Origin of the sequence: Streptomyces sp. AF1A (assembly GCF_047340315.1) — a bacterium.
Taxonomy (GTDB): Bacteria; Actinomycetota; Actinomycetes; order Streptomycetales; family Streptomycetaceae; genus Streptomyces.
The window spans coordinates 1-57671 of the sequence record NZ_JBLEBI010000017.1 but is presented as its reverse complement, the minus strand read 5'-3'; the positions used below and the strand labels follow the sequence as shown (position 1 = coordinate 57671).

Here is a 57671-nt window from a genome sequence, read left to right as displayed (position 1 = left end):
GGCTTCGCCGGAGTTGTCGCGCCGCTCCGGGACACGGCCGGCCGCCGGCGCGAGGACAACCGAACCCCCAGGGGCCGACGCCGGCCCACCCGCCGCGACCACCGTGCAAAGCGTGTGCAAGACCGGCGCGGATGCTGGGCGACGGGTCTTCCGACCGGGCCGGCATGAGTGGCCCGGCCCGGTCGGTCGGCCCCCTTCCACGCTGCCGACCCGGAGGACCCAGTGAGCACCAGCGGTGGGCACCGCCGTCCCTGGCCCGAGTGGCTCAGCGAGTTCGCCGCCACGGCGATCCTGCTGTTCGCGATGGTCTCGCTGTTCCGGGTGCTGTACGGCCCGGACAGTCCGGCGGCACACGCCCTCCCCTCGGCCGAGGGGAGGCTCGCGATCGACGCCCTGGTGAGCGGCGTCGTCGTCGGCCTGCTGATCGCCTCTCCCCTCGGACGGCGTTCCGGAGGCCACCTCAATCCCGCCGTGTCGCTGGCCTTCTGGCTGCTGCGTGCCCTCCCCGGACGTGACGCGATGGCCTATGCCGGCGCCCAGCTCGCGGGGTCCGTGGCCGGAGTCGTGGCAGGACGGCTGCTGTGGGGCCGGCACGCCGCGGTCCCGGCCGTCGCCTACGCCACCGTCCGGGCGGGCGACGGTGTGGCTCACAGCGCGGTCTTCGCCGCCGAGGCCGCGGCGACGGCCGTGATGCTTGCCGTGGTGGTCTTCGCCGCGACCCGGCCCCGGCCGGTCCTGCCGGTGCCGGTGGTCGCGGGTGGCGTCGTCGCCGGGCTCATCCTGGTGGCCGGCCAGGGCGGCGGCGGCAGCTTCAACCCCGCCCGGCAGTTCGGCCCGGAACTCTTCTCCGGGGACTTCGGATGGCTGTGGGTCTATCTCACGGCGCCGCTGGTGGGCGCGGGGGTCTTCGCCCTCGTGCGCCGCCGGATGAGGAGGGCACCGGCGCTGTCCTGTCCGCTGTGCGAGCGGCACGCCTGCCATGTCCGGACCCCGCTGACGGCGGTGCGGTAGGGCGGCATCCCGCGCTTCACGCGTGCCCCGGCCCGGTGGCCGGTTCCGTGGAGTTCGCGGCCCGCCGACCGGCCATGACCGCCAAGGCAGAGCGGCTGGGGCCCGACGCGCGCCCAGGGTCTCTTCTCGGCCGCGGGGTTGCGACCGTTCGACGCATCCCCGACCGCGCCCGCCGCCTTCCGGCCGGTGGCAGGGACGTGGTGTTGGTGACCCACGGCAACCTCATCCGCATCATGACCGCCCGTTGGCTCGGCCTGCCCGCCGGCGCCGCCGCCCACCTGGCCCTGCGCGACGCCTCGATCGGGCGTCCGGCGGTGTACGAGGGACCGCCCAGTCTGCTGGGATGGAGCTTCACCCCGGCATTCGACGTCCCTGCCGTTCCCTCACAGCAGCCCGCCGCCCGGTCCTCCCTGTCCGGGCGCGGGCACCCACGACCGCGCCCCCGCCCCCACGAGCCACAGGAGAATGCCGTGAGCAGCTCACAGATCCGTCTCGATCCCCTCGCCGAACGCTTTCTGGCCGACCTGGAGGCCCGGAACGCACCGCCCCTGGAGAGCCGTACCCCGCAGGAAGCCCGGGCCGACGACCTGGCCGGCCAGCTGGCCGCGGACGTGGCGATGGCGCCCGTGGACACCGACGAGCGCACGCTTCCCGTCGGGCCCGGCGGCGAGGTGCTGGTGCGCATCGTCCGGCCGCGCCAGTCCACCGGCCCGCTGCCCGCGGTGATGTACTTCCACGGCGGCGGCTGGGTGCTGGGCGATCGCCACACCTACGACCGCGCGACCCGCGATCTTGCCCACGCGTCCGGCGCGGCCGTGGTCTTCGTGGAGTACACGCGCTCTCCGGAGGCCCGCTATCCGGTGGCCGTCGAGCAGGCCTACGCCGCCACGGCCTGGATCGGCGAGCACGGGGCGAAGGCCGGTCTGGACGGCGCGCGGCTGGCAGTCGCGGGCGACAGCGCCGGCGGCAATCTGGCCGCGGTCACAGCGCTGCTCGCCAAGCGGCGCGGCGGACCCCGGCTGGCCCACCAGGTCCTGCTCTATCCGGCGCTGGACGCCGGATTCGACACACCCTCCTACCAGGAGTTCGCCGAGGGGCCCTTCCTCACCCGCTCGCAGATGGTGTGGTTCTGGGACCACTATGCCCCCGACCCGGCTGTCCGCAGTGAGCCCACCGCCTCCCCCCTGCGCGCCACGAAGGACGAACTCGCCGGACTGCCGCCCGCGTTGGTGGTCACGGCCGAGGCGGACGTGCTGCGCGACGAGGGGGAGGCCTACGCGCGCCTGCTTCTCGACGCGGGCGTGCCGGTCGTGGCGGTGCGCTACCTGGGCGCGATCCACTCGTTCACCGCGCAGAACCCGCTCGCCGCCGGCCCCGTCACCCGGGCGGCGATCGACCAGGTCGGCCGGACGCTCCGGCAGGCCTTCGACGCCGGCCGCTGACCGCCGCAAGACAGCCTGCGCGTGACCGAGCCGCACGATGCGTCCCGGCGTCGATCAGCGTGCCATGGGGGAGGCGTGGGGTCGTTGCCGAACTGTTCCCGGGACAGCCCCGTCTCCTCGGCGTGCGGCACCTTCGGCCTCTGCGGCTTCCTGCCCCGGTGTGCCGACGCACCGGGTCGGCACGGCCGTCGTGGCCAGGGCCTCGGCGATGTCGGGTGCGCCCACGAGCCGGACGGGCACAGCCTCCGTCGCCCTGTCCGGTCGGCTGCGTCTGGTCAGCACGGAGTGCCGAGCGGCAGCTCGGCGCGGACGGCGAAGCCGCCTGCGGGCCGCGGACCGGTGTGCAGCAAGCCGCCCACCGCGGCGACGCGTTCGCGCATCCCGACCAGCCCGTGTCCGCCACCGGCCGGCAGGGCGGGCCTGCCGGCGCCGTCCCGGGGCCCGTCGTCGCACACCGTCACGGTCAGCCGGTCGTCCTGCCAGTCCAGGACGACGGCCGCATGGGTGAGCCCGGCGTGCTTGAGGCTGTTGGTCAGGGCCTCCTGCACGATCCGGTAGGTGACGAGAGCGGTTCCGGCCGGCACCGGCCGGGGGGTACCGGCCGACGAGTACGACACGCGAAGGCCCGCCTCGCACACGGCGTCCAGCAGGCAAGGGATGTCCGCGATCCCGGGCTCCTGCGCCCCCCTGGCCTCGCTCTCCTCCTCCGCGCGGAGGACTTCGAGGAGCCGGCGCAGTTCGACGACGGTGGCCCGGCCGGTCTCCTCGATGGTGGCGTGCAGTTCGCGGATCCTGCCGGGGTCGCGCTCGCGGACCCGGGCCGCGGCGGTGGCCTGGATGACGATCAGGCTGACGTTGTGGGCCACGACGTCGTGCAGTTCGCGGGCGATCCGGGCGCGCTCGGCCAGCAGGACGGCCCGTGTCCGCACCTCCTGCTCCCGAAGTGCCGCCGCCGTCTCGAGCGTCCGGGCGGCCCGGGCCCGGCGTGCCCGTCCCCGGCATCCCAGGGCCCACCCCGCCGCCGTAGGGGCAGCGGTGGCGACCACCGCGAGGCCGAGGGAGGCCGCGGCACCTCCGGCCGGCCGGAACAGCGCGAACAGGGCGCCTGCAGCCGCTACGTAGGACAGCGCGAGCACGGCTTCGGCGGCGGTACGGGAGTCGCGCAGCCGTCCCGGAGAGCCGAACGGAGCCTCGGCCGGCCCGTTGGGAGGGACGGCAACGCTCACCGCGCTGGCCGGACGTGCCGCACGGGTGGCCCGTTCGGGCTCTCGCGTTTCCCCGACGGAGGCCGCCCGCCACCTGGTCTCGTCCGCCATGGGGTTCCTGTCCTTCCCGCGTCGCTCCGGCGCTTCACCGGCCACATGCGGGCTGCGTCTTCGGCCCGCTCGGCACTGCTTCGGCAAATGCCTGCGGGTGGCCGGGAGATTCCAGGCGCAGGCCCCCCTTGCCCGATGGGTGGGGAGCACGGCCGGATCGGTGCGGTCCCGCCCGTCAGCCGCCGGCGCCGCCGTGGCGCTCCACGGTGTGAGCGGTGCGTGTGGTGCGGAACCGCGCCCGGTAGGCGCCGGGGGTGACACCGAGGCGGCGCTGGAAGGCACGGCGCAGTGTCTCCTCCGAGCCGAACCCGGAGCGCCGTGCGACGACGTCCAGCGGGTCGGTGCCGGACTCGAGCAGCGCCTGCGCCGCCTCGATCCTGATCTCCTCCACGAAGTGCGTGGCGGTCGTGCCGAGTTCGGTGCGGAAGAGACGGGTGAGCTGGCGCACGCTCACCCCCGTCCGGCGGGCCATGGCCTCCAGGCTGTGATCGCCGGCCGGGTCGGCGGTGACCGCGTCCAGAGCCGCCCGGAGCACCGGCTGCCGGGGCTGCCGCGCGCCCAGCCGGACGCTGAACTGCGACTGGCCCCCGGGACGCGCCATGAAGACGACCAGGTACTTCGCCGCCGCACGTGCCACCGTGGGCCCGAAGTCCTCTTCGACCAGCGACAGGGTGAGATCGATGCCGGAGGAGACCCCTGCCGAGGTGATGGTCTTGCCGTCCCGGACGAAGATCGCGTCCCGGTCGACGTCGATCGAGGGGAAGTTCTTCGCGAGTTCCGCGGCAAGACACCAGTGGGTGGCTGCCCGGCGCCCGTCGAGCGCGCCCGTGGCGGCGAGCGGGAACGCGCCGGCGCACACCGAGGCGACCCTGTGCGAGGGCCGCAGCAGCCGACTGATCCCCTCGATGAGTTCGCGATCGGTCACCGCCGCCCGCCAGTCGAACCGCCCGGGCACGATCAGGGTGCCGATCGGGCCGGAGACGTCTTCGAGCGCTACGTCGGCGGCGAGCCGGGCCCCGGCCGTGGTCTGGACCTCACGGCCCTGGCATGAGGCGGTGAGCAGCCGGTAGTCGGCACCCTGGTCGTTGGCCGCGGCGTAGACCTCGAGGGGGCCCGTGACGTCCAGCAGCTGGACGCGGTCGAAGAGCACCATCACGACCTGGTGCGGGCCGCCCCGTTGCGTTCCGCCTTCCATGACCACAGCGTCCGTCCGCTGCTTCCCGGGGGCAAGGCGGGCAGGACGGACGTGACGCCCCGCCCGGGTGCCTGCGCCTCAGCCGTTCGCGGCGGCTTCGCCGGATCCGGGCACGAAGGCGGGTCGGCCGATGCGGAATCGGTCACGGTAGGCGCCGGGAGTGGTGCCCAGTTCCCGCACGAAGGCGCGGCGCATCGTCTCGGGAGAACCGAAGCCGCTTCGCCGGGCGACGAGGTCCAGCGGGTCCGTGCCCGATTCCAGCAGCCCCCGCGCGGCTTCCATGCGGATCTGCTCGACGAAGCGGGTCACCGTCGTGTCGGCCTCCTTGCGGATCAGCCGGGTCAGATGCCGCACGCTGATCCCGGCCCGCGCCGCGAGCGCGGACAGGCTGTGGTCCGCGCCGGGCTCGGCGGTGACGGCGTCCAGAACGGTGCGCACGGCGGCACTGCGGCGGTAGCGGGCCTGCATCCGCACACTGAACTGGGACTGGCCGCCCGGCCGGGCCATGAAGACCACCAGGAAGCGCGCCACCGCCCGGGCGGCCTCCGGCCCCAGGTCCTCCTCCACCAGGGACAGGGTCATGTCGATGCCGGAGGTGACCCCCGCGGACGTGATGTACCGGCCGTCCCGTACGAAGATCGGCTCCCGGTCCACCCGCACCGCGGGATAGCGGGTGGCGAGGTCGTCGAGCAGCTGCCAGTGGGTGACGGCCCGGCGCCCGTCGAGCAGCCCCGTCGCCGCGAGCGGAAAGGCACCGGCGCAGACCGCACTGACCCGCCGGGCGGACCGTGCCAGCCGCGCGAGGTGGCCCACCAGGCCGCGGTCCGAGACCGCCGCCCACCAGTCGGGGCGGCCGGGCACGACCAGGGTCCCGACGCGGCCGGTGAACTCCTCCAGAGGCAGGTCCGCCGTCAGGCCCAGGCCCGAGGTCGTCCGGACCTCCTTGCCGCCGGGGGAGACGGTGACGATGCGGTACCGGCCTCCGTACTGGTTGGCGGCCGCCCACGCATCCAGCGGCCCGGTGACGTCCAGGGCCGCGACGCCGTCGAACAGGACCATCACCACGGTATGGGTGCGACGCGGGTCTGCCGGGGCGGCGCGGTCCTTCGACGTGCTCATGTTCTTCATGATCCCTTCGGGGGCCACAGGTCACCACGGGTCACAAGGACGCGTGATCCTCGGATCGGGCCGCGCCGCGCCCGTCGACCCCGCGGGCAGCCACCGCTTCGCAGGACGGAGAGGACCGAGCCCCTCATCCGTGTGGCTGAGGTGGCAAACCGCTCTGAGGACAGAGGCACCGCCCGGCGGGCCGTACCACGATCGAAGACCGGAGCGGGGCGGCCGAGGGGGTCGCCCCGCACGTCGAAAGGGTGCAACATGCTCAGCAGCTCACGGGCCACAGGCCGGGGCCGCCGTACGGTGGTCGCGGCGCTCGGTACGGCTCTCGTCGCCGGCACACTCCTGGCGACCGGCCCCGGGGCGCAGGCCGCCCCATGGCACCACCGGCCCGCACCGGAACACTCCCGCCACCACCAGCCGGTGATGCGGGAACTGACGCCGCAGGTACGCGCCCAGCTCGACACGGCCATCCGGTCCGTCCTCAGGACGACGAAGACCCCCGGCGTCACGGTGGGGCTGTGGGCGAAGGGAAACCACGACTACGTACGGGCCTTCGGAACCGCCGACAAGGCGACGCACGCGCCGATGTCCCCCGGGTACAACATGCGCATCGGCAGCGTCACCAAGACCTTCACCGTCACCGCGCTGCTGCGCCTGGTCGACCACAAGCAGGTGAGACTGGACGACCCGATCTCCCGGTACGTCCCCGGCGTCCCGAACGGCGACCACATCACGTTGCGTCACCTCGCCGAGATGCGCAGCGGCCTGTTCAACTACCTGCTCGATCCCGACTTCGGCAAGGACTATCTGACCGACCCGCGCCGCACGTTCTCCATGAGCGAGATGCTGGCCTACTCCTTCAAGCACCCCGTCGCCTTCCCCGCAGGCAGCAAGTTCGACTACAGCAACACCAACACCGTCCTTCTGGCCATGGTGGTCCAGAAGGTGACAGGCCAGCCGTTCGATCGCTACCTGGCGCGCCATGTCCTCCAACCGGCTCAGCTGCATCACACGTTCATGCCGCACGGCACCGAGTTCCCGGCGCCGCACGCCCGCGGGTACACCGACCAGACGGCGGACGGCTCGATCGGGGACGCGACGGACCGCAACCCGCTCGGCGGACCGTCCGGAGCGATGATCTCCAACCTGCACGACCTGCGGTCCTGGGCGTCGGTCCTGGCCGACGGAGACCTGCTGTCAAGGGCGACGCAGGCCGAGCGGATGAAGCTGAAGCCGACGGGCATGCCGGGGCTGAGCTACGGCCTGGGCGTCTTCGGCAACCACGGGTGGATAGGGCACAACGGCTCGCTGCCCGGCTACCAGACCGTGGTGGTCCGGCTGCCCCGGGCCGGGGCCACCCTCGTGGTGCACACCACCAGCGACATCGCCTTCCGCGGGAAGGCGCCGGCCACGATGTTCGCCAAGGCGGTCACGAGCATCGTCACCCCGAAGAACGTGTACGACATCCCCGTCGCACCGCCCGCGCGTGACTGAGAGCGGCCCGCGTCGATGACGCGGCACGCCACGTGCCCGTGACCCGGGCCGCGGGGGCTCACATCCGCCGGACAGCCGTCCCCACCAGACGGCTGTCCGGCGCAGGTGTGTGCAGGACGGACGGTCACCAGGCCGGAAGCCGCCGCGCGACAGCCGGCCCGTGCGCCCGGGGGCGGGGGTGTCAGATGTCCGCGGCGGGCCGGACCAGGCCGGTGTCGTAGGCCAGGATGACCGCCTGCACTCGGTCTCTGAGGTCGTACTTGTCGAGGATGTGCGCGACGTGCGTCTTCACGGTGGCCTCGCTCACGTGCAGTTCCCGCGCGATCTCGGCATTGGAAAGTCCCCGGCTGAGGGCGCGCAGCACGTCCAGTTCGCGCGCCGTGAGCGCGTTCAGGGTGGGGGGAACAGCGGGCGGTGTCGGGTCGGCGAAGCGTGAGAAGCGGTCCAGGAGCCTGCGGGTGATCCGGGGGGAGACCACGGCATCGCCCTGCGCGACCGTGCGGATCGCCGCCACCAGTGAGTCGGCGGGGCCGTCCTTGACGAGGAAACCGCTCGCGCCCGCACGCAGGGCGTCGTGCACATGCTCGTCGAGGTCGAACGTGGTGAGGACGATGACGCGACTGGCCGCACCGGACCCGACGATGAGCCGCGTGGCTTCGACACCGTCCAGGTGGGGCATGCGGATGTCCATCAGCACGACATCGGGCTGCAACGCCCGTGCGTCCTCCACCCCCGCCCGCCCGTCCCCGGCCTCCCCGACGACGACGATGTCGGGCTCGGCTTCGAGGATGAGCCGGAAACCGGTCCGGATCATGGGCTGGTCGTCGACCAGCAGCACGCGGATGGCCGTCATCGGACTCCTTCGAGGAAACCCCGCTCCTCGGAGCGGGTGGAAAGTGAACCCCTGCGAAGCAGGGCGAGGAACGGCGATGCGCCGTCGAGGCGGATCGCCGTCCCACCCGTCCGCAGTCGTGCGGTACGAGGCCGTGCGCCCGACCGGCGTGAACCAGGCCTGCCGGGCCTACGGCCGGGCAGGCGGGATGCCGGGTCCGTGGAGCTGGTGCGGGACCGAGGGCTGGTACGCCGGCCCTCGCCGTCGGCCGGGGTCGGCGGCTGTCGATGAAGCGGAGGGCTCGGCCCGCAAGGGTTGAATCCCCCTGCTCCGGCCGGGGGAGTAGTCACGAGCCCCGATCTCCTTCGGTCATGTTCCACCGGTCTCGGCGGGAACGGGAACGACGGCGTGGACACAGAACCCGCCACCAGGTCGCTGTCCCGTGTACAGGGAGCCACCGACCGCGGCGATGCGTTCCCGCATCCCCACCAGGCCGTGACCAGCTCCGTTGAGCACCGCTGCGCCTTTCGGCACCAGGCCGCCCGGCTGCCGTCCCTCGTCGCACACCCGCACGGTGAGGCACTGCTCCCGCTCCCACACGAGGCTGAGGCGTGCCCGGGTGCGACCGGCGTGTTTGAGGGCGTTGGTCAGGGCTTCCTGGACAACACGGTAGACGACGAGCTCCGAGCCGGCGGGCAACCGCGCAGGGGCGCCCTCACAGGTGAAGTCGATGTCGAGCCCAGCGGCACGCACCGACTCCACCAGCTGGGGGATCTCCCCCAGCGTGGGCTGCGGCGGCTGTCGGCTCGAGGCACCGTCCTCCTCCTCGTCGTCCGTGCGCAGCACCCGGAGCAGCCGGCGAAGCTCGCCGACGGCCGCGCGCCCGGTCGCCTCGACGAGATGGTGCAGTTCGTGCGCCTTGGCCGCGTCGCGATCCTGCACCCGGTCCGCGGCAATCGTCTGCACCACCATGAGGCTGACATGGTGCGCGACGACGTCGTGCAGCTCACGGGCGATCCGGGCGCGTTCCTGGGCCACGGCCGCCCGCGCGTTCGCGTGCTGTTCCCGTTCCAGGGCGGCGGCCTTCTCCACCGCGTCCCGCGCCAGCGCCTTCCGCGCCCCGGACAGCCGGCCCAGCGCCCAGGCCGCCACCAGCAGGATCATCACGGTCACGGCGTTGGCCAGGCGGAACCCGGGCTCCAGCAGCGCCTCGGCTACGGCGAGGGCCGGGACCACGGCCGTGATGACGACCGTGGCGACGTGCCGTGAGGAGCGGACGGCGGTGACCCAGACAGCGACGGCCACGCCCAGCCAGGGGACACCGATCGAGGTGCCGGCGTGCCCCACCGGCGCAGGGATGTAGTCGCAGGCCTGCAGGACGGCGACGGCGCCGGCGATGGTGAGCAGCGCCGGCAGCGGCCACTTGCGGTGGACGGCCAGCGCGAGCCCCGAGCCCAGTGCCAGCAGCAGCCGCCACGTGTCGGGGTCCCGCAACGCCGGTCCCGCCGGCGGCTGCTGGGGGACGGCCAGCATCCCGGCGGTCACCAGCAGGGCGAGGACCATGTCGACGACGCCGCGCGGCACCCGGCGCCGCGCGATCGAGTCGAGGTAGGTCATGTGTGTCACCGTAGGCGCGCGACGTCTCGGCGCCCTCTGCCGTGAGAGGGATGCCGTCAGCCGCCCCCTCCACCTTGCGGCGGTCATCCGCAGGAGCGAGCGGCCGGCGGGCGTCGGCCCACTGGGCTCACCGGTCATGGGCGTACACCGCGGCGATGCTCGTGCGGCCCGTGGCGTTCCCGGCCCGGCCGGGAAAGCCCTGAGGCGGGCACTCTTGAGGGCGACGCCCCCGCCCCGGTGGGCCGCCCTCCCGGCGCCGCCCGCCACCGCCCCGAGCGGACAGGACCCACCTGCCGTCGCAGTCCGGCTGCCGCCTCCCTGGGGCGGGAGCCGGACTGCGACGGCGGTCGAAGGAACCAGGTCACCTGGGTACGCTCTCGTCGTGACGGTCCGGTGCCGGAAGGCGGCCCGGGCCCGGGACGGTGTGGTCGGGCGCGCCGTGCAGGGAGCGCCCCTCGACGTCGACGTCGGGCACCACCCTGCGCAGCCACCTGGGCAGCCACCAGGCCCTGTCGCCGAGCAGCGCCAGAACCGCGGGCACGATCGTCATGCGGACGACGAAGGCGTCGAGGAGCACGGCGACGGCGAGTCCGAGGCCGATCATCTTGACCGAGTCCTCGTTGGACGCGACGAAACTGCCGAACACCGCCGTCATGATCACAGCGGCCGCCGTCACCACGCGCCCACCCTGGTTGAAGCCGGTCACGATCGCCTCGCGTGCCGTCTGCCCCGCCGCACGGGCCTCGCGCATCCGCGTGACGAGGAAGACCTCGTAGTCCATGGCGAGGCCGAAGACGATGCCCACCATGAAGATCGGCATGGTGCTCATGATCGGCCCCGTGTGCTGCACCCCCAGGGCGTCGGCGAGCCAGCCCCACTGGAAGACGGCGACGAGCGCACCGAGTGCCGCCCCGACGGACAGCAGGAAGCCGGCGGCCGCCTTGAGCGGGACGAGCACGGACCGGAACACCAGCATCAGCAGCAGGAACGCCAGGCCGACCGTGATCCCCAGATAGGGCAGCAGCGCCCCGTCGATCCTCGCGGAGAAGTCGACCTTCATGCCCGTCTGTCCCGTCACCAGGACCGCGACGTCCTTGGATCCGCCGATGTCCTTTCCGGCATCACGGATCCTGTGCACCAGGTCCTCCGTCTTCGCACTGCCGGGACTGGTGCTCGGAACAACGGTGATCACCGCGGTGTCGTGGGCCGGATCGAACGTGGCCCGACCCACGGAGGCCACGCCCTCGAGAGTCCGCACGGTGGAGCCGACCCTGTGGGCCGCTGCGCCGGCGTCGTGGCCGCGGCGGGCGTCGACGACCACGGTCAGGGGACCGTTGGCCCCCGGCCCGAATCCGCCGGAGATGAGGTCGTAGGCCTTGCGCTGCGTGCTGGTGGTCGGCATGGCGCCCTCATCGGGCAGGCCGAGTTTCAAGGAGGCGGCCGGCACGGCGAGCACACCGAGGCCGATCACCGAAGCGACCAGGACCATCACCGGGCGGCGCAGGACGAATCGTGCCCAGCGCGCGCCGACGGTCGGCCGGGCACTGGCCCGCTTGGCGGGCCTGCGGCGCTCCCGCCGGCCGACGATCCGCTTGCCCGCGATGGCCAGCAGCGCCGGGAGCAGGGTGAGGGCGACGATCACGGCGAGGGCGACCGTACCGGCTGCCGCCAGGCCCATCTTGGTCAGCACGGGGATGCCCACCACGGACAGGGCAGCCAGGGCGATCACCACGGTGAGACCGGCGAAGACGACCGCCGAGCCGGCCGTGCCGGTGGCGCGGCCTGCCGCCTCCTCCCGGTCGTGCCCCTCGGCCAGTTCGGTGCGGTAGCGGGTGACGATGAACAGGGCATAGTCGATACCGACCGCAAGGCCCAGCATCATCGCCAGCGTCGAGGTGGTGTCGCCGAGGTCCAGGGCGTGGGCGAGCGCGCTGATCGTGCTGACGCCGATGCCCACCCCGAGCAGCGCGGTGAGCAGAGGCAGACCGGCGGCCACCAGCGACCCGAAGGTCAGGACCAGGACCACCGCGGCGATCGCCATGCCGATGATCTCCGTCCCGGAGTCCGACCCGTCCTGCTGCACGGCACTGCCGCCGACCTCGACGCCCAGCCCGCCGGTACGCGCCTTGTCCACCGTGTTCAACAGGGCGTCCTTGGCCTTCTCGCTCACAGCGGCGGCTTGGACCCGGTAGGTGACCGGCGCGAACGCGACGGTTCGGTCATGGCTCACGGTGCCTGCTCGAAACGGATCGGCGACAGCGGCGACTTCGGGGGAGCTGTGCCTGATCGCACCGATGGTCTCCTTGATGGCCGCCCGGGTGCTTCGATCCGTCACCTTGTGGCCGTCGGGCGCCTTGAAGACCACGCGGGCCGTGGCGCCGTCGGCCGTCGCGCCGGGGAAGCGCTCCTTGAGCAGATCGACGGCGTGCTGGGCCTCCGTCCCCGGCATGGAGAAGGAACTGGGGGCGGCGGGGGGTGCCGCGGACGCCGCGAGGCCGCCCAGGACGAGGAGTGCGACCCAGGCGACGACCACGCCGTAGCGGTGCCGGAAGGCGAATCTGCCCACCCGGTAGAGAAAGGAAGCCATGCGATGGTGCTCCGCTTGCAGAGGATGTGTTCGAGAAGGGGAAACGGGTGCCGGTCAGCGGCCCAGTCCCAGTCTTGGGCCCCTGACCAGCGGCTCCTTCCGCACTCGCGACGAGTTTCCGGCTCATCCGGACGGCTGAGCCGGGCCGGATGTCCTCCGCGAGGCCGATACACCGCACGTCCGCCGGCCGGAGTGTCGCCGGACGGGCACCATCGGCGTGTCGACACCGCCGGATCACAGCGCGACGGCACCCGAACGCGCTGCCTGCCCGGCGGTCCCCACCCGCAGCACCGCGCCCACACGCCACCCCTCCGGCTCACGGGCCGCCACCGCCGCCTCGGCCACCGCTTCTACCAGGGCGAGACCGCGGCCGTGCTCGGCCGGGTCCTGCGGGATGACAGGCCTGTGGTCCTGCGACACCACTCCAGAGTCGGCCACGCACACGTACAGCCGTTGCGGCCGCAGCAGCAGGAGGATCGACATGTCGCGGTGGCCGTAGCGGACGGCGTTGGCCGTCAGTTCACCGACGACCAGCGCGGCCGTGCCGCAGTCCTCCCGGCCCAGGCCCCACAGGGTGAGCACGGCGATGCTCCAGTGACGTGCGGCGCTGACACAGGCCGCGTCGGCCGGCAGCGCCAGCACCGCTGTGGGAGCCGGCACCGCCGGGTGCGGTCCGCACCCGGCCGCGACCGGTACGGCCTGCTCAGGGGCATGGCTGCGGTAGTTCGGGCTGGGCGCCACGGCGGCCTCCGGTCGGCGTGCCCGGCGGTGGTTTCCGTCGGCGCACTTGGAGCAACTACCCGCTGGGCCGCGGCCACGTCCGCATATGCGGACACGTTCTCCACCCATCCGGCCACCCACCGTGCACACCCACCGTGCACGGCGCGAGCGGGTGCGCACAGTGGCACGTGCCGACGCCGCGCTCTACCGGGCGCGGCCGCGCACGGCATCGTCCTCTCCGCACAGCCGGTAGGTGCAGGGCGGGCGGGCACCGAGGCGGCGCTGGAGCAGGCAGTGGATCGCGGCCCCGAGCGACGCGCCGATCAGCGGGGCGACCAGGTAGACCCACAGCAACCGTGTGCCACCGGAGAGCAGCGCGGGACCCAGCTGGCGGGCCGGATTGGCCGAGCCTCCACTCCATCCGCCCAGGACAGTGATGATCACCACGGTCGCGGCGCCCACAGCGTAGGGCAGCCGCCTGCTGATGTCGGGGCGGCACAGGAAGAACCCCACCATCAGGACGACGAGCATGAGACAGCCGGCTTCGGCGAGCATGACCATGGCCGTGTTCCACCCCGGGCCCGGGCGCACGGCGGCGTAGCGAATCGCCGACCGGCCGACCACCGGCCCCCAGCACAGCCGCCCCAGCGCGGTGCCCGCCACCGAGCCTGCCAGCTGCGCGGCGGCGTACACCGGCACGTACCGTCCGGGGAATGCCCCCATCAGCCACAGCGCAAGGCTGGTCGCGGGGTTCATATGGGCTCCGGAGCAACGCCCGGGCCGCGAGACGATCAGTAGTACGAGAACGATCCCGATCATCATGCCCACGACCGCCGTCGCCACCCGGGGGTAGCCCACGGCGACGGGTGAGTCGGGGGAGGTCAGCCAGCGGGCGGTGGTGACCACCCAGAAGAGCAAAATGGTCGTCAGCGCGAATTCGCGGGCCGCATCGGCAAGCCCGTACAGCGGGCGGCGGTCCGAAACAGCGGCAGCGCGGACGACGGCTGCTTCTCGGAGCACCTTTCGACGGTACGCCGCGCAGCACCGCATGGGCAGCGCAACGGACGTCGGCCGCCCGGCCGGCGGCACACTCCACGTGCCCGCCCCCTGCCGGGCTCCATGTCCCGCCGCGCCCTGCACACCCGTCCCGCCCGGACCGCCCCCGGCAACGGAGGTCCTGTGAACAGCGGTCGTCGACAGCCTGCCATGGGACGGTATGCCGCCGCCCTGCCTCGTGGCCCCTGAGCGCTCGCAGAGCGTACTGATGATACGGCTGCTCCATACCGGGGTTCTCCTGCCGCGGGCCCGCATAGGATCAGCGAGATCGGCCAACGCGCAGGCGAGTTGCTGGGGGGAGAGCACTGGTGGTGCTGCAAGTGCGCGGCGTCGTACTGCCCGAGCGAGAGGAGCGATCCTTCTGGATCGATGGCGACCGGCTGAGGGCCGGGGCCGCCCCGGACGCCGACCTCGTCGTCGACGGCGGCTGGCTGCTGCCCGGCCTGGTCGACGCCCATACCCATCCCGGCACCGAAAGCACCGAGGCCCCGTTCGGCGACGCGACGCTCCGGCGGCACCTGACCGATCACCGCGACGCAGGAGTGCTGCTGGTCCGCACCCCCGGGTCCGCAGCCCGCATCCCCGACTGGGTGGACGAAGACCCGGACATGCCCCGCGTCCGCTCGGCCGGACGCTGGCTGGCCACGCCCGGCCGTTTCTTCCCCGGCTTCGGAAGAGATGTGAGCGAGGCCGACCTGGTCCGGGCAGCCGTGGAGGAGGCGAGCGCGTCCTCGGGTTGGTGCAAGGTCATCGGGGACTGGCGGCACGACCAACCCGCGCTGCCGCTGGACATCCTCACGGCTGTCGTGCAGGCCGTGCACGCGATCGGCGGCCGGGTGGCCGCGCACTGCCAGACCAGCGAGGGCTGTCGCAACGCCGTCCTGGCCGGAGCCGACAGCCTGGAGCACGGCATGCACCTGGACCCGAACCTGATCGATCGGATGGCGGAGCAAGGCACCGCGTTGGTCCCCACGCTCAGCGTCTTCGGCTCCGGAGCCGACCGGCGGCGGGCCGCCGAACCGAGCTCCCGCCGGGACTGGTGGCTGGCCGGATGGGACGCGATGCTGCCCACCGTGAGGGCCGCACACGAGGCCGGTGTCACCATCCTGGCCGGCACCGACAGCTTTCCGTGCGGCACCGTTGCCTCAGAGGTCGAATGGCTGGTCCGTGCGGGCCTGTCGCCCGAGGCGGCACTGGGCGCAGCCTCGTGGTCGGCCCGTACCTACCTCGGCCTGCCCGGCCTGGTCGACGGAGCCCCCGCCGATCTCGTCGCCTACGACACCGACCCCACGCTCGACGCCTCCGCCCTGGCCCACCCCAGCCGCATCATCCTCCGCGGCAGGGTCATGGTCTGAAGGTCGGCGTCCCAAGAGGTGATCAGGCGGCTGCCCGCCCATCGTGCCGAGCAGACGCGGCAGATCGCTGGTCGCGCGGCGCCCGCTCCGGCCCCCGACCAGCGCGGCGCGGCACCGTTCCTCGACATCCGGCGGTGATGCTCAACCGCCCGGAGCTTCGGCACCATGCTGAAGCCAGACGTAGTCGACCGGCTGAGCAGCGTTCCAGCTCTCGGTGAGGCCCGCGTCGGCCGACACGAACCCGGCCCTCCGATAGCAGCGCAGAGCGCTTTCGTTGTCGGGATGCACGCGCATGAAGACGTCGGAACAGCCCGTTTTGAGAGCCTGGGCGAGAAGCTCCCGTACCAGCACACCACCGAGCCCCTTCCCGCGGCAGGCGGGTGCCACAATGATCCGGGCGAGCTCGACCTCGTCCTCCTCGGCGTCGAACCACAACTCTCCATAGCCGACGACCGTCTCGTCCTCGACGAGGACATGGGCCCGCACGTCGTCATCGCGCTGCCAGCCACTGATCGTCTTGGTGGGTACGGGGAACTCCTTCCGCCCGCACCACATGACGACCTCGCCGGCGGAAGTCGGCCAGCCCGCCACCGTGACGGCGTGAGCATCGGCAAAGGGCAGAAGTTCCATACGTGTCGGATCCGTCCGTGATCATGACGTGGTAGAGCCGTAGCAACGGGCGTGCAGGCCGACGGTACGTGCCCCGTCCGTCCCGATCCACTCTCAAAGATGCATGCGCATGACGCCGCCCACGGGCAACGACGGAGGCCGGGGCCATGTCGTTCTCACGCCGACCACCACGCCTGTGCCGCGCCCCGCCGTGAACGTTTTCCGTCCGCGCCCGACCTGGCGACCACCGCCCCGGCGAGGGCGCGGCGATCTGTGCGATGGCACGACTGGCCGGTCGATGGTAGGGGCGTAGGGTTCATTTACGTGGCAGGTTCTCGAACCGATTCCGCGGCGGGTCCGCCCCCCGTGTTCGGCTCCGACCTGCATCTCGAGCTGCGTGGACCCAGGCTTCGGGCAGGGCTCACGGACGCTTTGAGGGAGGTCGTGCGCACGGGGCGTCTGGCGCCGGGCAGCCGGCTGCCGGCCTCCCGCTCACTCGCCGCGGATCTCGGTGTCTCGCGCAGCACCGTGGTCGAGGCCTATGCCGAGCTGGTCGCTGAGGGCTGGCTCACCGCACAACAGGGCTCCGGCACCCGAGTTTCCGCCCGGGCCGAGCCGCAGGGGGCCGCGCCCGACGCTCCTCGCGCGAAGCGCGACGAGCCCCGCCTCCGCTACGGCGTGTGGACCGGCGCACCCGACCTCGCCACCTTTCCGCGCTCGCAGTGGCTCACCGCGGCCCGCCGGGCCTTGACCGCCGCGCCACACGACGCCTTCGGCTACGGCGACACCCGCGGCCAAATGGAGCTGCGCACCGCACTCGCGGACTATCTGTCGCGGGCCCGCGGGGTGTACGCCGAGCCGGATCGGATCGTCGTCTGTTCCGGTTTCCATCACGGTCTGGCGCTGACGGCGCAGGCGCTCAGGGCACGGGGGGTGCGAGCAGTGGCAGTCGAGGCCTACGGGCTCGACCACATTCGCGAGCTGCTGGCGGACGCCGGTCTGCACACCCCGCCCCTCTACGTCGACGACCATGGCGCACGCATCGACGACCTCGCGCGACTGCGCGACGTGGGGGCGGTGCTGATGACCCCGGCGCACCAGTACCCCACGGGGGTCGCACTCCACCCGGACCGGCGCACGGCTGCCGTCGATTGGGCACGTGCCACGGGCGGGTTGATCCTGGAGGACGACTACGACGGGGAGTTCCGGTACGACCGTCAGCCGGTGGGGGCCCTGCAAGGCCTTGATCCGCAACGGGTGGTCTACTTCGGCTCGGTGAGCAAGTCCCTGGCGCCGGGAGTACGGCTCGGATGGATGGTGCTGCCGGAGAAACTCGTTCCGGAGATCGAGACGGCCAAGGGAAACGGCGACTACATGACGAGCGCCCTGGAACAGCTGACGCTGGCGGACTTCATCGCCTCGGGCGCGTACGACCGTCATGTGCGCTCGATGCGGCTGCGCTACCGGCGTCGCCGCGATCAACTGGTCGAGGTCCTGCGCCAGAGGGCTCCCGGCAGTCACGTGACCGGGATGGCGGCAGGACTGCAAACGGTCCTCGAACTCCCGCGCGGAACCGAAGGCTCGGTGGTCCAGGCCGCTTCCCGGCGCGGTCTGACGATCCGGGGACTGGCCCAGTTCCGCTACGAAGTGGCGGACTGCGGCTGGCGGTTGCCCGAACGGGACGCCCTGGTGGTCAACTACGCGGCGCCCTCGGACAGCGCGTGGGCAGGCGCACTGGACGCACTGTGCAGGGTGCTGCCCTAGAGTGGCCCGGAGCGACCCGGTCGGGAGCGGGTTCATGGCCCGTTTCCGCGGCTCGCGGTCTTGCCGCGCCCCCAGAATTGGTCCGGCAATATGTCCTAGAAATGGACCATACGCCGGAGTCGCCGGGTACGTAGCTTTGCACGCGTGGGTAGAACGCAACACACGGAAGTGCGCGGCGCCTCCCCGAGCGCACGCGCCGCCCGGACGGGGCGAAGCTCGCCTCGGATGCCTCAGGTCGTGATCCGCCCGGACAGGGCACCGCGACGGTGTCCGCGGGTCGCACGGGCACCTTCCCCATGCGCAGCAAGGTCTTCCACGCGGGGTCCACACGGCCGGCACGGGTCTTGGGCGCCCGGTGCGGGGCGTGCGGTCTCGTTCCCGTCGATCGGCTGCGCGGCGATCGTGCCCGGGCCCTGCTGCGGGGCGCGTGAGTCCTTCTCGCCGAGACCGGCGGCATGGCGATCATCATGCCGGCGGCCGGGTACCGCCGGTGTGCGGCATCGGTCCCCTCTGGTGGCCCGATCCGGAGGGCGGTTCTCGGAGCCTGGCCCATCTCACCAGACAGCCGAGCGGGGGGACGCATGACCGGGGGGACAGAGAAGGGAAGAGCAATGGGCCGTTCCGCAGAGACAGCAGTCGGCAAGGCCCCGGCGGCCGTCGAGACTGTCTGCCCGGCGATAGCTCTCCTGGACGCCCAGGGGACGGTCGTCGGCTGGTCACAGGTAGCTCAGCAGCTCGTGGGCTACTCGGCCGCGGAGATGGTGGGGCGCTCCGCCGACGTGCTGTTGGTGGCTGCGGACGACCGGGCGAAGGCCTCACGAGCCCTTCAGGAGAGCACCCGACGGGGCTGCTGGTCCGACCTCGCGCAGGTGCGCCACCGCGACGGCCGCAGCATCGATGTGCGCCTGCGCGTGTCATCGCTGCCCGCCCATGACGGCCGGGACTGGTGGGTGGTCTGCGCGACCGACAGGGTCTCGCCCCTCGCGTGGCAGTCCGAGACCACGGTGGCGGAACCGCTCCTCGCCATGCTGCCGCTGCCGAGCCGCCTGCCGATCGGTGTCGTCGTACGGGACACGCACCTGCGCTGCATCCGCGCGAACGACGCCCAAAGTTCCAAGGACGGCATCCCTCTGCCCGAACGGCTGGGCCGCAGGCTGACGGAGGCAGCGCCGGGGACGGAGGCCGAAACGCTGGAAGCGGTGATGCGCCAGGTGCTGAAGAGCGGCGACCCGGTGATCAATGTGTACTACCAGGCCTTCCTGCCGGGGAATGTGCGAGGCAGCCGCATATTGACAGCGGCGTACTTCCGCCTCGACGACGCGCAGGGGCGCCCGCTGGGCGTGTGCGTCGTGAGCGTGGATGTCACCGACAGTCGACGGGCTCGAGAGCGTCTGGCCGTTCTCGGAGAGGCCAGCAGGCGCATCGGCACCACTTTGGACGTCATGCAGACCGCGGAGGAACTCGCCGCCCTCACCGTGCCGTTCCTCGCGGACTATGCCACCGTCGACCTGGCGGAGTCGGTCCAGCACGGCGAGGATCCGAGGGCCGGACTCTGCCCCCGGCACGAGCGCATCCCCGTCTTCCGCCGCGCGGGCCTGGCCTCGATCCACCCGGGAACGCCGGAGTCCCCGTTCGCTCGCGGAGAGCCGGTCCTCGTTCCGCCCACCTCGCCCTTCGCCGGTGTCCTGAGCTCGGGGAAGTCCCACTTCGAGCCGAAGCTGGACACGTCCCCGGGCACATGGCTCGACCACGACCCGGCGCGGGCGCAGAAGATCCGCGAGCACGCCGTGCACTCGTTGATGGTCGTTCCGATCCAGGCCCAGGGCACGGTGCTGGGCATGGCGGTCTTCATGCGGACGGAGAACCCCGAGCCGTTCGAGGAGGGCGACCTGCTCCTGGCCGAGGAACTCGCGAGCTGGGCAGCGCTGGCCCTGGACAACGCCCGCCAATACGTGCACGAGCGCTGCGCGGTTCTCGCCCTGCAGCGCCTGTTGTACCCCCACCGCCCCACGGGTGGCGCCGCCGCGGATGTGGCCTGGCGCTATCTGCCGGCCGACAGTCACCGCGGCATCGGGGGCGACTGGTTCGATGTGATCGCCCTCCCCGGCGGCCGCGTCGCCCTGGTCGTCGGCGACGTGGTGGGACACGGCATCAACGCGGCGGCGAAGATGGGCCAGCTCCGCACCGCCATGAACACCCTCGCGGACATGGACTTGCCTCCCGCCGAAGTGCTCTCCCGCCTCGACGAGCAGGTCATGCGCCTCACCGAGGCGGAGGAACCCCGGCACCCGGCCGGCACCACGATGGCGGCCACATGCCTGTACGCCGTCTACGACCCGGTCACCCGTACCTGCACCATGGCACGTGCCGGTCACCCCCCGCCCGCGGTCCTCGACCCGTACGGGCACGTCACCTTCCCCGACCTGCCGGCCGGAGCACCGCTCGGCCTCGGACTGGTCCCCTTCGAATCCGTGACGTTGGAACTCGCCGAAGGAAGCGTGCTCGCCCTCTACACCGACGGTCTGATCGAGGCCCGCGACCAGGACATCAGCGTCGGCATGAACCGTCTGCGCGCGGCCCTCGCACTGCCGGGCCTCGGATTGGACGATCTGTGCTCTTCGACGGTGGACGCGCTGCGGGCCACGCCGCCGAGCGACGACGTCACTCTGCTGCTCGCACAGACTCGCTCGCTGAGTGCGGACCAGGTTGCCTCGTGGCAGTTCCCCAGCGTCCCCGCCGTCGTCAGCCGTGCCCGGACTCTCGCTGCCCGGCAGCTGAGCCAGTGGGGACTGGAACACCTGATCGACTCCACAGAGCTGATCGTCAGCGAACTGTTCACCAACGCCGTCATCCACGGCAACGGCAACGGCGAGGGCGACGGCAACTGCCAGTGCACCAGCGCCCGCACGATCAGTCTGCGCCTCATCCGGCACGAGATGCTGACCTGCGAAGTCTCCGACTCCAGCCACAGCCACCCGCTTGTGCGACACGCCCGCGCCACCGACGAACACGGCCGCGGCCTCTTCCTCGTCGCTCAGCTGTCCCGCCGATGGGGGACCCGTCACATCCCGGACGGCAAGATCATCTGGGCTGATCAGCGACTGCCGGGCGGCGCGTGACGCCACTCATCCTCCCGGCCCCAGGCTCTCAAGGCCGGTGCCTGGACCGGACCGCCAACTCGTACGTGCGACGCCGGCGGCGGCCCGGTGCCGGGGTGACAAGTCCCGTCCGGCCCACCCGCCCCGTCGCCGGACTCGGATGCCGCCGCTCCCGCTCCTACCTGACCGAGCGAGCTCCGCGGCGGGGCGGCCGGGCGGTGTCGGCCGGGTCCGGTGAGCCACGAAGCCCGACAGGTCCCGTTACCGGCCGGCAAGGGTGCACCAGGCTGGTGTCCTTTTTGACCGTGCAGCCCAGACAGGCGTGAAGTGACACCGCCGCCAGACAGAGACCGGTTCGGGTGCCCGGCTACTGGGCCCCTCCTCGATCACGAACGACTCTCACCAGATGACGGCCCACTACGCGCGGATCGCCGACCAGACCGTCCGGCGCCGCTGGGAGGCCGCCACCAAGGTCAACATTCGGGGTGAGCGCGTCAACCTCGCCCCCGGGGGGCCACTGGCCCATGCGGAGTGGGCCAAGACCCGCTACGGTCTCGCCACTCGGACTCTCCCCAATGGCACCTACTGGGCGGTGTGCCAGGAAAGGAGCCGCACGAGTGCGGAGAGCGCTCGTGGCCACGCGGCGTCGGAGGGCGCCCCATAGCCAACGACGAGGGCATCGGGCATGGCGTTCAGGGACCGTTCACGGCGGTATCGAGACAGGCCGGCCAGTTTGAGGCCCTGCCGGGTTGCCGACCGAAGGACTCGCTGCTCGCTCCCGGGCGGCAGACCCAGCGCGGTGTGCAGACCCGCCGCAGTCCCGATGACGCGCACCTCTGGGGCGTGCTCGGCCAGGGCTGCGACGAGAGCGTCTCGTCGATCGCGGTAGCGCCGGCGCGCACCACGTACGTGACGGCTGTAGGCGCCGGAGGTGATGAATTCCGCCAGCGTCAGCTGGCTGAACACGCCGCACGAGTCGAACTCCCCCTTGGCAGCCGCGGCTTCCAGGGCAAGTGAGGGCGGCAACGCCATCCAGGCCAGCCGCAGGCCGGGCGCCAGGGTCATGCCGGCGGTACCCAGGTGGACCACGCAGTCCGGGGCGAGTCCCTGGAGCGCTCCGACGGATGGGCGCCCGAACTGGAACTCACCGTCGTGGTCATCCTCCAGGACGAGCCCTCCGGTCCGTCTGGCCCAGTCCACGACGGCCGTCCGGCCATCGCGCCGCAGCGCCGTTCCCACAGGGAACTGGTGAGCCGGTGTGAGCAGGACCGCATCAGTGCCGACGGGCGGCACCGGGTCGGTTCCGGTGGCATCCATGGGGAGCAAGGGGGTCTTCAGCCCAGCGGCCGCCAGCCCGGCGCGGTACGTGTCCGGGCCGTAGGACTCGATGGCGACGTTCCTCGCCCCCCGCCCGGCCAGGACCCTGCCCAGGATCTCCAGGCCGTGGGAGACGCCGGCGCAGATCAGTATGTGCTCCGGGCTCACGTACACGCCCCGGGCTCGAGCGAGATGGTCTGCGAGTGCCGCCCGTAGCTCCGGCCGACCGCGTGGGTCGCCGTAGCCGAGCGCGTCGTCGGGGGCCGCGGTCAGCGCGCGGCGTGCGGCCTTCAGCCACGCCGCGCGAGGGAAAGCACTGAGGTCGGGGCTGTCTGGGACCAGGTCGTGGCAGGGGTCAGCGGACGGCTCGGCAGCCGGACGCGTCAAGACCGGCCGAGTGATCGTCCTGTCTGCCACGAGTGTGCCGGAGCCTTTGCGGGCGGTGAGCCACCCCTCGGTGACGAGGTCGGCATAGGCGTCCGCCACGGTGTTGCGGGCAAGGCCGAGGTCGGCGGCGAGCCGGCGGGAGGAGGGCAGCCGCGTCCCGGGAGCCAGGCGGCCGGTGCGGACAGCGTCGCGCACGGATTCGGCCAGCGCACGGCGCACACCTCGTCCCGCCCGTATCGGATCGTTCTCAAAGGCCTGCCGTAGCCGCGCCGGGCTGATCGTGGTGCGGACGCCGAGGGGCTCGACCGTGGCCGCGTCGTTGACCGGAACATCGACCGGGCCGCCGGACAGAAGGTCGTCGATGGCCATGGTGCGCTGGTTTTCCGTGGTCGGATCCATCGTCACGGAAAACCTCAGCCCTGGCCGCAGTTGCCGTGACGGCGTTGACGGTTTCGTCGCGTTGGCCGGTAGTGCGCGCGAGAAGATGTCATGCGTAGGGTCCCTTTCAACGCCTTGTGTGCGACGGCCTCTCCACTCCCCGTGGGACACCACGCAACTCCATGAGTGAAATGGCGTGCCGGATTGCGTCCTCACCTGTGTGATGAGCGTCGATCCCTACGGCCCGTCTTACCGGCGTCCCGCTGTTGCGCTTGTTCCTCGGCGCCCTCGCGCCCCACTTCCTGGCGGTCGGCGTCGTAAGACGCCGAGGTGCGGCGCCGCTATTACTGTCGAAACGAGAAGGCCGTGCAGGCGTGGATCGACATGCGGAGAGGCGCCGGATGAAAGCGATTGTGGTGACGGATCAGGCTGCGGGAACGGCCGGCATGACGCTGGTGGAACGGCCCGATCCGCAGGCGGCGCTGAACGACGTCGTCGTTGAGGTTCATGCGTCGGGATTCACTCCGGGTGAGTTGACGTGGCCCTCGACGTGGACCGATCGCTTCGGCCGCGACCGGACGCCGTCGATTCCCGGGCAGGAGCTGGCCGGAGTGGTCACCGCTCGCGGCTACGGCACGACGGGGCTGTCGGTGGGACAGCGGGTGTTCGGCCTCGCGGACGGGCATCGGGGTGGCACCCTCGCGGAGTACGTGGCGATCGAGGCGCGCAACCTCGCGCCGCTTCCGGCCGACGTCGACTTCACGGTGGGCGCGAGTCTGCCGATGCCGGGGCTGACCGCATGGCAGGGGCTGTTCGAGCACGGCCGGCTTCAGGCGGGGCAGAGCGTCCTGGTGCACGGCGCGGCCGGTGCAGTCGGGGCGATCGTTTCGCAGCTCGCACGAGAGGCCGGTGCGTACGTCATCGGCACCGGCCGTACCGCCGATCGGCTGACGGCGCTCGACTTCGGTGCGAGCGAGTTCGTCGACCTCGAGAACGACGCCCTGGAAGACGTCGGCGGAGTCAATCTGGTGTTCGATGGCATCGGCGGAGACATCGGGAGGCGGTCCGCAGGCCTGGTCCGTGCCGGAGGAACGTTGGTGTCCATCGCCGGGCCGCCCGAAGCGCGGCCCGCGGACGGCCTGGCGATCGATTTCGTCGTCGTGCCCGATCGTGCCCAACTGGGTGAGCTCGTTCAGCGGGTGCGGGACGGCCGACTGCGGACGAACATCGGCAACGTGGCGACCCTCGACGACGCCGTTGCGGCGTTCAATCCGACCGAGCGGATCACCGGCAAGACGATCATCAACGTCCGTCCGTGAGCGACACGCGTCCCCCGCAGCACGCCGCCGCTTGGCGTTGCCGAGATCGGCCGCCTGCGTCCTATGGCTCCCCGGCATGCGGCTGGAACGCTGGATTCGGGTGACTGCATCCCGACACGCATGCCCGTTGCATCGCTCGCCGTCCGGGCCGGCCCGTCGAGACGCCGTCCTGCAACACGTCGAAGTTGATGATCGTCCGCTTCGCCACTGAAGCCGCACGGAAGCATTGCGCCACAGCTCCCCCTACGGATGGCCTGCTGTCGGCCGGTGTCGTGCTGTGCGCCCCGTCGCATGCCATCGCTGGTGGACGCTGCCTGTTTCGCGGCAGATAGTGTTGTTGAAGGACGGCGACGTCATATCGCTCGGCGATGGGTAGTGAGCGGCACATGGAGGCCTCGGACGAACTTCTCCGGATGGATTCACCGTCGGCTCTTCTGAGCCTGGACGGTGTCATCCGCTCACTGAATGCCGCGATGGCCACCCAGCTGGGCACGCCGCGGGAACAGTGCATGGGTCTTGGCTTCGTCGATCTACTCCCCGGGGACCAGCGCCTCTCGGCCGAGGGCCTGCTGACGCACGGGTCCACGACGAAGAGTATTGCGATGCGTGTGCTGGAATTTGCCGGCACGAGCACCGCGTCCGTGGTCTGCCTCGTCGAGGCGCGAGCGGTGACCGATCCGTCGAGCGGCGAGCGGCTTGTGTGGGTGCATTCGCTGGACGCGGGACGCGACCTCGGCGGTCTGCTGATCCCGTTCCAGTTGGCGGCGAAGGCGGCCGGCCTCGGCCTCTGCATGTGTTCCCCCGAAGAGCACGAGGTGGAGTGGCTGGGCGGCGCACCGGCCCTGGCCGCGCTCTTCCCGCAGGTGTCGACGCCCCGGTCCAAGTTGATCAGGTGTGTGCACCCTGATGACCGGAAGGACGTGCAGCGACTGGTGCGCTCGTCCGGCGCCCAGTCCCCGTGGATGAGGTCCCGGTTCCACACCGAGCACGACGGCTGGCGGGTTCTCGCCGGTCAGGTCCGCCGGATCCGGTTGGGATCCGACGGACCCGAACGGGCCTTCGCGGTGATCCGCGACGACACCCAGTCGGAGGCACGCCGCCAGGAGACGCTGGCCGAGGCCAGCGCGGAGCGGGAGCGCGCCGACGCGATCACCGCGTTCTCCTCCGCCCTGTTCAGCGCCGCCACCGAGCAGGAACTGCAGCAGGTGGTCCTGGCCCGGCTCGCCGCGGCCGTCGGAGGCACCGGCGCCCTCTTCGCACTCGTCGACGAGGGCCGATTGCGGGTCTCCTCGGACGCCGGGATCCCCACGTGGGAGGTTGACGCTCTGCTGGGCCAGTCGCTGGATGAGGACCGGCCGTTGCCCTACGCGCTCCGCACCGGTCAGGCGCAGTTCTTCCGCAACCACGAGGAGCTCGCTCGCCGGTGGCTGGGTGAGGACGGTCCGGCCCTGCCCTGCCCCGCCCCCGACACGGCCTTGTCGATCACCCCGCTCAGCCCGGAGGGCGACCGGCCGCTCGGGGCCTGGGTGGTGACGTACGACGGTGAGAGCCCGCCGTGCCCGGAGAAGCTCGCCTTCCTGACGACTCTCGCCGAGTTGGCAGGCCAGGCACTGAGGGCCATCAGGCTGCAGCAGGCCCACGTGGAGCTGTCCATGGCGCTCCAGGAGAGCATGCTGCCGACGCTGCCGGACCACCTCCCAGGCCTGGAGATCGCGGCCCGCTATCAGCCCAGCCGGGACGGGCTGGACATCGGCGGCGACTGGTACGACGCGTTCTTCCTGCCCGATGGCGCGGTCGCACTGGAAATCGGCGACGCTCAGGGGCACGACGTGGATGCCGCGGTCTTCATGGGGCAGGTGCGCTCGTCCATGCGCGCGATCGCCGCCCACGAGCCCGACCCGGGTACGGTGCTCACGCGCACCAACGAGTTGCTCGTGGCGATGGACGCGCAGCGCTTCGCAAGCTGCACCCTGCTCCACTTCGATCCGCGTGACGGACGGGTCATCGGCACCAGCGCAGGCCATGTGCCACTGCTCTGCGTACGCGACGACGGCGGATACACCATCCGCTCCCTCCCCGCCGGGCCGGTCCTCGGGATCGTGCCGGGCACCGATTACCCGGAGGAGACCTTCACCCTGGAAGAGGGCACCGCGCTGGTCATGGTCACCGATGGGGTGGTCGAAGGGCCGCGCCTGACCCTGGACGCCGGACTGGAGCGGGCGGGAGCGCTGGCCGGTCGAGCCCTCGAGGACCGGCTCGACGTCGAGGCGACCGCAGACCGAGTGCTCGACGCGGTCGCCGCGGTGGACCACCTCGACGACGTGGCCGTGCTGGTCATCCGACGCGCATGAGCCGTGATCCTTTCCCGCGTGCGGCTCCTGGCATCTCCGAGGACCCGAAGCGCGCGTGCCGGCCGAGTGCGGGACTCCGGCAGGACGCCGCCGCCCCGGCACATCTCGGAAAAGGACCTTGAGGTCCTTTTTGAATGCTGCTAGCGTGGACACCGGTAATCTGACCAATGTGGCGGAACAGGCGCGCATCAAAAACGACTCCCGGCTGACTGAGCGCGGGCGGGCGACTCGCGAGCGCATCTTGAGGGCTGCCGCCGACATGATGTACGTCAAGGGTGTGTCTGCCACGACCCTCGACGACGTCAGGGCGGCCAGCGGAACGAGCAAATCCCAGCTCTACCGCCACTACTCCGACAAGGATGCACTGGTGCGGGACGTTGTCGCGTTGCAGGCTGCGGAACTGCTCCAACGGCAGCACCAGCTACTGCAGCGGCTCAACTCCCTGCGCGGCCTGGAGCGCTGGCGGGACGCGGTGATCGAAAACAACGCGCTGCGCAACGGGGCGTACGGCTGCCCGCTCGGCTCCCTTGCCAGCGAGTTGGCCGACCAGGACGAAGAGGCGCGCAAGGCGATCGCCCGGCACTTCGACAGCTGGGCGGGAATGCTCGAGGCCGGGCTCGTGCGGATGAAGGACTCGGGAGTCCTCCGCGCCGACGCCGATACCGAAGAGCTCGCCACCGGCCTCATGGCCGCTCTCCAAGGCGGCTATCTCCTTGCGCAGACGGCCCAGGATGTCAAGCCCATGCGGATCGCACTGGACATGGCGATCGGCCATGTCAAGGCGTACGCCGTGCCGGCTGAGGACGTCGATCCGCCGGAGGGCGGCGCCGGAAGGCGCTGAGCCGTGCGGGAGCGGCGGCGCCGGGATGTACGTTGCGGGGCCGGAGGGGATTGCATCGCGGCCTCCGCTCCCGGACGTCACGCCTCCCGGCGGGCGGAACCGGCCGGGCCTGGGGCTTGACGGCGGGAGAATGCCTTCGTTCGCACGCTCTGTGCCGCGTGCGACCCCAGCCGCCAACCGGAAGCGGTCGCCTGCCTCCACTTGTTGATGGGACTATTTGGTCCGGAAAACCGCTCGACCTGCGGTACGTTTGGTGAGGGCGGTCCCCTGGGGACAGCCCAGCAGCCAAGCCCCACCAGGATCTCCAGGGCGGTAAGCACCATGCACGTCGGCGGCAAGTTCCCAGTGCCCAACCCGGTCCGGACACCCACACAGGGCGCGGCCGGAGCCGTCCGGCGGAGACAGCACACTGCTCTCGCTTCGCCGTCGCCCAGGGCGGACACGCATGTAAGCCTCTCCGCAGCGGTCGAGGACGTGTGGGGTGATGACGTCCCACGGCCGGCCGTGCGCTCCGTGCGCACGTACGTCTGCAGGCTCACGCAGGCACTGGGGGAGCAGGGCGACAGGTCCGTGGGCCTGGTCGACGGGGGCCGTCAGCTGCACATCCAACGGGACGCTATGGACCCGAACGGGTTCGAGGAGACGACGGCAGGGGCGACCGGGGCTCGCAGCACTGCCGACCCGGCGTCCGGTGGCGAGCCTGCTGACCCTGGGCCTTCGGACGCGGAAAGGAGCGGCCCTCGCCGGGGTCCCGGTGCTGTTCGCGGGCCGGCAGCGCAGCCACCTCGGCGCGCTGCGCCTCACCTGTGCGGGGGAGCAGCTCGCCTGCGAAGAGGAGTGCGGGCGCTGAACCGAAGTCGCCGCACGACTTTCCGCCCTCGCATGTCGAGCACCCTCTGAGAGAGCGCACATGTGGCCTCCTGATGACTGTGCTCCACGGTGCCAGGCGCAGCCCGATGCCCTGACGTTCTACGACACGGTCACTCTCCTGCTGCGTCGACACCTCGCGTCAGTCCGTCTCCGGAACTGCGGCAAGACCACGAGCGGATCCTCTCCGGACGAATCCGGCGCGCGCACAGCGCCGACCACCCGAAGGGCGTGTGCCGCCGGCGTCCCCGCTCCGCGCTCCGGCTCGGCTCCCAGTCGCCCTGCCGAGCTTCGTCTTCTACGAGAGAGAGCAAGCGCCGGCCGAGCGCTTGGTCGCCGATGCAGAGGCTCGTCCTCTGCGGCTGTCCGCACGTTCGGCGGACTGGCCGGCGGCGGAAAGACAGCTTCGGTCACAACCGTCGACCCTCGTCTGCCTCACCGCTTCCCGGACTGCCCGCCCTTTGCCGGCCTGGGAAAGCGTTCCGCGGCGTAATGACGCCGGAAATCCCTTCCATGAAATCCCGCGATGCCCGTCATGGCGGAAGACAGAAACAGCGACGTCGCGCAGAAGTCCGGTAGATGGCCTCGTGATCGGCCTGTTCCGCTCGAAATGACCTGGAGATTGAGAACCATGCACGCTGCGGATGTGAGAGAAACGTGCGGATCGGCTGCGAACGGACATGCCGGAACCGACGACAGCGCCCCGGCAACGGAGCCCGCCACCGGCCGGAAGCAGCTCGACCCGGAGTCGGCCGCCTGGGTGGACGCGCTCGAGAGCGGTCGCGGGCCGCAGTACGAGCAGGCCTGCACGCGGCTGCACCAGCTGCTGGTGCGGATTGCCATGGACGACGTGTTCCGCCGGGGTCCTCGTTACCGCATCACCGGACCCGAGCTGAACGACCTCGCGCACCAGGCGGCCGCCGACGCGCTGATGAGGATCACGCGCAAAATCCGGGATTTTCGAGGCGACGCCAGGTTCACCACATGGGCTTTCCGATTCGTCGTACTGGAAGTGTCCGGCAAGCTGGGCCGTCATTTCTGGCGTGTTTCGAATACCAGATTCGACTTGGACGAATGGGCGACAGTGCCCGACCGCTCCGGTATCGACCCCGCCAGCCACTGGCAGGCGCGAGAACTGGTCGAAGCCGCGCGTGACGCAGTCGAGACGGCGCTGAGCGCACGCCAGCGGCGCGTCTTCACCGCCGTCGTCAGCGGGGTCTCCCTGGATACGCTCGCCAGAGAACTGGAGACGAACCGCAACGCGCTCTACAAGACGATGTTCGACGCCCGTAAGAAACTGCGAGCCCACCTGATAGCCGGCGGCCATCTCAGCGCTGCGGGCTGATGCGTCCCCGGCGTCGTCGGCCAGAGCGGCGCTGACCGGGGGACCGGCACCGCAGCCGCACCACGTGCCGCGAGGGATCCGCACCGCAGCCGCACGCGTCCCGGGAGACCGGCAGGCGCCCTTCCCGGGGCGGACGAGAAAGACTGCGCCGCCAGGAACTCACCCGTCCAAGAGCGCCGGAGGTAAGAAATCGCCCCTCGGGGGCGCATACCAGCCGCGTGCCGTTCAGCGACGCCGAGTTCGGTACCGGCCGACGGATTCTGGCGAACGCCGCGCGGCTGCCTTTGCACCCCCGTCGCCGCCACCGTTGTCGGCGTGCAGGCGCCGGTGTTCGAGGCGGCCATGCGGGATGCGCCGGCTCGGGCGCTCCGGCCGGGCGGTCAGGGCACTCGGATCGAAAGAGGAGTTGATCACTTTGAACGGACAGGAACTGCAGAAGATGGCGGGCGACTGCACTGTGGGACTGCCCGACGTCGGCGTGGAGCATCGTTTCGGCCCCGACTGGAATGTCTACAAGGTGCGCGGCAAGGTCTTCATGCTGATGACAGACATGCCGGGGCGGCCCGTCGTGATCCTGAAAGCTGATCCGGACGACGCCGTAGCCCTGCGTGAGCAGCACCCGGACATCACCCCGGGCTATCACATGAACAAGCGGCACTGGATCACGGTGGAAGGCGGGGGCACCGTCGACGAGAAGCTGGTGGAGGAGCTCGTGATCGACTCCTACCGTCTCGTGGTCGGGGGGCTTCCCAAGTCCGAACAGCCCGTGGATCCGCACACCTACGGCCGCCGTGTCTGACCTTCCTCATGCCCATCAGGGCCGAGAAGCTCAGGACGGAGCGCCCGACACAGGTCCCGCGCTGCCCGGCGTCGGCCACGGGCGGTCGTTCACCGCGCAGTTGGACCATCACGCTGTGGCGGGCGGGGTCTTCCTGGTGGAGTGCCCTGGTCGCCGCGCGTCACCACAACGTGGGCTCAGTCGCGAGCGAAGGATTCGATGTGGTCCAGGGCCATGTCCAGCGCGACGGCCATCGGCTCGGAGCTGTGAGCGTTCTGCGCAAGCACGTAACCACCCTGCAGAGCAGCCAGCAGACCAGTACCCAAGCGCTGTGGGTCGGCGTCCTCGGCGAGCACGCCGAGGGCGCGGAGCCGGGTCAGCGTTTCGACGAGCATGCGCCGCCAGGCGTCGAATGACGCGTTGAGCGCTTGGCGGGACCGCTCATCGTTGTCGGACAGCTCGATCGACATCGTGCCCAGTGCGCACCCGTACGAGCCGTCCTGCAGTGCGTTCGCCTGGACCAGTGCGTCACGCCAGCGGCGCAGGCCGGCGAGGGTCCTCACGCCGCGCAGGCGCTGTTCCTCGCGGGCGAGGACGAACTTCGACTGCACGTCGATCACGGCGTGGACCAGCGCGAGTTTGTCCTCGAAGTGGTTGTACAACTGCGACTTGCTCGTGCCGCTCGCCAGCCGGATGTCATCGAGCGTGGTGGCGTTGACGCCCTTGACGTAAAACAGCTTGGCCGCCGAATCAACGATCCGTGAGCGTGTCTCCAGGCCGCGTGGCGTGCGGCGCGTAACGCTGGTTCCGGGCACGGTGTCTCCCTCGGGCATGTTACTCACTCGTGCTCCTCGGCCGCCGAGTGCAACACGACCGCGGCGGCCTCGATCTCCAGGCGGAGACTGGGCTGGATCAGTTGTAACACCGCTGCCAGCATATAGGTCGTTCGGAGAGAGATGACATCCTTGCAACCTTTGCGCAGGCATCGATGTCGTCGGGACTGTGGGCCAGTGCCCGGACTGGGACGACGCTCAGTTCGGAGCCCGCCCACCGCAGCGCCTGACACATGTGGTCCGGGCCCTGCCCGGCCTCCTCGGCGAGCTCCAGCAGGGTTCCGTCCGGCCGCGATCCCCGGGCGCCGGACAGGACGACCTGCGTGTCGCCGGCCGGGGTCGCTTCCGCGTCGGGACGGGCGCCGATGGGGCGCGGGCCCGGTGTGGACGAGCTGTGTTGCGGCGGTCATATCGGCAGAAATCCCCTCGTAGGCGGATGCTGGGACGGAGACCAGCAGATCCGGGGAGATCTTTGGTCTCGGTCGGTTCAGCCCCTCCATGATGGACCAAATAGTCCACTAATCTCAATGCGTCTGCCCGGATTCGGGCTGGCTCGGGGGGACTCCGACTCGATGGTTCCGGCCGGTTGGATCGCCTGCGCGGTAGCCCATACATGGCTCTGAGCTGCAGACTTACTGATCCGATGTGACATGGACCGCTTGCGTTCACCATGGCGGGCCCGGCCCGGCCGAGTGTGGGGTTGCGTTGCAGATTCTGGTCTGTATAGTCCTTCTTATGTGATGTCCGAGGGATGGTGAAGAGACCCGGAGCCCGACGCCGGCGGAGCCACCCCTCGTACTGCAGGTCACCAGGCGCCGGGGCCATCGAGGCCACCGGCCGGGTTGCGGCCGACACAGCCAAGGCCTCCTGCGGGAGCTCTGAAGCAGCACGAGGAAGCACTACGAGCCCGGCCTGGGCTCGACGACTACTCACACACCGACCGGAGGACGATTCGTCGTGTCACGACTGAACGTTGCCCCTCTAGAGGACCTGCCCGCCGGCGCACAGCGGACACTCGACACCATTGGTGCGCAGCTCGGCTTCGTCCCGAACATGTTCAAGACCATCGCCGCGAACCCGACCGTTCTCGATGTCGTCACGACTCTTCAAGGAACCCTGAGCCGGGTTCTCGACGCGAAGACACGGCACAGCATCGCACTGGCCGTCTCACAGGCCAACGGCTGCGATTACTGCCTGGCGATGCACACCTACGTCGCGACCGAACTCGGCGGCATGTCAGCCGAAGACATCGAGCTCGGCCGCAGCGGGAGCGCGCTCGATCCCAAGCGCGCCGCGGCCGCGCGCTTCGCGCAACGGGTGGTCGACAGCCGTGGGCAGGTCAGCGACGCGGAGCTCGCGGAGGTGCGAGGCGCCGGGTACACCGACTCGCAGATCCTGGCGATCGTGGCGCTGTCCGTGCAGTTCCTGCTCACCAACTTCCTCAACAACGTGAACCAGACCGACGTCGACGTGCCCGCCGTCGGAACGGTCGATACGACCGCGGCCCAGTGAACCCGCACCCGGAGCCGAAGGTGCCCGACGGCGCCCGCGTGAGGGCGATCGAGCATGCGCTCCGCTCCTGGCACGCAGCCGTGCCGGCCAAGCATGCGGCAAAGATCGCCGGCCCTACGCGGCAGACGGTGTCATCGAACACGCACCGCCGTGCTTCGGGAGACATGGGCGCTGCCGCGGTCCACGGCCGCGAGTCTTCGTCGCTGCCGGAAACACCCCACCCACCGGTTGATCGCCGAAGCCCTCGAAGCGGCCAGGCACCCAGCCGGCAAGCCCATCGCTGACCCAGCGATCGTTCAGGAAGGTTGCGACATGGTGGGCTCCGAACTCTATGAACGGTTCATGGCGCTGCACACCCGCGACGGTGGCCTCGTCATGCCGAACGCGTGGGACGGCCTCTCGGCGCTGATGCTGGCCGATGCCGGCTTCGAGGCAATCGCGACCTCGTCTGCGGCGATCGCCGCCACGCTCGGCCGTCTGGACGGGCGTCACGAAGTCACCCGCGAAGAGCACCTGGAGCATGCGCGGCTGCTCGGCCGCCTCACCGGGCTGCCCGTCAACGGTGACTTCGAGGACGGGTACGGCGACACGCCTGAAGACGTCGCCGCGACCGTTGAGGCCACCGTGGAGTCCGGCCTGGCCGGTATCGGGGTGGAGGACACCTCGGGTGATCCCGATCAACCGATCCGCGACTTCGACGATGCGGTCAACCGCGTCCGCAGCGCCGTCGACGCTTCCAGGAGGCGCATCGTCGTCACCGGCCGCACCGACAACTTCATCCAGGGGCGGCCCGATCTTGACGACACCATTCGGCGTCTGACGGCCTTCGCCGAGGTCGGCGCGGATGTGGTCCACGCGCCGTTCCCTCCCGACCTCGACGCGCTCGTCGCGATCGTCACCGCGGTCGCTCCGACACCGGTCAACGTGCTGGTGTCTCCGTCGGACAAGGTGCTGACCGTCGCCGAACTGCAGCAGGCCGGGGTCAAGCGCATCAGCTTGGGGCCGTTCCTCTACACCCACGCGATGGGGGCGGTCGAGCAGGCCACGAAGGCGCTCCTCGCGGGCGACCTCGCCTCGGCGACGACCGGAATGAGCTTCGAGCGCATCAACGAACTCCTCGCCCGAGGCAAGAACCAACCCGAACAACCGAACTACTGATATTTCACCTAGCGATTACAGAAAAAGGCTGATTCACATGAATCTCGACAAGCTCATGAGCAAGCACCTCACCAGGTACTTCGACCCCAGCAGGACCATCCCGGACGAGACACTTCAGCAGCTGCTGAGGTTCCTGCGCTCGACGCCGTCGTCGACGAACGTACAGCCCAACCACTTCTATGTCCTCGCCACGTCCGAAGGCAAGGAGCGGCTGGCGGCCAACCTGGGAGAACGGTTCCAGGACAACAGCGAGAAGATCCTGAACGCCTCACACACCGTCATCCTCACCACCAGGGCGGATCTTCCCGACAGCCACATCGAGGCGGTGTTCAGCAAGGAGCGGGTCGACGGCCGGTTCCCCGACCCTGCGAAGCAGGCGCTGTGGGAGTCGATGACCCGTGACTTCCTCAACCTGCGCAACTACGGCTACAAGGATCTGAACCACTGGATGGAAAAGCAGACCTACATGGCGATGGGGATGACCATGATGGCGGCTGCCGAGCTCGGCGTCGAGGCCATGCCGCTGGAAGGATTCGACCCGGTCAGTGTCGACAAGGCATTCAAGATCCGCGAAACCGGGCACACCACCACCGTGCTGATGGCGCTTGGCTACCCCGACCCCACGAAGCACTACAGCAATCCGATTTCGCGCTTCGAGCCGGACCGGCTGTTCACCTTCGTCTGAACGGCCCCGGCATCGGGAACGGCTGCGGCCGGCGCCCGTGGGCCGCGGACACCTGGTAGTCGCTGTCGGCCTGCCTCGGACAACCGACCGGCAGTGGCCGCCGACGGGTCGTCACGGCCCGCGCGATGCCGGTCGCGGGTCGCCGGCCGGTACCCCGATGCGTTGGTGGTCCGGATGACCCGGCGGCGTCGGCGGGCCGCCCCTTCGCGCGGCAGGTGGTGGTGCGAGCGAAGGAGGGCGGACCGGCGACCTGCCGGCGGCGGCAAGGCTGCTGTCCGAAGCCCTGGGGATGTGAGCCCTGTCGGTCGGACCGAATGAGAGGACAGAGATCTACTGTGAAGGCGTGCGGAGCTGTCCAGGTCGACACCGCTGCCTGACGAGGGTTTCCGGGCCGTACCACCTGGTCGGTCCGACTGAGTGAGAGGACGAGGATCCACTGTGAAGGCGTGCGGAGTGTCCGGGGCGGAGACGGAAGTCGCCCTGCTGGAGTTGCCCGAACCGCCGTCTCCCGGGCCCGGTCAGATCCTGGTGTCGGTCGAGGCGGCCGGGGTCGGCCCGTGGGACCAACTGCTGAACGGCGCCGGCTGGGACGTCGGGTTGCGGCCCCCGGCGGCGCTGGGGGTGGAGGGCGCGGGCACGGTGCTGGCCGTCGGCGCGGGTGTCACCGGGTTTGCCGTAGGAGACCGGGTGCTGGCCCACGAGGCCCCGCTGCCCGGAGGAAGCGGCTTCTGGGCCGAACGCATTCTGGTCAACGCGGAGCACGCGGCACCGTGCCCGCCCGGGTTGGACGCCGTGCACGCGGCGGCACTGCCGGTCAACGGGCTCACCGCGGTGCAGGCCCTGGAGGAGTTGGACCTCGGCCGAGGACAGCGGCTTCTGATCACCAACGGAGGCGGGGCCACCGGAGCCCTGGCCATCCAACTCGCCGCGGCCAAGGGCATCGAGGTGACCGCGACCGCGTCCGCTGCCGCCGCGGAGCGCCTGCTCGGCCTGGGAGCGATGGAGGTCGTCGACTACCACGACCCGGACTGGCCGGCCACGGTACGCGGAGAGTTCGACGGCGCCCTCATCATCGCCACCGGCACGGCGGAGGCCGCCCTGCCTTTGGTGCGGGACGGCGGACGGCTGTGCTCCCTCACCTCGGACGCGCCTGCGGAGGAACGTGGCATCACGACTTGGGACCTCTACGTCGAGCCCAATGCCGCGCAGCTCGTCCAGCTGGCGGAGCAGGCCGCCGCGGGAACGTTGAAGCTCGCACCGGAACCTCTGCCGCTGAGCGAGGGACCGGCCGCGTTCGCCCGGGTGGCCGGCGGACGGGCCGGCGGCAAGAAGATCGTGCTCACCCGAGAGTGACCCGAGCGGGCACCCGCCCCGATCCCGACGCTGGGCCACGGTGTCCGCCAGGCGCGATCGAGAGGTCGTCAGGGAGAGAGGGGAAGGCAGGGCTCGGCTGCATCGGCTGAGGTCGTGCGGATCCCCCTCGGCCTGCCGGTTCCGAATCTCCTGCCGCACGGGCGACGTCGAGGAGACTGCTGGGGTGCCTCCGGTCACGGCACGTGGGGCCCGGTGACGAGGTGACCACTCTTGTCGTAGGGCCAGGCGTTGGGGAGGCATCCGTGCAGACCCTTGATCTGCTGCATCATCACGGGGGCCAGTTGTCCCGGGCCCGCGCAGGTTTCATGGGTGTAGCCCAGGAAGTGCCCCATCTCGTGGTTGATGATCAGTGCCCGGTAGTCATGGATCGGACCGTCGAAGGTGGGCGAGCCCTCGACCCAGCGCTTGAGGTTGACCACCACCCCGTTCGGTATCTCGCAGTTGTATTCGCCTTGGGTGTCCTGGCGGATGCCCGCCCAGCACAGGGCGTCCGCCGTTCCCGCTGTCGCGATCTTGATCTCGAGGTCGTAGGGTTCCCCCGCGCTCACCAGCTGGAACGATGCAGCCCCGCTTCGTGTCCAGCCCCGCGGGGCGGCGAGTATGCCGGCGATCTCGTTCGCCGCTTGGGCCGGTGAGATGTCGAGACCGGTCTCGACCTGCACCGCATAGCGGAGCAGATGCGTACCGCGCCCGACTTTCGCTCCGCTGGCACGCGCGGTGACGAACGTGCCGGTGCCCGTCGAGGGGACGTCGAGCTTGGTGGGGGTCGGCGTCGGTTTCGGCCTTGGTGTCGGTGTCGGTGTCGGCGTCGTCCGCCTGGGGGTGCTGTACACCGTGTGCCGCGGGCGCGGCTCCGCGCTCGGCGAGCCGATTCCTCGGCCGTCCAGGAAGAACGCCGCGGAGCCGAGCAGGCCGGCTACCACCAGCGTGCCGACGAGGCAGCTCCGCCCCCGGCGGCTCGGACGGCCCCGGCGGCGGGAGGACCGGGAGGGCCGGTGGTGGCCGCCGTGGTGGGAGGCCCGGTGCGGACGGCCGACGCGGTGGGAAGCCGCGGTGCTGACGGTGGGCGGTGCGGATTCCCGCTCTCGTGCCGAATGCATGGCAACGCAAACTGGTCGTCTCAGATGATCGCCATGGGCTCGGATGGTCGCGAAATGATAACGAACGGTCTTCTGGCGACTGTCGTGGTGCCGGGCCGAGACGGCGGCAGGTCGTTCTCCCGGTCGGCTCCGCACATCGGGCCGGCTCCTCGGGAGTTGCCGGCTCGACGGCACGCCTAGCCTAAGCCGCCCGCCCCGTCCTCTGTGATCTTTCTGTAACAGCTCCCCGGTGGCACTCTCTCCGGATCGGTCGCCGAATGCCATCTGCATAGACTGTCGAAGTGCCCCGAGTCCTTATTGTCGAAGACGATCCAGATGTCCGTAACGCCGTCCGGCTGGCACTGCGACACCAGGGGCATGAGGTGTTCGCCGCCGGAACTGGTGAGGAGGGACTGGAGCAGCTCCGCCCCTTCCGCCCGGACGTCGTCGTGCTGGACCTCATGCTGCCGGGCATGTCCGGTCTCGACGTGTGCCGACGGATAAGGGATCGCGACCAGGTGCCCATCATCATGGTGACCGCCAAGGGGGACGACATCGACGTGGTCGTGGGGCTGGAGGCCGGCGCGGACGACTACGTGGTCAAGCCGGTACAGGCCCGGGTGCTCGACGCGCGAATACGGGCCGTACTGCGCAGGCAGGACGTGTCGGCCTCCGGCGGCGTCCGGCCCAGGGCGGAGTCGCACGGTGAGCTGGTCATCGATCGGGCCGGACTCGTGGTGAAACTCCGCGGTGAGCGCGTCGAGCTCGCCCCCTCCGAGCTTCGGCTGCTGCTGACCCTCTCGGCCTCGCCCGGACAGGTGTTCAGCCGCCAGCAGCTGCTGGAAGCGGTCTGGGAGCACAGCTACCACGGAGACATACGGCTCGTGGACGCATGTGTGAAGCGACTGCGCGGCAAGCTCGGTGAGCTGGGCAGGGATCCCCGGTACGTCCAGACCGTACGTGGCTTCGGCTACAGCTTCGGTTCCCCATGAGCGCCAAGAGATCCGGCCGCGCGCGAAAGGCCGTACGCGAACGTGAGGCCGTTGCCGGGCGGGGCCCCGGACCGGGGCGGTTCCGTCACGCGGTCCTGGCACACGTCCCGCTCGCACTGAGAGGACTGCGCTCCCGCATGGTGACGGCGTTCGCCCTGGTGGCTGTCGTCAGTGCCCTGAGCACCGGGGCCCTCGCCTTTCGTGAGGCGCGTACCGGGGTGCTGCAGCAGAGCCAGGACTCCGTCATCCGGCAGTTCCGGACCAGCGTCGACGTTGTCGCTGCCCACACTCCCCTGACGCCGAGCCAGTTTCAGTTGCAGGCGGCGGTGAACGAGGTGCTCCAGGCCAACCAGGCACAGGGGTGGCGGGTGATGGCCACGTACGGCAGCCTTCGCGCCTCCGCGCCGATCGAGGACTTCGACAAGCTGGGCCCGGAACTGCGCCGGTCCGTACGCACCCGGCGCGCCGCGGTGTTCCAGCGCGTGAACGTCGGCGGGCGCCCCTATCTCGTCGTCGGGCTGCCGGTCACGTACGACTCCGGCGAGGGCACGGAGGCCAGGCTCACGGGGCTCGTGATGTACCTGGTGGTGCCGCAGGACACCGAACAGGCCTACGTCCAGGCGATCGTGAGCGCCATCGAGCACGCCACCCTGGTGGCGTTGGGCCTCGCCGTCGTCCTGGCGCTGCTGGCCGCGAGCGGCGTACTGCGTCCCGTGCGGGAGTTGCGCCGGGCGACGCGGCGGATGGCCGAGGGCCACCTCGACGTCCGGCTGACCGTCAACGGTTCCGACGAACTGGCCGACCTGTCGCGCTCCTTCAACGACACGGCGGTCGCACTGGAGCGGTCGGTCGCGGAGCTGCGCCGCCTGGAGGCCCAGGCGCGCCGGTTCGTCGCGGACGTCTCCCATGAACTGCGGACGCCGCTGGCGGCGATGTCAGCGGTGACCGACGTGCTGGATGAGGACGCGGCGCACTTGGACCGGGAGACCGGCGACGCGTTGCGGCTGATCAGCAAGGGGACCAGTCGGCTCAGTGGGCTGGTGGAAGACCTGATGGAAATCTCCCGCTTCGACGCGGGTGCGGCCGAACTGAACCTGGACGAGATGGACTTGGCCGAATCCGCGCAGCGCACCCTCGCCTCGCGGGGGTGGCTGGGGCAGGTGGAGACCCACCTGCCCCGACCGGGTGTGCTGAGGACGCGCGTGGATCCGCGCCGACTCGACGTGGTGGTGGCCAATCTGGTCGGCAACGCGCTGCGGCACGGGGCGCCGCCGGTGCGGCTGACCATGGGCGTGAGGGAGGAACGCGCGGGCATGGAGTGGGCTGTCATAGAGGTGACCGACTGCGGGCCGGGGATGTCCGAGGACGCCATGCCGCACATCTTCGAACGCTTCTACAAGGCGAGCTCCGCACGGACCAGAAGTGACAGCAGCGGGCTGGGCCTGGCCATCACCGCCGAGAACGTGTACCTGCACGGTGGGCGCATCAGCGCGGCGAACGTGCCCCAGGGTGGGGCGGCGTTCACGGTGGAACTTCCCCTGCACCGGGACTCCGCAGCCGGCGCCGACGCCGCGGGTGTCAAGTGAGGGGCTCGCGCCTGGCGGCGCCGCTGTTCTGTCTCACGGCCGTGCTCGCGGTGGCGGGGTGCGGAGTGCCCCCGTCCGGCGTCATCGAGGCCGGCGAACCGGCGAGCGGAATGCACTCTCCCAGTGCAGACCCCACCATGGCGAGCGTCATCTCCCTCTATTTCCTGCACAACGGCGATCTGACGCCCTATCCCCGCAAGATCGCCGACCCTGGGGAAGCATCAGCAGTGGTACGCCTGCTGTTCGGCGGACCGTCCAAAAGCGAGGCCGCGACGGCCACCACGGACCTGCCCCGCCTGACGGGGGTGCCCAAGGTGGAGATCGGCAGCGACAACACGTTCATCGTCCAACTGCCCGACGACGTCTCTCCTCTCAGCCGTGTGGCCATGCGGCAGTTGGCGTGCACGGTGGCTCACGTGGCCCTGCCGTTCGCCGCGCTTCCCACGGACACGATCGCGGACGGCGCCCCATCGGCTCCTGCCCAGCCTCAACGTTCCCGCAGCGTCCGTGTGCTCGGGAACGGATGGACGATGGCGCAGTCGGACGACGCCTGTCCCGCTCCTTTCCGGCCGTAGGAGGACCGAGGCACGGCTCCTATGCTCCGACCTGCGGCGTGGTGGAGCGGGCTCGACGGCGGCACGCAGAGGGGTGTTCGAGGCCGGGGGGTGTGGACGACCTGGATGACACGATCAAAATCATCCGCGCGACCGTCTTCGCCTTCCAGCACCGCGACAGGCAGGAGCGATCCGGTGGGCTGCGCGCCCAGTTGCCGACCCTGACTGACGTGGCCGCTCAAGTCCTCGGCTTCGCCCCGGCTCCGCGCATGACCGGCCTGCGGGACACCGGTGTCCCCCCGTCGCGGGAGACGTACGGCTGCCCACCACGGTCAGGCGTCGTCGCCGGGAACGTCCGCCATGTCCACGTGGTCGTCGGCCGTCAGGCGGATCCCGGTGACCAGGCCGGGGCGGATGCGTACGGCGTGGTCCATCGTCCGCCGCACCCAGGGCACCAGCAGGGCCTGGTAGCGGGCCAGTTCGTCCGGGTCGGTCACCAGATGGGCGTAACCGGTGACCACCACACTCCAGCCGAGGTGGGTGTCCGGGTCGATGGCATCGGCCTCGTAGGCGACGACGACGCCGGATCCGTCGGCCCCCTGGGCCCGCGAGGTGAGGGCCGCGGCCTCGTGGGTGCGGATGACGATCTCCCCGTCGTCCAGGACATGGTTCACCGGTCGTACGGTCGGCAGTGCGTGCCGGGTGAAAACGATGCGGCCGAAGGAGACACTGCCCAAGAGCCGCATGGCCTCGTCGGGCTTCAGCTCGACGCTCCGGCGAGGTCCGCGGGAAGGCGTCCGGGTGTGGTCGATGGTCATGGCGGGCTTTCGTGCGGTCTCGTTGCTCACTGCCGTGTGGTCCGTGCTCGCTGTGCCGGGATGCGAACGGGCGCCCACCCGCCGCGGAACGCCGAAGCGCACGCCGCGGACAGACACGATGCCGCCATTGGAGCCGGGCGGCTCCCGCTCACACCAGGGCCGTTCGGTCCTGATCCGTATCCTGTCGGCCCTCTGTGCCGCGCCAGCAGGAGTCGGTCCTCTGCGCCGCGCCAGTAGGAGGCGGCACGAGTGATCTTCCGCGTGTCATCGAAGACGGGTGTCCGCGGATGGGCGCGCGCACTGGTCCGCGTAGTCGCCCCCTGCTTGCTGGGGCAGCGCGTCGAGACGTGCTCGCACGCGAACATGTGCTGCGAGCATCTCCCACGACCACTCGGCCCGGCCGACCTGGGTTGCTCGGCGTGGGGCGCAGCTGCGGTGCACAGTGCAGTCTTGTCCCTGCCTGCCTGCCTGCCTGCCTGCCTGCCTGCCTGCCTGCCTGCCTGCCTGCCGGCCGGAAGTCCCCTGCCCGGCGCGCCGGATGCGGCCCGCGACATCGTCCGCTGCCGGTCCGGGACCCTGGAACGCCCGGATCCCACAGCCGGCTGAACGGCGGTCCCGGCCTCCTGTGTCCGGTCGGCGCGCCGCGAACGGGCCCCGGAGACAGGGACGTTGGACCCTACGGCCGGAGTCCTTCGGCCTCCGGCACCGCGCGGCGCACGCCACGAAGGTGAGAGGCATCAGGGCAACACGAGCTGAACATGCCAGAAGGGACCACCATCATGGCCGTGCACGAGCACTCCCACCGCAACTCCGGGTTCCGCCTGCCGTTCCGCAGCAACCGGACCGGCTCCGCGCTCGCCGCGTCGGCAGGCAGCGACACGCACACCGCACAGGCACGCGCCCTCGCGGCCCTGCGCATCCTCACCGGATTCGTCTTCCTGTGGGCCTTCCTGGACAAGACCCTCGGCCTCGGATACGCCACGGCTTCCGGCAAGGGCTGGATCGACGGCGGGTCCCCGACGAAGGGCTTCCTCAGCACCGTCGCCGTTGGGCCCATGCGGTCCGCGTTCCACGCGTGGGCCGGCGCAGCCTGGGCCGACTGGCTGTTCATGCTCGGGCTGCTGGGCATCGGCGTCGCGGTCATGACGGGTGTGGCGCTGCGGCCGGCCGCGGTCGCCGGCACGGCGATGTTGGCACTGATGTGGATGGCAGAGTGGCCGCCGGCCAAGCACCTGGCCAACGGTTCACCGAGCATGTCGACGAACCCGTTCGCCGACTACCACCTGGTCTACGCGCTGGCGCTGATCGCCGTCGCGGTCACCGCGGCAGGCACCACCTGGGGTCTGGGCCGTTGGTGGGCGGCACTGCCCGTCGTCCGCGACCACGCCTGGCTTCGCTGACCCCTCCCACGCCCGGACGGACCCTGCCGGCCGCCCCGGCGCCCGGGGCCTCTTGGCCCGCGCGGAGGACCGGCGGCACGAGTGCTCGCCGAGCACCGGATCAGCGGACTGCCGGTCGTCGACGAGGAGGACAAGGTCATCGGCGTCATCTCCGAGACCGATCTGATGGCCCGGCAGGCCCCAGACCCCGGACCCGTACCAGCCGGACCGCCACAAGCACGTCGTGGCCCTGACGCGCAGGGGCAGGGCGCAGGTCGCCAAGGCCGCCGCTCGCACGGCCGAGGGCCGGCTGCGGCGACTGTGACAGGAGGTGGGCCTGATGACCGGCAAGGTCCTGATCGCCTGCGGGACGGCCAACGGATCGACCGCCCGGATCATCCCGCTCGTGCCCGGAGTCCAGCGCGCCATGGACCGGCTCGGCGTCGAGGAGCGCATCACCTTCGGCGGCTGCCTGCGAGAGGGCGCGAGGGGCGGGATCGCCGCATGCTCCTGATCCAGGGCGGGGGCGGCGACCTCCGGGACTTCGCCGCGACCGAAGAGCGGGCGGCACGCATACTGGCCGGGCTGCCCGCCGGATGACCGGCACACCTGCGCGGCGCGTTGCATACGGCCACCCGCCCACGCACCATGCGCCCTGCCCCGGCAGGCCCGGCGCAGGAGCCCGAAGCGCACGATCGGGCCCTTGCCCCCGACCGGCACCACACGACCAGGCACCAACGACCAGAGAACTGAGCAGGAGGTGGGCACCATGCCCGCACCCGTCATCGCCGGAGTCGACGGATCACCGGAGAGCCTCGCCGCCGCCGAGTGGGCGGCCCGCGAGGCGGAGCGCCGCGATCTGCCACTACGGCTGATCCACGCCTGGAACTGGCATCCGGGCCCGCACGGCGGGGAGCCCGCGAACGCCGCGCAAAGGCACCTCGCCCGGCGGGCGCTGCGCCAGGCGGAGGAACGGATCCGCGACTGCGTCCCCGGCGTGCGCGTGGCCGACCAACAGGTCGAGGGTCCCGCCACTGCGGCCTTGCTGAAGGCCGCCGAACAGGCGCAGATGGTGGTCCTGGGATCGCGCGGCCTGACGGGCCTCGCCGGGCTCGTCGTGGGCTCCGTCGCCCTGGGGGTGGCCGACCGGGCCACCTGTCCCGTCGTGCTGGTCAGGGCGGGGGAGGAGGCAGCGGACGAGTACCTTCCCGCCGAGGACGGCGGTGCCGGCACGCGCACCGGTTACCGGGACGTGGTGCTCGGGCTCGACATCAACGACCCGAGCGACGAGGTGATCGAGTTCGCCTTCCAGGCGGCCATGCTGCGGCGGGCCCGGCTGCGCGTGGTGCACGCCTGGCACCCGCCGTCCGCATTCGGCCTCGGCCCCGGTGACATCGCTCTCGTGAACGACCCCTACCGGGCCGAGGAGTGGCAGGGCTTCCTGTCCGCCGTGCTGCAGGTGTGGCGGGACAAGTACTCCGGCGTCGCGGTCGTGGAGACGGTCGTCCAGGAGAAGGCCACGACAGCGCTGGTACGGGCTGCCTCCGGGGCGAGCCTGCTCGTCGTGGGCCGCCGGCGCACCGGCCGTCCGACCGTCGTGCGTACCGGCCCCGTCACCCACACCGTGCTCCATCACGTCGGCTGCCCTGTGGCCGTCGTGCCCCATCACTGAGACGAACAGCGGCAGATGAGCCGTTCGCCGTGGCGGACCTGGTCGGCCCGCACGCGCCGTTGCCGTGGTCGGACCTGGGGCCGCCGGAAACACGACACGCGGTGCGGCGCCGCCTGGGCACGTGCCCGGCTCGGGTACTCATAGTGGGTGAGGGGGAACAACCGGGATGAGAAGGTGCGCACCGATGGATCCACGGCAGCCGGACGCGGAGACGGTGGCAGGCCTGGTCGCCGAGGCCGTGACCGCTCCCTCCATGCACAACGCACAGCCCTGGCGCTTTCGCTTCGTGACGAGTGAGCGGGTCCTGCTGCTGTACGCCGACCTCGATCGCGCCATGCCCCGCTCGGACCCTGGCAACCGGGCCCTGCACATCGGCTGCGGGGCGGCGCTGTTCAACCTGCGCGTCGCCGCCGCGCAGGCCGGCCTCGCCCTCGAGACCGACCTGCTGCCGGATCCCGCCGAACCGCTGCGGCTCGCCGCCGTCCGGCTGCGCGAGGCGGGTGCCACCGCTCCCGTCGAGGACGATCTGGCGCGTCTGCATCCCGCCATCCGCCGCCGTCACACCAGCCGGTATCCCTTCGAGGAGAAGGACATCCCAGAGGACGTCCGGGCCGCGTTGCGCGCGGCGGCGAACCGGGAGGGGGCCGAGCTGCAGTTTCCCGGGCCCTGGCATGCGGAAACGATCCTCGGGCTGGTCCAGGACGCGGAGAGCCGAGACGCCCTGAACCCCGAGAGAATGGAGGATCTGCGGCGCTGGACCAGGCTCGGCGACGAGGCGGACATCGCCACCGACGGAGTCCCGGAGTACGCCTTCGGGCCACGGATGCGGGACGGCAAGGCCCCACTGCGCGACTTCGCGGGCCGTCGCCCGGTGGCCGACCGCGGCACCACCTCGTTCGAGCAGAACCCGCAGCTCGCGCTGCTGAGCACGTCGGGAGACGCCCCCGCCGACTGGCTGCGTGCCGGCCAGGCCCTGGAACGCGTCCTCTTGGAGGCGACTCTGGCGGGACTCGCCACGTCCCTGACCTCCCACGCCCTGGAGAGCCGGGACCTGCGCCTGCTGGCCCGTGAGCCGGTGATGGGCACAGGTCACGTCCAGATGGTGCTGCGGCTGGGGTTCGGGCCCCAGGGACCCGCGACGCCCCGCCGCCCCGTACGCGAAGTTCTCGAGGTCGTCTAGACAGCGCGGCGGGGCCGCACGTGGCGGCGTGGGCGTGAGTCCTTGTCCTGCCGTCCGGGCGAACTCGTTGAAAAGCCGGCGGCAGGACGCGGCCAGAAAGCGGGCCGGTCAAGGCTGTTGCCGGCGGTCATGACGCCATCGAGGTCGGGGACTTGGCGAACTTCCTCGCGAACTCCAGCAAGGCCCGCACGGCGGCGGACCCTGCGATCGCGGCCCTGAAGGGGGCCCTGCCACCACGCGGGCGCCGGCGACCGAGGCCGTTCGAAGCAATTCAGCAGTCCCGGCAGCAGTGGCGTGTGCGGCATTCGGCAGTGGGGGCATCCCCGGTGCCGGCCGTGTCGCCGTGAATCACGGCGGTGGATCTGGTGATCCGCAAAGGGCGCTGTCATGATCGCGGAATGGGCCAGGGAGGCTCGATGGTGCACGCCGTTTCGCTGGTCGCCGTGGGCGTGGCCGTGCGGCTCGTCACGGGTCTCGCGGCTCCGGCGTCAAGGGGCGTGCCTCGCGGCTCCGAGTGAGAAGGACGTTGGGCCGTTCAGCGCCCTTTAGGGAACGGCGGCCCTACTGCGCCGGGGTGTCCGCCGGTCACAGTGGAATACACACGGCCATCAGCCGAGGGAAGTGATCGGCGTGATGTGGTACGACGGCGGATGGGGCTGGGGCGGCTGGCTCGCCATGACGGTGTTCATGGTGCTGCTCTGGGCCTTGATCATCACTGGAGTCATCGCGCTCGTGCGGTATCTCGCCGGCGCGCGGCACCCCCAGCAACTGAGGTCGCAACCGCCCTCCGACGAGCCTCGGTGGGGAAGCCGGCGAGCCGAGGACCTGCTCGCCGAGCGGTTCGCCCGTGGGGAAGTGGACGAGGACGAGTTCAAGCGACGCCTCGCGCTGCTTCGGGAGCATCGATGAGTGCGGACCGTCGCCGGGGGAGGTGGCTTGTCGTCCTCGCTGCCGCCGCGGCGGTGGTGCTGGGCGTTGCCACGACGGCTCTCGTCGCGGCCACGGGCGCCTTTCGCACCATGGCTCCCGCGTCTTGGCGGGCGCAGAGCACGCAGTCCTGGAGGGCTGACGGCATGCGATGCCGTGCTCCCGCGGTCTCGGGCCGAGTGGTGGACGTGACCGTGAGCGACAGGGGACGGATGATGGGCGGTCCGAACGGACCCAACCCCATGGGCGGCCGTAACGGCTGGTACGCCATGGGCATGATGCGCCTGGTAGCGCACCCGAAGACGGTTCCGGCCGGCAAGGTGACGCTGCGGGTGTTCAACACAGGCTCACTCAGCCACGAGGTCATAGTGCTGCCCCTGCCACGGGGCCGGTTCGCGGGAGAACGGGCGATCGGCCCCAACGGGCGTGTCTCCGAGAGAGGCAGCCTCGCGGAAGCATCGCGCACCTGCGGGGCGGGCGAAGGGGACGGCATCGCGCCACGAACGACGGGATGGACCACGCTGCGGCTCCAGCCCGGCCGGTACGAGCTGGTGTGCAACAACCCCGGCCACTACGGCGCCGGCATGTACGCCGAGCTCGACGTGACCCGGTGACGACAGCCGGTCCCTGACGGGCGACGGCGGGTTGAACCCGCGTGGGCCCACAAGGGGCCCGGCGCCGGAGCCCGGGGCGGGGGCCAACCGCGGTGCTCAGTCACGGTTCGGACCGGTGTGGTCCGGCACCACGAGCGAGCAGGTCTCGCCCGGTGCGATGGTCACGGCCCGATCGGCCAGCATCACCCGAATCGGCGACTGCTCCGAGTCGGGAACGCTGATCTCCAACTGCCCGCTCCGGCGGCGTATCCCAACGCCCCAGTGACCGCGATAGTGCACCGTGAACCCGTACTCGGAGAGCGCCGGAAGCGGCACCGGGTCCAGCCACAGGGCGTCGTCACGGGTCTCCAGCCCCGACAGCCCGCGCTGGACCAGATCGAGGGTCCCGGCCATGGCCCCGAGATGGATCCCTTCCCCGGTCGTGCCGCCCTGGATGTCGGCAACGTCCGCCTCCAGGGCCTGGTGGACGTACTGCCATGCCTCGGCTCGTCTGGCCCTGGCGAGGACGCAACCGTGGACGAGTTCGCTGAGGGTGGAGCCATGACTGGTGCGCCGTAGGTAGTAGTCCACGGTCCTGCGCCAGATGTCGTCGTCCAGGTCGTACCCGAGGCGCCGGAACAGCGCCCGTAGTTCGGAGGGCGAGAACAGGTAGCCGAGCATGAGCACATCGGCCTGCTTGGACGCCTTGTAGCGGTTCACCGTGTCGCCCTCGGCCTCCAGGATCCGGTCCAGTCGGCGGATGGAGCTGTAGCGCGCACGGTAGGCGTCCCAGTCCAGCTCCGCGAGGTCGTCGTAGCCCTCGAACTGGCTGATGATCCCCTGGTGGTACGGCACTCGCAACCGGCGGGAGACCTCCTCCCACTTCAGCAGTTCGTCCTCGTTCAGCCGGAGCCGGTCGCACAGCTCCTCGCGGCGCCATGCGGGAAGACGCCGCAGGAGCTCCAGGGTGCGGGTGAGGACCCAGGCAGCGGTGACATTGGTGTAGGCGTTGTCGTCCAGCCCCGGCTGGGCGGCACCCGGGTAGCCGTCGTGGTACTCGTCGGGGCCGACGACACCGCGGATTCGGTAGCGGCCTTCGCCGGGGTCGAAGACGGCGAGGCCCGCCCAGAAGCGGGAGATCTGCAGCAGCATCTCCGCGCCCTTGGTGTGGAGGTACTCCGTGTCGGCGGAGGCCTGGCAGTACTGCCAGACGTTGTAGGCGATCGCCGAACCCACGTGGTGCTGGAGGCGCGAGTGGTCCGGCAGCCAGCGGCCCGAGGCGGGGTTGAGATGCCACTCCTGCGACTCCTCGCGGCCGTCGCTGCCGCTCTGCCACGGGTACATCGCCCCCACCCGGCCGGCCGCGGTCGCCGCTCGGCAGGCGCGAGTCAGCCGCCGGTGGCGGTAGTCCAGCAGAGACCGGGAGACCTCCGGGAAGTGCAGGTTCAGACAGGGGAGGACGAAGAGCTCGTCCCAGAACACATGGCCTCGGTACGCCTCCCCGTGCAGGCCCCGAGCCGGTACCCCCACGTCCAGGTCCGCGGTGTGAGGCGACAGCGTCTGCAGGACGTGGAAGAGATGGAAGCGCAGGATGCGCCCGGCCTCCCCGGGCACGTGGATGTCGGCCCGCCGCCACAGCCGCTCCCACGCGGCAGCATGGGAGTCCAGCAGGACGGGGAAGTCTGCCGCCGCGGTCACCCGGTCGACCGCTTCGCCGAGCGGTTCACTGATCGCCCTGTCCCGGGAGGTGTGGAGCGCCACCGTCTTGTCCACGGTGACGGGTCGGCCCGGTGAGAAGGGGATGACCAGACGGTGGACCGCGCGCAGGCGGGCCGGACGGAGCTCCGACGAGGCCGGCGCCCCCCCGCCGACGACCCTCGTCCGGGCGGCCAGGGCGACGGAGATGTCCGACGTGCTGGTCCGGCAGGTCAGCCAGACCGTATGGGGTTCATGGGCGCCGGTGTGCACATGGGTCACATGGTGGCGGTTGAGGGCGCGGTAACGGTGCACGTTGCCGTTGATCACCTCACCGTCGATCGAGCTTTCGATCTCGATCTCACCCGACCAGTCCTCGGCCGTGACGACCGTGCGCAGCGCGGCCAGATGAGGATCCCCCATGTGCACCAGTCGGAGCTGCTCGACGCTGAGCACCCTCCCGTCGTCCGTCCGGTGGCGGAAGGAGCGGGTGAGCGTGCCGCGCCGCAGGTCCAGGGTGTGCCTGTGGTCCAGGAGCGTGTGCGCGCCGGGGGAGACCCACGGGCCCCACGCTGTCCCGGAGCGGCGCAGCCGGAATCGGAGCAGCAGCCAGTTCGGGAGGTTGACCATGTCCTCGTTGACCACCTGCCGCCCCGCGACGGTCGACCGCAGACGGTTGTAGCAGCCGGCCACGTAGGTCGCCGGGTAGTGCACCAGGCCGGCCCGGCACTCGGGCCACGCGCCGCGCGTGGCGAAATAGCCGTTGCCCAGGGTGCAGAGGGACTCACGCAGCTGTTCGGCGGCGGGGTCGTAACCCGTCCACTCCCACGTCCAGTCCGACATGCGCCGCCCTTCGCTCTCCTCCCGAGGTCTGAGGGACCGGGTGTGTACGGCTCGTCTCAGACCGGTTGCGGAACGACGGCGACCGGGCAGTCCGAGTGGTGCAGGAGGACGTGGGCGACCCTCCCGAGCTGCAGACCGAAGTGCCCGTGTCGCCGCTGGGCGCCTACGACGATGAGGTCGGCCCCGGCTGACTCCTCGAGGAGAATCCGATGGGCGGGACCTTCGACCGGCCGGCGCTGGACGTCGACCCGCGGGTGCTCTCGTACGGCCTCGCGCAGCGCGTCCTCGATGCCCGCGGACGCCCGCTCCTCGCGCAGTCGGGCGGCGTCGTCCGCGATCAGCATGTGGTCCACCGGTTCCTGCGACGGATTGCGCCAGGCCCGTACGGCCGTCAGGGCGCAACCGCGCACCTCGGCCTCGCGGACGGCGAACCTCACCGCCGCCGCGCTGCCGGTCGCGTCACCGATCCCCACCACGATGCGGCCGAGGGCTGCCCGGCGGTTCGGTTCCGCGCCGCGGACCACGACGACCGGGCAGACGGCCCGTGCCGCGACCGCGAGGCTCACGGAACCCAGGAGCATCCCGGCGATCTCGCCTCGCCCGCGTGAGCCCGTGACCAGGGCGAACGCCTCGGGACCCGCCTGCAGCAGCGCGGACACGGCGTCCTGGGGCAGTGCCTCGCCCGACACCTTCACCTCGGGATGCCGGCGGCGGGCCCGTTCCACGCAGGAGGCGACGATGTGCTCGGCCATGATCTCCTCGGCCGGGCGGTCCGTGGTGAAGGACGGCTGGGCTCCCTCGTAGATCTCCCACAGGGACGCGTGGACGAGGCGAAGGGGCAGCCCGTGGCGTGCCGCCTCGTCCACGGCCCAGTCCACCGCGGCCAGACTGGAGTCCGATCCGTCGACACCCACGACCAGTGGGAGGTCCATCGCCGTCACCGCCTTCTTGCCGCCCGGTGGCCGGGGTCCCCCTGTGAATACCGTCGCACTGCCTGCTCGGCACCGCGACACGCCATCGGGCCGTGCGGGACGGGGCCGTCACGCTGCACGGGCCCGTCCACGACACGTCGCTCATCCCGGTCGCGGAGCGCCTCGTCCACGGCACGGAGGGCGTGGTGGATGTCGAGCCGCACCTCAGCGGGGCGGACTCCAACCCGGCCGGAACATGCCCGACCGGGTGGCCGCCGTGGGCGCGGGTGGCCCTCCGGTTCACCTCGCGGGGCGGGTGAACCGGTGGCGGTCTACTGGTCCGCCGGGGTGATGCGGCGGCCGGTGAGGGTTGCGGGCCGGATCGACACCCACATGTCGCGCTCGCCGCCCGCCCAGGGAGTGGCGTGCGCGTGCTCGCTGAGCCTGCGTACGGCCTCGGGCTCCGTCACCACGTGCGCGGGGCCCACGGCGAGCACGCTCCAGCCCTGGCTCAGGGCCTCGTCCAGGTGGTCGACCTCGAAGGCGACCTCCGTCTCCGCGGCCGCTGCGGGCAGAGAGTCGGGGGCGGTGCGGAAGACGATGGCGTCGTCGACGATCTGGTAGTTGACCGGTACGACCGCCGGGTGGCCGTCGCGCGTCGACAGAGAGACACGCCCCACGCCGTGCGTGGACAGCAGCGTGCGGCACTCCTGCGGGCTCAGGTCCCGCAGTTGGGGGTGCAGCAGCGCGTGGCCCTGACCGGGCGGCAGATCGGCGCCTCCGCCGCGCAGTGCCGCGACCGTGGTGCCGAGTGCGTCGGCCAGCCGGATGAGAGTCGCGAGACTCGGGTCGGCGGGTCGCTCCTCCACGTAGGCGAGGTACTCGGGCGACATCCTGGCACGGCGCGCCGCTTCCACCAGGCTCAGCCCCTGCCGTCGGCGTTCGGCCCTCACGCGCCGTCCGATGTCGCCGGGATCGGTCGCTCTCGTCGGCCGCGGAGCGGTGAATTCAGTCTCCGCCTCGCCTGCGTCCCGCAGTGGCTCGCGGGTGGCCGCCGGCTGTTCCTGCGGCTGTTCATGTTCGAGATGGCGGACGTGGGCGTCGGGCCCGGGGAACACGAGCGTGACTTCGTCCGTGTCCGACCAGCGCACGTCGTAGGGGGGAGTTCCGTCCGCGTGGTGGAGTCCGACGATTTCGCCGTCGCGCCTGGCGGCGCCGGTCGCCGGACTGTCGATGACGAGTTGGTCGCCGAGGTGAGCTCGCATGGCCGCCGCCCTCTCCTCAGAATGGTGCTGTATCCAACCTGCCACGCGGGCCACACTCCCGCGCGGGGCGGCTGCCCTGTCTTCGCGAGGCGGCCGGCACGTTCCCGGGAGGCGACATGCATCACCGAACGGTCGAGGAGCTCATGAGCCGGGACGTCGTCCGGGCACGGCGGGACACGCCGTTCAAGGAACTCGTCAGACTGCTGGAGGACAACGGCGTTACAGCCGTGCCCGTGGTGGACGAGATGGACCGTCCGCTGGGCGTGGTGTCCGAGGCCGACCTGCTCCGCAAGTGCGCCGACCAGGCCGACCCCTCGGGCAGGACACCCGTCCCGCACCTGGAGGCCTGGGAACGGGCCAAGGCCGAGGGCTCCCGCGCCGAGGAGCTGATGTCCGCACCCGCGGTGTGCGCACGCCCGGAGTGGTCCGTGGTCGAGGCCGCCCGGCTCATGGAGACCCAGCACGTCAAACGGCTGCCTGTGGTGGACGAGGCGGACCGGCTCCTCGGCATCATCAGCCGCGGTGATCTGCTGCGCATCTTTCTCCGCCGTGACGAGGCCATCCGCGAGGAGATCACCGGCGACCTCCTGCGGCGCACCCTGGGACTAGATCCTCGGGACGTGAGCGCGGAGGTGCGCGAGGGGCGGGTGACCCTCACCGGCACCGTCGAGTACAGGAGTCTGATCCCCGTCATCGAGCAGTTGTGCCGTGGCGTCGACGGCGTGGTGTCGGTCTCCGGAGATCTCTCCTACCAGAAGGACGACTCCCGGGATGCGTCCACCGACGCGTGAGCCGGCGGCGAACCAGCCCTCGGCACGGGCTGCGAGCGGCGGCACTCCTTCTCCGCGGCCGAGGGCCGAGTGTCCCCCGCAGAACCGGCGAGCGGCCCGGGAAGCCGGCTGCTTGCCGCCCCCATCTGTCGCGGGGGAGTCACATCTGGGGGACGACGGCGACCGGACACGGAGCGTGATGCAGGAGTGCGTGGTTGACCAGGCCGAGCTGCAGGCCCGGATGCCCAAGTCGCCGACGGGCGCCCACGACCAGCAGGTCCGCCGTCGACGCTGCCTCCAGCAGTGCCGTGCGCGCCGGTTTCTCGGCCAGCATTCGGCTCACCTCCACGTCCCGGTGCCTTTCAGCGGGGTGGCGCAGCGCGTCGTCGAGAACCTGGGCCGGCGGGCGCCGGTGGGCTTCCAGGAACCACGACGGTGCCTGTGCGGTCGTACAGGCGCCGGACGGTGCGCTCCAGGCGTGTACCGCCACCAGCCGGCAGCGTCGCACCTTCGCCTCGCGCAACGCGAAGTCGACGGCCGTGCCACTGCCCTCCCCGTCCTCGACGCCCACCACGACGTCTCCGAACCGGGCGGCGCGATGCTCCGGGGAGCCGCGCACCACCACGACCGGACAGTCGGCGCGTGCCGCCACGGCGAGGCTGACCGAGCCCAGGAGCATGCCGGCGAGGTCTCCGAGTCCCCTGGACCCGAGGACCAGCGCGAAGGCGTTGCGGCCCTTGCCGACCAGGGCCGAAGCCGCGTCCTCGTGCGAGACCTCGCTGGTCAACCGGATGGCCGGGGCCCCCTTCCGGGCACGCGCCGAGGCATCGCTGAGCACCTGGGACGGTTCCCGCTCTCCGGTCGCCGCGTGCAGCAGATGGAGCGGGACCCCGTGGCGCAGCGCTTCGGCGGCCGCCCAGTCGACCGCTTCCAGGCTCGCCTCCGATCCGTCGACGCCCGTCACCAGAGGAATCGTCACCGCACCTGTCTCCTCTCGCGCCGGATTCCACGGCTTTTGCCCCGCGTGCGCCGCGGTGAGCACCAGGGGATCCTCGAAGGGGAGATACGCCTCGCGCCCGGCCCGCGGGTGACGGGCGGAACGTGCACCCGGTCGCCTCCTCGTCCGCCACCCCCTCCAGCTTCTTACGAGACGGAGACCGTCGCCATGGCACCATTCGTCACCGCAGGTCCTACGTCGTCTCCGAGCCACCGGCCGCGGCCCGCCGGGCCGCCGGCTCGCGGACGAGGACGCCCCTCGTGAGCGCGTCCCTGCCACCGCCGTTCCTCATGACCGAGTCCCACCTTCACGCGACTCCGGCCGACGCGTCCGCCCCCCGCCGGGGTGCCCGGCAGGACAGCCGGCCGCTGGAGCGCGTCAAGGCGTGCGAGACCCACTCCGCGACGCTGTTCTTCGCGGGCGATCGGGTCTACAAGCTCAAGAAGCCGGTCGATCTGGGATTCCTGGACTACACCACGGCCGCGGCACGCCGTGTCGCATGCGAGCGCGAAATCACGCTCAACCGCCGGTTCGCCCCCGATGTCTACATCGGTCTGGGCGAGTTCCGCAGCCCCGAGGCGCAGGAGCCCGAACCGGTCGTGGTGATGCGCCGCATGCCGGAACACCGCCGCCTCTCCCATCTCGTACGGGCAGGAGCCGACGTGGACGACGTCCTGCGGGCCGTCGCCCGGCACCTGGCGGCGTGGCACGCGGCCGCACCCCGTGGCCGCGATGTGGACGAACAGGGCACGCAAGAGGCGCTGTCGGCACGGTGGGAGGCGAGCTTCGCGCAGCTGAACGCGCTGGCCGCGGAGGGAGCCGTACCCGACTGCGTGACGGAGATCGAGCGGCTGGTGCGCCGCTATGTCGCCGGTCGCAAGCGGCTGTTCGACTGTCGCATCGAGCAGGGGCGGGTGGTCGACGGCCACGGCGACCTGCTGGCCGAGGACGTGTTCTGCCTCGACGACGGCCCCCGGGTCCTGGACTGCCTGGAGTTCGACGATCGCCTCCGCTACGTCGACGGCCTGGACGACGCCGCCTTCCTCGCCATGGACCTGGAACAGCTCGGCGCTCCGGAGGCAGCGGCGTACTTCCTCGCCCGGTACGGCGAGTACGCGGCGGATCCCGCCCCTCCTTCCCTGTGGCACCACTACGTCGCCTACCGCGCCGTCGTCCGTGCCAAGGTCTCGGTGATCCAGAGCCGCCAGGGCGCGTCCGGCGCGGACGCGGCGTCGCGGCGACTGGCCGCCATGGCGCTGCGCCACCTGCGCGCTTCCGCGGTCTGCCTCATCCTCGTCGGCGGTCTTCCGGGCAGCGGGAAGTCCACGCTCTCCGGAGCGCTGGCCGACCGGCTGGGCGTCACCCTGCTCAGCAGCGACCGCATCCGCAAGGAACTGGCGGGCATCCCGGCCGAACAGTCCGCCGCGGCCGCCTACGGCGAAGGGCTGTACACGCCCGAATGGACGGCCAGGACGTATGCCGCCCTGCTCGACCGGGCGGCGCTGCTGCTGTCCTCCGGCGAGTCCGTCGTACTGGACGCCACCTGGTCCGATTCCGTCCAGCGTCAGGCGGCGGTGCAGGTGGCGCAGCGCACCAGCGCCGAACTGGTGGCCCTGCACTGCCGTGTTCCGGCCGACGTGTCGGCGGCCCGCCTGCTCACGCGCGCCCCCGGGGCCTCCGACGCCGGTCCGGAGACGGCCGGCGCCATGGCCGCGAAGGAACCGGCGTGGCCCGAGGCGGTCCCGGTCGACACCAGTGGCGCACTGGAGTCCGCCGTCTCTCGCGCGCTGGCCGTGGTCCGCCCGTGGGGCACGGATCAGGCCCCGGTCTTCCGCCGCCCGTACATGGAGCCGGACTGAGGACACGGACGACCGTGTTGCCCGGGGGCGCCGTGGGAGCGACGGTGGAGGTGGGGGAGCAAGGAGCGAATGCGGTGCGAGCCCTCGTCTACCACGGCCCTGCGCACGTCTCCTGGGACACCGTTCCCGATCCCGTGATCGAGGAGGCGACCGACGCGATCGTGCGCGTCGACGCCACCACCGTCTGCGGCACCGATCTCCACATCAGGCGGGGCGACTTCCCCGAGGTGAAGCCGGGGACGGTACTCGGACACGAAGCCGTCGGCGAGGTCGTGGAGATCGGCGACCAGGTCCATCACCTGCGTCCCGGAGATCAGGTGATCGTGTCGTCCGTCTCGGCCTGCGGTGGCTGCCCGCAGTGCCGCGACGGCAGGTACGGGCAGTGCGGCGGCGGAGGCGGATGGCTCCTGGGGAACCTGGTCAACGGCGCCCAGGCGGAGTTGGTGCGCGTGCCGTTCGCCGATCACTCCACCACCCGGCGGCCCGCCGACCTCGCGCTGCACGACGCGGTGCTGCTCGCCGAACTCCTCCCGACCGCGTACGAGGTCGGCGTGCGCAATGGGCACGTCTGCCCGGGCGACACCGTCGTCGTGGTGGGCGCGGGTCCCGTCGGGCTGGCCGCCGTGATACTCGCGCGGCTGTACTCGCCGCGCCGGATCATCGTCGTCGACCTGGCCGGCGCTCGGCTCGAGAGCGCCGCCCGCCTGGGCGCGGATGCCGCCGAATCACCGGGGAAGATGATCGCCGACCTGGCCGAGGGGCCGGGCGCGGACGTGGTCATCGAAGCGTCGGGCGATCCGGAAGGCTTCGTGCTGTGCACGCGCGCCGTCCGCGCAGGAGGGCACATCGCCAACATCGGCACGCACGGCAAGCCGGCGACGCTCCACCTGGAATCCCTGTGGCGCAAGAACGTGACGATCAGCACCGGCCAGGTGGACACCTCTTCCACATCGTGGCTGCTGGAGCTGATGAGGTTCGGACACCTGCCCGTCTCCCGGCTGGTGACCCACACCTTCGGTCTCGACCGGATGGAGGATGCCTACGAGGTATTCGCGCACGGCACCAGCACGGGAGCCCTCAAAGTGGTCCTGCATCACGAGCGCGCCGCTCAATGAGACGGGTCCGCGGCACACGGACGGGCGCTGCCGGTGCCGGGGCGTGGCGGCTTCAGGGCGCTGGTGCCGGGCTCGGCCGACCGGGCCGCGCCACGGGCGCTGCTCGCCGTCGTACGACGCGACACCCGGTCATGACCGGTCGGTCGTCCTGCCGACCAGGAACCGTGCCGCGTCGGACAGCGTGGTCAGCTCCGGGTAGTCCTCCTCGTCGATACGGACTCCGGTGCGCTCGGACAGCAGTTCCACCAGGCTGAGGAAGTCGAGCGAATCCAGTTCGAGCACGTCGCGGAACTTGTCGTCCGGTTCGACCGCAGCGAAGTCGGCGTCGGGGATGATCCGTGTGATCGACTCCTTGATCACCGACATGGCGTCCGCGTTGTTCAGGGGCTTCATCCGGCTCACAGCTCCTCGGGTTTCTGCAGCAGGCGGTCGACGGCCGTGAGGTAGCGCGCTCCCACGGCTCCGTCCGTGGCTCGGTGGTCGGCTGCGAGGGTCGCGGTCACGACGGGACGCACGCCGAGCATGCCGCTCGCGGCCCAGGGCCGCTCGACGACCGCTCCGAAGCCGACCAGGGCCACCTGGGGCGGGTGCACGACCCCGAACACCGCCTCCACGCCCTGGTCGCCCAGGTTGGTGACGGTCAGGGTGGCGCCGGTCGTCTCGCTGCCGCGCAGCCGTCCGCGGCGGGCTCGTTGGACGAGGTCCTTGAGGCGGGCCATGAGGGCGTCGGGCGGAAGTGTGCCGGCACCGTGGATCACCGGCGCGAGCAGTCCGCCCTGCCGGAGCGACACCGCGACGCCGAGGTTGATCTCGGAAGCCGGGACGAATGCGTCGTTCTGCCAGTATCCGTTGAGAGCCGGCACGTCGCGAGCCGCCAGGGCGGCGGCTTTGAGGAGCAGGGCCGCGGGCACGAGGCGGTCGGCGGGCGGACGACCGCGGTTGATCCGCCGCAGCCATTCCTCAACCGCCGCGAGGCCGATGGTGGTGGAGAGGTAGTAGTGCGGGATCTCCCGTTTGGAGCGGCTCATGAGGTCGGCGATGGCGCGGCGCATGGCGACCGTACGATCCTCAGGGCG

The 57671-nt window shown here is 71.1% G+C and carries 48 protein-coding genes and 2 pseudogenes; 31 read left to right on the top strand and 19 right to left on the bottom strand.

The features are described 5' to 3' along the window. Window positions 1–222 precede the first annotated feature (222 nt). From ACLU3S_RS08575 to ACLU3S_RS08565, 3 genes and pseudogenes are all read left to right on the top strand, one after another. Window positions 223–1011: an aquaporin gene (locus ACLU3S_RS08575; protein WP_413951150.1), complete on the top strand. Its 789-nt coding sequence runs from the start codon at window positions 223–225 to the stop codon at window positions 1009–1011. A gap of 74 nt (window positions 1012–1085) precedes the next feature. Continuing rightward, window positions 1086–1349: pseudogene (locus ACLU3S_RS08570) on the top strand (histidine phosphatase family protein); the annotation flags it as partial. A gap of 132 nt (window positions 1350–1481) precedes the next feature. Then, window positions 1482–2453 carry an alpha/beta hydrolase fold domain-containing protein gene (locus ACLU3S_RS08565; protein WP_413951172.1) on the top strand — a complete coding sequence of 324 codons (972 nt, stop codon included), beginning with the start codon at window positions 1482–1484 and terminating at the stop codon, window positions 2451–2453. A 275-nt stretch (window positions 2454–2728) separates the two neighbouring features. Here ACLU3S_RS08565 and ACLU3S_RS08560 read toward each other — a convergent pair whose 3' ends face one another. The 3 genes from ACLU3S_RS08560 to ACLU3S_RS08550 form a co-directional block, all read right to left on the bottom strand. Then, window positions 2729–3769 (bottom strand): sensor histidine kinase, encoded by a 1041-nt coding sequence (locus tag ACLU3S_RS08560; protein ID WP_413951149.1) that lies wholly within the window; start codon window positions 3767–3769, stop codon window positions 2729–2731. Between the two features lie 175 nt (window positions 3770–3944). Beyond that, the gene (locus ACLU3S_RS08555) at window positions 3945–4964 is read right to left on the bottom strand and encodes a GlxA family transcriptional regulator (protein WP_413951148.1); all 1020 of its coding nucleotides are present in this window, start codon (window positions 4962–4964) and stop codon (window positions 3945–3947) included. Window positions 4965–5042: 78 nt separating this feature from the next. Then, window positions 5043–6083, bottom strand: coding sequence for a GlxA family transcriptional regulator (locus ACLU3S_RS08550; protein ID WP_413951147.1), 1041 nt, complete (start codon window positions 6081–6083; stop codon window positions 5043–5045). 258 nt (window positions 6084–6341) lie between these two features. On the opposite strand from ACLU3S_RS08550, the gene ACLU3S_RS08545 reads away from it, so the two are divergent. After that, window positions 6342–7577 carry a serine hydrolase domain-containing protein gene (locus ACLU3S_RS08545; protein WP_413951146.1) on the top strand — a complete coding sequence of 412 codons (1236 nt, stop codon included), beginning with the start codon at window positions 6342–6344 and terminating at the stop codon, window positions 7575–7577. A 181-nt stretch (window positions 7578–7758) separates the two neighbouring features. Here ACLU3S_RS08545 and ACLU3S_RS08540 read toward each other — a convergent pair whose 3' ends face one another. The 5 genes from ACLU3S_RS08540 to ACLU3S_RS08520 all read right to left on the bottom strand — a co-directional run bounded on the left by ACLU3S_RS08540 (window position 7759) and on the right by ACLU3S_RS08520 (window position 14353). Continuing rightward, complete coding sequence (locus ACLU3S_RS08540; RefSeq protein WP_413951145.1) at window positions 7759–8430, bottom strand: response regulator; 672 nt, start codon at window positions 8428–8430, stop codon at window positions 7759–7761. A gap of 348 nt (window positions 8431–8778) precedes the next feature. After that, window positions 8779–10026 carry a sensor histidine kinase gene (locus ACLU3S_RS08535; protein ID WP_413951144.1) on the bottom strand — a complete coding sequence of 416 codons (1248 nt, stop codon included), beginning with the start codon at window positions 10024–10026 and terminating at the stop codon, window positions 8779–8781. A gap of 361 nt (window positions 10027–10387) precedes the next feature. Next, window positions 10388–12613 (bottom strand): MMPL family transporter, encoded by a 2226-nt coding sequence (locus ACLU3S_RS08530; protein ID WP_413951143.1) that lies wholly within the window; start codon window positions 12611–12613, stop codon window positions 10388–10390. A gap of 234 nt (window positions 12614–12847) precedes the next feature. After that, window positions 12848–13354 carry an ATP-binding protein gene (locus ACLU3S_RS08525; RefSeq protein WP_413951142.1) on the bottom strand — a complete coding sequence of 169 codons (507 nt, stop codon included), beginning with the start codon at window positions 13352–13354 and terminating at the stop codon, window positions 12848–12850. 183 nt (window positions 13355–13537) lie between these two features. Beyond that, a complete protein-coding gene (locus tag ACLU3S_RS08520) occupies window positions 13538–14353 on the bottom strand; it encodes an MIP/aquaporin family protein (RefSeq protein ID WP_413951141.1) in 816 nt (271 codons plus the stop codon). Between the two features lie 344 nt (window positions 14354–14697). Between ACLU3S_RS08520 and ACLU3S_RS08515 the strand changes: the two genes are divergently transcribed. Beyond that, window positions 14698–15744: an amidohydrolase family protein gene (locus ACLU3S_RS08515; RefSeq protein WP_413951140.1), complete on the top strand. Its 1047-nt coding sequence runs from the start codon at window positions 14698–14700 to the stop codon at window positions 15742–15744. A gap of 141 nt (window positions 15745–15885) precedes the next feature. On the opposite strand, the gene ACLU3S_RS08510 is transcribed toward ACLU3S_RS08515, so the two are convergent. Continuing rightward, complete coding sequence (locus ACLU3S_RS08510) at window positions 15886–16374, bottom strand: GNAT family N-acetyltransferase (protein ID WP_413951139.1); 489 nt, start codon at window positions 16372–16374, stop codon at window positions 15886–15888. Window positions 16375–16677: 303 nt separating this feature from the next. Between ACLU3S_RS08510 and ACLU3S_RS08505 the strand changes: the two genes are divergently transcribed. Further along, window positions 16678–18117 (top strand): PLP-dependent aminotransferase family protein, encoded by a 1440-nt coding sequence (locus tag ACLU3S_RS08505; RefSeq protein ID WP_413951138.1) that lies wholly within the window; start codon window positions 16678–16680, stop codon window positions 18115–18117. Window positions 18118–18728: 611 nt separating this feature from the next. After that, entirely contained in the window at window positions 18729–21236 is a 2508-nt protein-coding gene (locus ACLU3S_RS08500; RefSeq protein WP_413951137.1) for a SpoIIE family protein phosphatase, read from the top strand. Window positions 21237–21797: 561 nt separating this feature from the next. Here ACLU3S_RS08500 and ACLU3S_RS08495 read toward each other — a convergent pair. Beyond that, the gene (locus ACLU3S_RS08495; RefSeq protein WP_413951136.1) at window positions 21798–23318 is read right to left on the bottom strand and encodes a PLP-dependent aminotransferase family protein; all 1521 of its coding nucleotides are present in this window, start codon (window positions 23316–23318) and stop codon (window positions 21798–21800) included. Between the two features lie 380 nt (window positions 23319–23698). On the opposite strand from ACLU3S_RS08495, the gene ACLU3S_RS08490 reads away from it, so the two are divergent. From ACLU3S_RS08490 to ACLU3S_RS08465, 6 genes are all read left to right on the top strand, one after another. Further along, entirely contained in the window at window positions 23699–24616 is a 918-nt protein-coding gene (locus ACLU3S_RS08490; RefSeq protein WP_413951135.1) for an NADP-dependent oxidoreductase, read from the top strand. Between the two features lie 368 nt (window positions 24617–24984). Continuing rightward, window positions 24985–26967, top strand: a complete 1983-nt coding sequence (locus ACLU3S_RS08485) for a SpoIIE family protein phosphatase (protein WP_413951134.1) — start codon at window positions 24985–24987, stop codon at window positions 26965–26967. Window positions 26968–27112: 145 nt separating this feature from the next. Next, window positions 27113–27808 carry a TetR/AcrR family transcriptional regulator gene (locus ACLU3S_RS08480; protein WP_413951133.1) on the top strand — a complete coding sequence of 232 codons (696 nt, stop codon included), beginning with the start codon at window positions 27113–27115 and terminating at the stop codon, window positions 27806–27808. A 691-nt stretch (window positions 27809–28499) separates the two neighbouring features. Then, window positions 28500–28658 carry a hypothetical protein gene (locus tag ACLU3S_RS08475; RefSeq protein ID WP_413951132.1) on the top strand — a complete coding sequence of 53 codons (159 nt, stop codon included), beginning with the start codon at window positions 28500–28502 and terminating at the stop codon, window positions 28656–28658. A 543-nt stretch (window positions 28659–29201) separates the two neighbouring features. Continuing rightward, a complete protein-coding gene (locus ACLU3S_RS08470; RefSeq protein ID WP_413951131.1) occupies window positions 29202–30020 on the top strand; it encodes an RNA polymerase sigma factor in 819 nt (272 codons plus the stop codon). Window positions 30021–30435: 415 nt separating this feature from the next. Beyond that, window positions 30436–30819, top strand: a complete 384-nt coding sequence (locus ACLU3S_RS08465) for an MmcQ/YjbR family DNA-binding protein (protein WP_413951130.1) — start codon at window positions 30436–30438, stop codon at window positions 30817–30819. Between the two features lie 176 nt (window positions 30820–30995). Here ACLU3S_RS08465 and ACLU3S_RS08460 read toward each other — a convergent pair whose 3' ends face one another. Then, window positions 30996–31631 carry a TetR/AcrR family transcriptional regulator gene (locus ACLU3S_RS08460; protein ID WP_413951171.1) on the bottom strand — a complete coding sequence of 212 codons (636 nt, stop codon included), beginning with the start codon at window positions 31629–31631 and terminating at the stop codon, window positions 30996–30998. Between the two features lie 957 nt (window positions 31632–32588). Between ACLU3S_RS08460 and ACLU3S_RS08455 the strand changes: the two genes are divergently transcribed. From ACLU3S_RS08455 to ACLU3S_RS08440, 4 genes are all read left to right on the top strand, one after another. Then, window positions 32589–33143 carry a carboxymuconolactone decarboxylase family protein gene (locus ACLU3S_RS08455; protein ID WP_413951129.1) on the top strand — a complete coding sequence of 185 codons (555 nt, stop codon included), beginning with the start codon at window positions 32589–32591 and terminating at the stop codon, window positions 33141–33143. A 312-nt stretch (window positions 33144–33455) separates the two neighbouring features. Continuing rightward, a complete protein-coding gene (locus ACLU3S_RS08450) occupies window positions 33456–34301 on the top strand; it encodes an isocitrate lyase/PEP mutase family protein (RefSeq protein ID WP_413951128.1) in 846 nt (281 codons plus the stop codon). 37 nt (window positions 34302–34338) lie between these two features. After that, a complete protein-coding gene (locus ACLU3S_RS08445; protein ID WP_413951127.1) occupies window positions 34339–34986 on the top strand; it encodes a nitroreductase family protein in 648 nt (215 codons plus the stop codon). Between the two features lie 453 nt (window positions 34987–35439). Next, a complete protein-coding gene (locus ACLU3S_RS08440) occupies window positions 35440–36339 on the top strand; it encodes an NADP-dependent oxidoreductase (RefSeq protein WP_413951126.1) in 900 nt (299 codons plus the stop codon). A 194-nt stretch (window positions 36340–36533) separates the two neighbouring features. Here ACLU3S_RS08440 and ACLU3S_RS08435 read toward each other — a convergent pair whose 3' ends face one another. Then, window positions 36534–37460: a DUF3152 domain-containing protein gene (locus tag ACLU3S_RS08435; RefSeq protein WP_413951125.1), complete on the bottom strand. Its 927-nt coding sequence runs from the start codon at window positions 37458–37460 to the stop codon at window positions 36534–36536. A gap of 281 nt (window positions 37461–37741) precedes the next feature. Here ACLU3S_RS08435 and ACLU3S_RS08430 point away from each other — a divergent pair, with 281 nt between their 5' ends. From ACLU3S_RS08430 to ACLU3S_RS08420, 3 genes are all read left to right on the top strand, one after another. Further along, window positions 37742–38431 carry a response regulator gene (locus tag ACLU3S_RS08430; RefSeq protein WP_413951124.1) on the top strand — a complete coding sequence of 230 codons (690 nt, stop codon included), beginning with the start codon at window positions 37742–37744 and terminating at the stop codon, window positions 38429–38431. A 137-nt stretch (window positions 38432–38568) separates the two neighbouring features. After that, on the top strand, window positions 38569–40017 hold the full coding sequence (locus ACLU3S_RS08425) for a sensor histidine kinase (protein WP_413951123.1): 1449 nt from the start codon (window positions 38569–38571) through the stop codon (window positions 40015–40017). Between the two features lie 137 nt (window positions 40018–40154). Next, a complete protein-coding gene (locus ACLU3S_RS08420; protein WP_413951122.1) occupies window positions 40155–40592 on the top strand; it encodes a hypothetical protein in 438 nt (145 codons plus the stop codon). A 311-nt stretch (window positions 40593–40903) separates the two neighbouring features. Here the strand turns inward: ACLU3S_RS08420 and ACLU3S_RS08415 are convergent, their stop codons facing one another. Continuing rightward, window positions 40904–41389, bottom strand: coding sequence for a pyridoxamine 5'-phosphate oxidase family protein (locus ACLU3S_RS08415; protein WP_413951170.1), 486 nt, complete (start codon window positions 41387–41389; stop codon window positions 40904–40906). Window positions 41390–42168: 779 nt separating this feature from the next. On the opposite strand from ACLU3S_RS08415, the gene ACLU3S_RS08410 reads away from it, so the two are divergent. The 7 genes and pseudogenes from ACLU3S_RS08410 (at window position 42169) to ACLU3S_RS08380 (ending at window position 47161) form a co-directional block, all read left to right on the top strand. Further along, window positions 42169–42789 carry a hypothetical protein gene (locus ACLU3S_RS08410; RefSeq protein WP_413951169.1) on the top strand — a complete coding sequence of 207 codons (621 nt, stop codon included), beginning with the start codon at window positions 42169–42171 and terminating at the stop codon, window positions 42787–42789. 81 nt (window positions 42790–42870) lie between these two features. Further along, window positions 42871–43075, top strand: a pseudogene (locus ACLU3S_RS08405) (CBS domain-containing protein); the annotation flags it as partial. Window positions 43076–43108: 33 nt separating this feature from the next. After that, a complete protein-coding gene (locus ACLU3S_RS08400) occupies window positions 43109–43282 on the top strand; it encodes a hypothetical protein (protein WP_413951121.1) in 174 nt (57 codons plus the stop codon). Window positions 43283–43537: 255 nt separating this feature from the next. Beyond that, entirely contained in the window at window positions 43538–44440 is a 903-nt protein-coding gene (locus tag ACLU3S_RS08395) for a universal stress protein (protein ID WP_413951120.1), read from the top strand. 184 nt (window positions 44441–44624) lie between these two features. Further along, complete coding sequence (locus ACLU3S_RS08390; RefSeq protein ID WP_413951119.1) at window positions 44625–45620, top strand: Acg family FMN-binding oxidoreductase; 996 nt, start codon at window positions 44625–44627, stop codon at window positions 45618–45620. A gap of 633 nt (window positions 45621–46253) precedes the next feature. After that, entirely contained in the window at window positions 46254–46529 is a 276-nt protein-coding gene (locus tag ACLU3S_RS08385; RefSeq protein WP_413951168.1) for an SHOCT domain-containing protein, read from the top strand. Between the two features lie 212 nt (window positions 46530–46741). Further along, window positions 46742–47161, top strand: coding sequence for a hypothetical protein (locus ACLU3S_RS08380; protein WP_413951118.1), 420 nt, complete (start codon window positions 46742–46744; stop codon window positions 47159–47161). A gap of 96 nt (window positions 47162–47257) precedes the next feature. Here the strand turns inward: ACLU3S_RS08380 and ACLU3S_RS08375 are convergent, their stop codons facing one another. Both ACLU3S_RS08375 and ACLU3S_RS08370 read right to left on the bottom strand, forming a co-directional pair. Next, window positions 47258–49678: a glycoside hydrolase family 65 protein gene (locus ACLU3S_RS08375; protein ID WP_413951117.1), complete on the bottom strand. Its 2421-nt coding sequence runs from the start codon at window positions 49676–49678 to the stop codon at window positions 47258–47260. Between the two features lie 56 nt (window positions 49679–49734). Continuing rightward, a complete protein-coding gene (locus tag ACLU3S_RS08370) occupies window positions 49735–50610 on the bottom strand; it encodes a universal stress protein (RefSeq protein ID WP_413951116.1) in 876 nt (291 codons plus the stop codon). A gap of 92 nt (window positions 50611–50702) precedes the next feature. On the opposite strand from ACLU3S_RS08370, the gene ACLU3S_RS08365 reads away from it, so the two are divergent. Then, complete coding sequence (locus ACLU3S_RS08365; protein WP_413951115.1) at window positions 50703–50909, top strand: BON domain-containing protein; 207 nt, start codon at window positions 50703–50705, stop codon at window positions 50907–50909. A 12-nt stretch (window positions 50910–50921) separates the two neighbouring features. Here ACLU3S_RS08365 and ACLU3S_RS08360 read toward each other — a convergent pair whose 3' ends face one another. After that, the gene (locus ACLU3S_RS08360; RefSeq protein ID WP_413951114.1) at window positions 50922–51854 is read right to left on the bottom strand and encodes a pyridoxamine 5'-phosphate oxidase family protein; all 933 of its coding nucleotides are present in this window, start codon (window positions 51852–51854) and stop codon (window positions 50922–50924) included. A gap of 116 nt (window positions 51855–51970) precedes the next feature. Here ACLU3S_RS08360 and ACLU3S_RS08355 point away from each other — a divergent pair, with 116 nt between their 5' ends. Next, complete coding sequence (locus tag ACLU3S_RS08355; RefSeq protein ID WP_413951113.1) at window positions 51971–52645, top strand: CBS domain-containing protein; 675 nt, start codon at window positions 51971–51973, stop codon at window positions 52643–52645. A gap of 139 nt (window positions 52646–52784) precedes the next feature. On the opposite strand, the gene ACLU3S_RS08350 is transcribed toward ACLU3S_RS08355, so the two are convergent. Then, window positions 52785–53603, bottom strand: coding sequence for a universal stress protein (locus tag ACLU3S_RS08350; protein ID WP_413951112.1), 819 nt, complete (start codon window positions 53601–53603; stop codon window positions 52785–52787). Window positions 53604–53911: 308 nt separating this feature from the next. Here ACLU3S_RS08350 and ACLU3S_RS08345 point away from each other — a divergent pair, with 308 nt between their 5' ends. Beyond that, window positions 53912–55480, top strand: a complete 1569-nt coding sequence (locus ACLU3S_RS08345; RefSeq protein WP_413951167.1) for an AAA family ATPase — start codon at window positions 53912–53914, stop codon at window positions 55478–55480. 74 nt (window positions 55481–55554) lie between these two features. Then, window positions 55555–56595, top strand: coding sequence for an alcohol dehydrogenase catalytic domain-containing protein (locus tag ACLU3S_RS08340; protein ID WP_413951111.1), 1041 nt, complete (start codon window positions 55555–55557; stop codon window positions 56593–56595). 129 nt (window positions 56596–56724) lie between these two features. Here ACLU3S_RS08340 and ACLU3S_RS08335 read toward each other — a convergent pair whose 3' ends face one another. Both ACLU3S_RS08335 and ACLU3S_RS08330 read right to left on the bottom strand, forming a co-directional pair. Then, entirely contained in the window at window positions 56725–56988 is a 264-nt protein-coding gene (locus ACLU3S_RS08335; protein WP_413951110.1) for an acyl carrier protein, read from the bottom strand. A gap of 5 nt (window positions 56989–56993) precedes the next feature. After that, on the bottom strand, window positions 56994–57671 hold a 678-nt coding region (locus ACLU3S_RS08330), incomplete at its 5' end, for a 2-oxo acid dehydrogenase subunit E2 (RefSeq protein WP_413951109.1).

Bases quoted from the DNA above. Each gene is read 5' to 3' on its own strand.
- ACLU3S_RS08550 (WP_413951147.1), bottom strand. From the start codon at position 6,083: ATGAGCACGTCGAAGGACCGCGCCGCCCCGGCAGACCCGCGTCGCACC.
- ACLU3S_RS08390 (WP_413951119.1), top strand. From the start codon at position 44,625: ATGGATCCACGGCAGCCGGACGCGGAGACGGTGGCAGGCCTGGTCGCC.
- ACLU3S_RS08545 (WP_413951146.1), top strand. From the start codon at position 6,342: ATGCTCAGCAGCTCACGGGCCACAGGCCGGGGCCGCCGTACGGTGGTC.
- ACLU3S_RS08445 (WP_413951127.1), top strand. From the start codon at position 34,339: ATGAATCTCGACAAGCTCATGAGCAAGCACCTCACCAGGTACTTCGAC.
- ACLU3S_RS08560 (WP_413951149.1), bottom strand. From the start codon at position 3,769: ATGGCGGACGAGACCAGGTGGCGGGCGGCCTCCGTCGGGGAAACGCGA.
- ACLU3S_RS08485 (WP_413951134.1), top strand. From the start codon at position 24,985: ATGGGTAGTGAGCGGCACATGGAGGCCTCGGACGAACTTCTCCGGATG.
- ACLU3S_RS08435 (WP_413951125.1), bottom strand. From the start codon at position 37,460: ATGCATTCGGCACGAGAGCGGGAATCCGCACCGCCCACCGTCAGCACC.
- ACLU3S_RS08490 (WP_413951135.1), top strand. From the start codon at position 23,699: ATGAAAGCGATTGTGGTGACGGATCAGGCTGCGGGAACGGCCGGCATG.
- ACLU3S_RS08450 (WP_413951128.1), top strand. From the start codon at position 33,456: ATGGTGGGCTCCGAACTCTATGAACGGTTCATGGCGCTGCACACCCGC.
- ACLU3S_RS08530 (WP_413951143.1), bottom strand. From the start codon at position 12,613: ATGGCTTCCTTTCTCTACCGGGTGGGCAGATTCGCCTTCCGGCACCGC.
- ACLU3S_RS08360 (WP_413951114.1), bottom strand. From the start codon at position 51,854: ATGCGAGCTCACCTCGGCGACCAACTCGTCATCGACAGTCCGGCGACC.
- ACLU3S_RS08400 (WP_413951121.1), top strand. From the start codon at position 43,109: ATGACCGGCAAGGTCCTGATCGCCTGCGGGACGGCCAACGGATCGACC.
- ACLU3S_RS08395 (WP_413951120.1), top strand. From the start codon at position 43,538: ATGCCCGCACCCGTCATCGCCGGAGTCGACGGATCACCGGAGAGCCTC.
- ACLU3S_RS08420 (WP_413951122.1), top strand. From the start codon at position 40,155: ATGGCGAGCGTCATCTCCCTCTATTTCCTGCACAACGGCGATCTGACG.
- ACLU3S_RS08470 (WP_413951131.1), top strand. From the start codon at position 29,202: ATGCCCGTCATGGCGGAAGACAGAAACAGCGACGTCGCGCAGAAGTCC.
- ACLU3S_RS08370 (WP_413951116.1), bottom strand. From the start codon at position 50,610: ATGGACCTCCCACTGGTCGTGGGTGTCGACGGATCGGACTCCAGTCTG.
- ACLU3S_RS08500 (WP_413951137.1), top strand. From the start codon at position 18,729: ATGGGCCGTTCCGCAGAGACAGCAGTCGGCAAGGCCCCGGCGGCCGTC.
- ACLU3S_RS08355 (WP_413951113.1), top strand. From the start codon at position 51,971: ATGCATCACCGAACGGTCGAGGAGCTCATGAGCCGGGACGTCGTCCGG.
- ACLU3S_RS08385 (WP_413951168.1), top strand. From the start codon at position 46,254: ATGTGGTACGACGGCGGATGGGGCTGGGGCGGCTGGCTCGCCATGACG.
- ACLU3S_RS08335 (WP_413951110.1), bottom strand. From the start codon at position 56,988: ATGAAGCCCCTGAACAACGCGGACGCCATGTCGGTGATCAAGGAGTCG.
- ACLU3S_RS08410 (WP_413951169.1), top strand. From the start codon at position 42,169: ATGGCCGTGCACGAGCACTCCCACCGCAACTCCGGGTTCCGCCTGCCG.
- ACLU3S_RS08535 (WP_413951144.1), bottom strand. From the start codon at position 10,026: ATGACCTACCTCGACTCGATCGCGCGGCGCCGGGTGCCGCGCGGCGTC.
- ACLU3S_RS08510 (WP_413951139.1), bottom strand. From the start codon at position 16,374: ATGGAACTTCTGCCCTTTGCCGATGCTCACGCCGTCACGGTGGCGGGC.
- ACLU3S_RS08460 (WP_413951171.1), bottom strand. From the start codon at position 31,631: ATGCCCGAGGGAGACACCGTGCCCGGAACCAGCGTTACGCGCCGCACG.
- ACLU3S_RS08555 (WP_413951148.1), bottom strand. From the start codon at position 4,964: ATGGAAGGCGGAACGCAACGGGGCGGCCCGCACCAGGTCGTGATGGTG.
- ACLU3S_RS08495 (WP_413951136.1), bottom strand. From the start codon at position 23,318: ATGGATCCGACCACGGAAAACCAGCGCACCATGGCCATCGACGACCTT.
- ACLU3S_RS08415 (WP_413951170.1), bottom strand. From the start codon at position 41,389: ATGACCATCGACCACACCCGGACGCCTTCCCGCGGACCTCGCCGGAGC.
- ACLU3S_RS08375 (WP_413951117.1), bottom strand. From the start codon at position 49,678: ATGTCGGACTGGACGTGGGAGTGGACGGGTTACGACCCCGCCGCCGAA.
- ACLU3S_RS08540 (WP_413951145.1), bottom strand. From the start codon at position 8,430: ATGACGGCCATCCGCGTGCTGCTGGTCGACGACCAGCCCATGATCCGG.
- ACLU3S_RS08345 (WP_413951167.1), top strand. From the start codon at position 53,912: ATGACCGAGTCCCACCTTCACGCGACTCCGGCCGACGCGTCCGCCCCC.
- ACLU3S_RS08425 (WP_413951123.1), top strand. From the start codon at position 38,569: ATGGTGACGGCGTTCGCCCTGGTGGCTGTCGTCAGTGCCCTGAGCACC.